Below are 57671 nucleotides of genomic sequence, written 5' to 3' on the forward strand. Positions count from 1 at the left end.
CTGGGCGAACGATCACCGAGCCGGGAACGCCGCATCCGGTCGCCAGCAACGTCCCGGAATCGTACGCGGACGCGCTCCGCGCGCAGGGCGCCGAGGCCAGCCCCGAGATCCTCCTGTTTGAGGTGTACCGCGGCGATCCGATCGTCGCCCGCGGCGTGAACTTCTCTGCGTATCGGTCGTTTGCGGACATCGAATTGCGGACCGGATCGTTGCCGGCCGATCGAAGCGAGGCGTTGATCGGTGCGGACCTGGCGCGGTCGACCGGACTGTCGTCCGGAGAGACGATCGTAATCGGTGGGAGCACCGCGCCCGCGATGACACGTCTGGAGATCACGGGGACGTTCTCCGGGCGCGGGATCCAAGACGATCAGTTGCTCGTCAGTCTGCCGACCGCGCGTGACCTCGCGAACCGACCGGCGGATTCGGTCCACTTCGTGCGAGTCCGCGGGCTCGGTGTCGATTCGGCGACCGGCTCGACGGTCGTCGTCACCGACGCGCGCCTCACGCGGCGGGACGGGCAGACCGGTGTCGTCGTTTCGGTGACGAATCTCGGCCTGCGAGAAGCAACGCGGAGCCTGGATGTGACCGTCGGCGAGACGACGCGGACGACGTCGATCACGCTGTCGAGTCGCCGGACGACACAGCAGTTCGTGCCGTTCGATCTCCGGGACAGCGAGACGTATCGCCTCGTCGTCGGCGACATCGACAAACAAGCCGCTCTCGACGACGGCGAGGCGACAGGGGGATCCGCGTCAGCCAGGGGGCTATCGATCGACGTTCCGGACCCAGTTCCGGTGAACAGTACGCCGCAAATCGTCGTCCTGCGGGGCGGGACTCCGGTCCCGAACGCGACCGTATCAGCCAGTGGTCAAACGGCGGTGACGAACGACCGGGGAGCGGCCCGCATCCGCTTCGAATCGGTCGGTGAGACGGAAATAACTGCGACGAGCAGCGGGAACCGCACTACAGAGACGGTCTCGGTGACGCGGGACGCCGCGCGACGTCCGACGCTGTCCGTGGCGATCTCACCTGACACGCCGAGCATCTTCACGCGACCCGATGCGACAGTTCGACTGGCGAACCCGTGGGCGACCGATCTGCAGTCGTCGGTAGTCGTCAGCGCGCCGGGCGGTGAACGGTCGCGGAACGTCACGATCCCTGCCGGCGAATCGACCGAGTACGGGATCTCGCTCCCGCGCCAACCGCCGGGGGGCTACACCGTCACGGTGACCGCGGACGCGGAGAGCCAAGCATCGACGACGTACACGGTCCGCGGCGACGAGCGGTTGGGCGCGGCGCTCGCCAGCAGCGGTCGCTACACCGCCGGCAGCGGGATCACCCGGGCGATCCAGCTCGTGTTCGGAAACATCGAAGCGCTCGTGTTGGCGATCGTGACGCTGCTCGCGGTGATGACCGTCGGTAGCACGACCGCGGCGCTCACCCGCGCCGTCCACACCGCGAAAGACGAGATCGGGATCCGGCGGGCGACGGGGGCAACCCCGCGGGACGTGTTCGTCGCCGTGTTCGCCGACGCGCTCAAAATCGGCGCCGTAGCGAGCGTTCTGGCTTTCGCCCTCGGCTTCGGCATCGTTCGCTGGCTGCTGTCGATCGGCGAACTCCGGGTGTTCGGACTGGCTCTCGATCCGGTCCTCGCGCCAAGTATCGTGGCGGGCGCGCTCGGTATCGGTGTCGGAGTCGCGATCATCAGCGCGCTGTTGGCGGCCGTCGGGACGGTCCGGGCCGCACCGGCGACGCTGCTCGTGGACAGAAATATATCGGTGTCCGAAAAACGGGGTGATGCGAATGAGTAGTCGTCGTCACCAGGTCGGACTCGCGATCGTCGCCCTCCTCGGAGTCGCACTGGCCTTCCGTGCGGGGCCGCTCTACTGGAGCCAGTATCCCTCGACGTTGGACGGATTCAATTACGCCGCCAGCGCGCAGACGGCGATGGACACCGGCACGCTCGGGCTCACCGGACGGGCCGACAATCTCTTTTTCACGGCCGTATTCGCAGTCGCCGGTCTGGTGTTCGATACGCCTGCGCTTCGTGTGACCCAGCCGGCGGCGACGGTGATCGGGACCGGAATCTGTCTCGTCGGGGTGGCGATCGCGCGTCGTGCAGTCAAGGAATCCGCGACAGTTTCGGTGAGCGCGTCCGCGGTCGCGCTCGTGGTCGCCGGGCTTCTGGCCGTCGAGGGCCTATTCCTCCGTCGGACGACCGTTCCCGACTCCGACTTGGTCGGCATTCTCTTCACGCTGCTCGTCGCCGTCTCGCTCCAGTACGCTTACCGGACCGGTCGGCGACGGTGGTACGGGATCTCCGGCCTCTTCCTGGTCATTTTCCCGATCCTCCACACGTTCACGTCGTTCGTCGTTGGACTGGTGATCACGGGGCTGACCGCGCGGCACGTCTCCCGGCGGCTCTCGCTTCGGTCTCTCGTGGGCGGCGTAGTGATCGCGGGCGGATTCTGGGCCTATATGGCGATCTACTACCGGACGGCCGAGACGTCGCTGTCGCTGGCGGTGCCGTACGTCGATCGCGTCACGGCGTATCCGGGGCTGTTCGTCGCGTGGGCGATCGTGCTGGTCGTCGGGATCGTCTGGCTCCAGCACACGAGCCTCCGGATTCGGCGGGCGATCTACCTCGGGACGATCGGTGCCTTCTTCCTCGTCGTCGCGCTCAACGCCTTCACGCCGATCTACCCCGGGACGGCGAGCACGCCGCAGATCGTCCTCGCTCTCGTCGCGCTCCTAGCATTCGTCGCGCTGAGCGCAGCGGTGTCTCTCGATCTCATCAGCGAGGGGGACGGCGGCACGATCCTCCTGGCGCTCTTTCTGTCACCGGCAGTGATCATCGGATTCAGTCTGACTGCCTCCCTCACGGCCGAGTACTTCGCGACGGCGATGCGCGCACAGACGTTCCTGCATTTCCCCGTCGTCGCTGTCGCCGGCGTGACGCTCGCCCGCTTGCTCAGCCGCGATGGAAGCAGCGGCGTCCGCCGTTTCCTCCGACTCGCGATCGTCGTCGTGGTCGTCGTCGCGACCGTTACGACGGCGCCGCTCGCGTTCGTCAATATGGACACCGGTTCGGTCCCGAGCACGACGCTCGGGTCGGAGTACGAGAGCGTCGAGTTCGTGAGCACGGAGTACTCGGGCGCGTGGACGACCGATCACTCCCTGAGTCGGGTCGGAGGGCACACCTTCGGGGCGAACGTCTCCGTCACGCCCACCGCGTCCTGGCTCTCGGGCGGACCGTCACCGCGTTGTGCCGTCCTCTCCCAGCAGTCGTGGACGACGACCGGTGCGCACCTGTTCCCGAGCGGTCCGGAGACGGTCCCGTCCGACGTGTATCGGGAGTGGACGGGTTCCCGAAACGTCGTCTACACCGCTGGTGGACTCGACCCGACGGTCGTGTCGCTGCCGCGGTCGAACGCGACGGTATGTTGAGTTCTGACACTCGTCTTTGGCCGTATGTAGCACCGATGCCGCCCATAGGTCCGGAACGAACAGAGTCAGTTCAATCAGACGACGGGAGCAAATGATATACATACCGGACCCGACAATCGAGGCACACGATGGCCGGCCCAGTCCTCCGTGGCGAAGAACTCACCGTCGAACGAGGCGGGACCCGTATTCTCGATTCCGTCTCGCTGTCGGTCGATCCCGATGTCTCGTTGCTCGTCCGCGGCGCCAGCGGCGCCGGCAAAACGACGCTTTTCAACGTGCTCGGGCTCTTGACCACGCCGACGAGCGGCTCGCTGTTCGTTCGCGGCGAGGACGCGAGCGAGCTCCCAGAGCGGAAGCGTGCCGTCGTCCGCCGGGACACGATCGGCTTCGTCTTCCAGGATTTCCAGTTGATCCCGGACCTCTCGGCCTGGGACAACGCCGCGTTACCGCAGGACCACACCGGCAGCCGCGACGAGGACTGGCTCGGCGAACTCTTCGGCGCCTTGGGGATCGAAGACCTCGCGGACCAGTATCCGGCGACGCTGAGCGGCGGCGAAAAACAGCGAGTCGCCATCGCCAGGGCGTTGGCGAACCGCCCGGCGGTCGTACTGGCCGACGAGCCCACCGGCCAGCTCGATCCGAACACGGCCGAGCGCGTGCTCGATCTGCTCTTCGAGGTGAAATCACAGACCGACACGGCGCTCGTGTTGATCAGTCACGACCGAGGGCTGGCGCATCGGTTCGACGAGACGGTCCTGCTTCGGGACGGTCGGCTCGTCGAAGATAGCGACGATATCGACTACTCGCTGCCGGAATGAGATCGTTCGGAGGCTGAAATGCGGTTCGAGTCCACGCTCGTGGCGTCGTGGTCGCGCCGGGAGTGGCTGAGCGTCGCCGTGATCACCGTCACGGCCGCGTTCCTCGTCGGCTCCGGCGTCTTGTTGCTCACGGTCGGCTCGTACACCTCGACGCTCGAAGACGACCTCGGAAGCTCCGCGTCTGCGACGTACTACGGCTCCTACGAGACGGCGCAGACGTCCGCAGACGGGGACGACATCGTCTTCCCGCTCGTGCGTGTGTCCGTCGACGGCGACGGAGCCCACCGTGCGGTGGGGATTCCGCCCGACGCACCCGAGCGGATCGAGTCGGCGTCGGTCGCGTGGGAGTCGGCCGCGATCCCGCGGCCGCCGAGCGAGGGTCTCGCTGGCCCGGTGACGCAGCCGACGACACAGGAGGTCGACGGGGCGTCGATGCGCGTGACGCCGCATTCGACCGATTCACGTCTCTTCGCGTCGACGTGGTACATCGGAAGCGCCGAGACCGTCGCGAGCCTCGGCGACGCCGGCGCGCTGGTGATCGATTCCGGTACTGCCGGACAGAGCGGTGAGCAGCCGACGTGGCGACTCGACGGAGTCCCACTGATCGCGGCACTTCCGTTCCTTCTCCGTGGGGTCACTCAGATCATCCGAACGCTCTCGCTGGCAGTCGTCGGGAGCGGTGTCCTGATTCTCGTCGTCGTCTACAACGTCACGCGGATGTCGCTTCGCGACCGCCGCCAAGAGATCCGGGTCGCCCGCGCGACGGGGATTTCGCCCCTCCGATTGTTCGGCCTACTGGAGGGTCGGGTCGCGACCGTGACCGGGACCGGCGTCCTACTCGGATTCGCGGTCGGGCTCATCGCCACGAACGCGGTGATCAACGCGGCCACGTACGCCGGGTTGCCCGTCACGCTGCGGACGGTCCTCACCCCGGAGATACTCCGGTTCGTTCTCCTCGTCAGTGGATTCTTGTTCGGGATGGGACTGCTCGCGGGTGCGCTGGCGGCGGTGCCGGTGATTCGACGCGATCCCGCCGCGCTCGATGGGTCGGGTCGCATACGGGGTACCGGGCGCTCGCTCCCCGAGCGGCTCGTGTCGCTAGCGCGCCCGACGTTCGTCACCTGGCGAGCGCTGGTCCCGACGACGGCGACGCTCGCGGTGTTCGTGCTGATCGTGCTCCTGATCTCGGCGATCGGCGGGGCGGTGGCGCCGCTGGCGACCACCTCCAGCGGAACAGTCGTCGAAAGCGGCGCGCCGCACCCGCTGAACAGCCGACTCAGCGAAGACTACGCGAGCGTCCTCCGAGGTCAGAACTTCACCGCGAGCCCGGAGGTCCTCTACGCGCAGACGCTCGACGGCGATCCGTACCTGATCCGCGGCGCGAACTTCACCTCCTTCAGCGCCGTCACGGGTGCCCGGCTACAAACCGGCCACGCCCCGCGCGCGACCGATCAGGCGGTCATCGGAACGAGCCTCGCAAGTACACTCGATCTCGGCGTCGGCGAGACGATCACGGTCGGCGGCAGTGTCACGCCCGGCGTCCGCCGCGTTCGTATCGTCGGAACGTTCGCCGGAGACGGGATCACGGACGATCAGCTCGTCGTCCCCCTAGCTACGGCGCAGGAGTTAGCCACAGGAACGGGTCAAGTCCACCTTATCCGGACGAACGGAACGACGCAGGCGTTCGACGACTTGGCCCAGGACTCGGGTGGCATCGCCGTGACGGGTCTGTCGGGACAATCGTCGGTCGCAGCGGGGAGTGACTACACGGTCACGGTGACGACACAGAACCTCGGCGACGAGCGCGACTCCCGTACGGTGACCGTTCGCCTCGGGAATCGGAGCCAAACAGTCGAGGTCACCGCGGCAGCCGGGAGTACCACGCGGACGGACGTGACGTTCGAGAGCTTGGAGCCGGGTACCTACACCGTGGCGTCCGACGGGGTTACCAAGTCGCTCGATGTGTACTCTCCGCGTGCGTTCGTCATCCCGCAGGAGTATCCCGATCGCGCACCCCCGGGAGTGACGCTGATCGTACCGGCCGCGCTCCGGAACGGGACAACGGTCCCGGACGCGACCGTGACGCTGGGGGAACGACGTGCCCGGACCACGGACGAAGGGGTCGCACCGATCCGCGTACCCACCGTCGAAGGTGAGTACACCATCACCGTCGAGAAGGAGGGATACGCGACAGTGACTCACACTCTGGTGGTCGAAGACGGGGCCGCACAGGAACTGACCGGCCGACTCGACGTCCAACCCACCACTGGCACCAGACTGACCGACCCGACCGTCGAGATCCAGCTCGGGAACCCGTGGGGGACGTTCTTCGTTCGGAACGTCTCGCTCGTCACGCCCTCGACGGTCGAAACGCGAACCGTCGAGATGGCCGGTGGAAACGTCACGCGAATCACGGTCCCGGCCGCCGATGCGGGCTTCGATCGCCGAATTGCGCCCGGATCGTACGATCTGCGATTGGTATCGGACGGCACGGTGCTCGCGACGGCGACGTATCGTGTCAGCGGCGACGAGCGTGTCGCCGCCACGCTGGCTTCCCAGGGCGAGTATTCCTCGGGCACGGCCATCGGACGCGCGATCGAGAACGTCTTCGGCAACGTTCAGGTCCTGTTCTTGGTGATCGTTGGACTCGCGGGCCTCAGCACAGTGGGCGGGACGACGGCGACGTTCGCCTACGCGGTCCATACGAGCCGTCGAGAGATCGGTATCTATCGCGCGACCGGGGCATCTCCGCGGCGCGTTCTGCGATTGGTGTTCGCCGACGCAATTCGCGTCGCCGTTCCAGCCGCGATAGTCGCGTTCGCTCTCGCGTACGCCGTCCTGCGCGGACTGGTGTGGGCGGATCTACTGGTCGTGTTCGGCGTCCGTCTGTCGGTGCCGCTGTCGCCGTTCGCGGTCGGCGCGACCCTACTCGGAGCGGTCGCACTCGCCGCAGTGAGTGCGCTCGGCGTCGCTCTGATGATCGCCTACGCGACCCCCGGCAGGCTGCTTGCTGCGGGTCGCTGAGCGTGGTCACGCGGCTCTTTATGATACATCGATTCCACCACGATCGGGTCGTTGCTGTGCCCGAACGTCGTAGCGATGGAAAAACACTTACCCGCCGTCCCGAGACAACGAACCGTACTCGATGCCCTCTGCTCGTGCGATTCTCGCTGTACTCCTCATTGTTTCTCTGAGTATTGCCCCAGTCACGGGGCAGTCCAGCGAGGAATACGAGATCACGCTCGATCAGGAGACCGACATCCCAGAACGGACGCTCGATACTGACTCCGGAGAGTTCACTATCTCTGTTGTCGGGCGATACGCCAAGGGCGGGACCGTCGAGGTTTCGACATCTGCCCCGTCTGGTACATCGTACGCAATCCGTCTCATCGACAGTCAGGAACGACTCCGAGCGAGCGCATACGAGGACGGCGACGGCAATGCACGCTTCTCGCTTGACCGCTACGCGGCCGGCACCTACGCGATCGTCATCACCGATGAAACCGACGCTGACGACGTCCACGCGCTCAAACCGCTCGTGATATACGGGTACACCGTCACGCAACGCACGCCGAACGAAACGGAGACAGATTCGACCCTCGACGTCGAGTTCAGTCTCACCAAGGCGGACGACGTTGATGTAGACGAACCCCCGGCGAGCGTTGAGGTTGGTCTCGGCAACGACTCCACGTCCATCACTACGGAGGCGACACGCACTGAAGATCTCAACTATACCGCCGAGATCGACACGAGCGCGCTCTCGCCTGGCGACTACCGTCTCTATACGGGTGTACAACGCGACAACACCATCTACGGGTATCAGGAACTCATCGGCGTCAACACCTATCAGGTCTCCGTAGTCGAAGCCTCGACGGAGACTCCGACAGCAACCGACACGCAGACCACGACGGGTGGAGCGGACGGCACCCAATCGGGACCGGGCGCGCCACCGGCCGGAGCCCAAACGACAGCACCCGCGGCCACAAACACCCCAGAGAATAGAACAACGACGACCACGATGAGCCCAAATTCGACTCACACCGCGACGACGGAACCGATCTCCGTCACCGATACCACGGGAACGTCATCGATATCGACACGACAAACACCAAGCGATGATGACTCGGCGAGTGCGCCCTCGCCGGCGTCCGACTCGGCTACGTCGGAGGTGTCTCAGACGGAAGATGGATCATCGACGCCGGTGAGTACGCCGGTATTGCCCGACGGTGCTGTGTTCGGGTTGTGTCTCGTCGCCGTGGCAGTGCTGTCTCGGCTTCGATGAATCTCGGTCTACAACCGTGACAGCCCGGGAGGACTTGCGATAATTTGCGCTTTGTCACCGCTTATCCGCTTCGGTCAACGAAATCTGACCCGAGAGAGGACTCAGCGCCGCCTGAAGAGGAATATCACTCCAAACAGCGCTACCACAGCGGGGACGAATCCGAATCCGGGCGCGCCAGTGCCACTCTCAGTCGTTTCTTCGATGACGGTCACGGTGCCTGCCTGAACCGAGTTATCTCTGTCACTCTGATTCACAACGGTGATCTCGTACTCTCCAGCGCTACTGAATGGGATGCCTATCGGCAACTGAACGGTTTTAGTTGAATCTCCGGAGACGTTCACCTCGTCGCCGAATTTTTGTTGTCCGTTCGCCAGGACTCGGAGGGGTATGTTACCAGGTTCGTCACCGGTGTTTTGCACTGTCACATTGACATAGACGCTTTCGCCGACCGTGACGTTCTTCGGAGATACGTCCGCGTCCACGAGTGTGACGTTCGCAGGCTTCGGCACGACAGTCACCGACCCATCCCAAACACTGTCTCCGGCAGCGGAGAGGGTCAGATCATACGCGCCAGCCGTCTCAACGGTCGTTCGAAGCGTCGTGGTAGCGGTACTACCCGACTCGACTTCCACGTTTTCCGATACCGAGATCGTCCCGTCCACCGAAGTCAGTTCGACGGTCGTAGTCCCGACGGCTCCACCCTGATTATTGAGCTCGACATCGACGCTGATCGGATCGCCTGCAGTGACCTCAGTCTCCCGGAGGCTTACGTCAGTGATGGAGATGTCCGATTTCGGCTCGGTGGCGTCAGTCTCGTTCAGCGTCACAACGACCGTTTCGTCGCCACCCTCTTCTGTGACGTTCACTTCTCTGATGTAGGTCTCATCTACGTACTGATCCGCGTTCGGCGGCCGTTCGACCCGAATCGTGTAGTTGCCGGCGGCCTCGATACCGCGATGATCACCCGCTGTGAAGTAGCCCTGCTCGTCTGTCAGACTTCCAAGTCTGGCACTCTCGACACCGGGCGTGCCGGACTGATTGGCAAAGATGGTCACGAGCGCATCCCCGACTGGATCCCCGGACTCGTTTTCGACGCTGACGTGGAGTATGCCGTGGGAGTCCGGAACCGTTTGTGTCTGCAGATTCCGATCCTCAGTATCGACGTCGACTGTGGGAAGTTCGTAGAAGTCGGTCACGCCGTCGCGTGGCGCAACTTCGCCCGTTTCCGAATCCCGCTGGATGACGGTGAGACTGTGGCTCTGATTGGCTCCAACCCCGACGGTGAACCATCCGGTGTCGTTCGTTTGTCCGGTCGGGAATCCGGCTTGGCTCCGGCCGACGAAGACGTCGAAGTCGGTCAGGGCAGCTCCCGATTCGTTCGCCAATCGGCCGGTGACGTTGACGCGGTCTCTGACGACGAGAGTGACGTTGCGCTTTTCGCTTACGTCGATTCTCGTCGCGTTCCACGCGTACTCGTCGGTCTCTCCGACACCGATACGGAGCGTCCCGTTGACCTCGATGCCGGGCGAGTTGCTCCCGTTGAGGATGACCTCGCCGTCGTCGTTCGTCGTTCCCGGGTGGTGTGCCGAGGCGGGACCCGAGTACGTGTTCAGGTCGACCGCCGCGTCCGCGACGGGCTCGCCGTCGCTGGTCTCGACGGTGATGTTCACGAGATGGGCCTGCGGGAGCGTCAGATCACCCACGCTCCGGTCCTCGTCTTGGACTTCGGTCACCCCGAAGGTGTGCAGATCGGGACGGCCGTCCTTCGGGAAGTTCGCTCGTCCGTCCTCCCAGTCGGTCTGTTTGAACGCGAGTGCGTAGAACTGGTTCGGTTCGGGATACAGCTCAAAGTGACCGGTCTCGTTCGTGAGTCGGTGATCGCCGCCATCGCCGAACAGCTCCATCGTGTATCCGGCCGTGTCGTTGCCGTTCCGGTAGTCGACGCTGCCGAAGACGGTCACGTTGCGGTTGAGCGTGATGTTGACAGTGTCATCCGAGGTCACTTCGATCCGTTCGGTCTCGGTTCTGAGATCCGCCTCGTCGGGAGCCGCGGCCCGGATGTCGACCGAACCGTTCACCTCGACGGTGAAGCTGCCGTCGTCGACGACCGTCTCGCCGCCCCACTGATAGGCGTCGTTCGCGGTACTCCAGAGCCGGACCGTCGCGTTCTCGACTAGGTCGTCGTTCGGACCGACGACGTTTACCGTGAGATTGTGCGGTTCGGGGAGCGTGACGTTCCCCAAGTCTCCCTCCGCGCCGCTCGTCACGGTGGAGATGGCGTAAAAGTCCGGCACACCGTCACGCGGGTAGGGGAGTCTGGCCGGGCTCCCCTCGTCGGCCTGCACGAATCCGAGGTGGTACGCGCCCTCTGCCGGGACCTGTGCGTCGAAGAAGCCCGTCTCGTCGGTGTGAACCGTCGCACCGGCAGAGCGGTCTTGCTCTGCCGCGACCACCTGAATGCGCTCGTCGCCTGCGGGCGTCACTCCGTCCGGCTGACGAATTGTGCCGTTCACCCTCAGTGCCTCCGCGAGCTGGATGGTGACGTTCCCGGGCTCGTCGACGACGATGTTCCGACGGTTCGCGTCGGAGAGACCGGAATCGTCGGGGACGTCGACGTAGACGTCGATCGAACCGTTCACTTCGATACCGGGCTCATCCGCGCCGTCGAAGACGAACGACCCGTTTTCGTTCGTCTCGCCAGCAACTCCGAGAGCGAAGTTCTCCTCGACGTCGTTATCGGACACGTAGACGGGGATGTCAGATGCGTTCGTGCCGTCTGGGTTCTTCACGGTGATGTCGAACGGATGGCCGACGCCGAGCTGCTGTTCGGCCACCTGTTTGTCTGTCGCCTCGGTCTGGATGACGGTCAGTGATTGGACGTCGGGGACTCCGTCCTGTGGGAAATCGACGTCGGTCCCTTCTCCATCCTGTCGGAAGCCAAGCTCGTACGTCGAGTTCGGCGCGAGCGTGAGTTCGTACTCCCCGTTGTCGACGATCGGTGATTCATCGTTAATCGCCCCCTCGCGCGACCGGGCGAACACTTCGCCGTCAGTTACGGAATCTCCGCTGGCATTGATTACCTGACCGGTGACGTTGATCAGCTTCTCGGCTTCGAGGACGATCGAATCGTTTGAATCCACGATCGTCGATCTCTCAGCGTAGTAGCTACGGGAGTCCAATTCGACATCGATGGTCCCGTTGACCTCGACGCCCGAGGTACCGCCGAGTTGGACCCATCCGGTCTCGTTCGTCTGGGCTTCGACTCCGCTTACGCCTCCGTTCGGGTTCCGATGGACTATCTCAACCGTAGCATCCGCGAGCGGTGCCGTTCCGTTCGTCACCTGAATCTGCAGCCGATTTCCACGGGGTAACGAGATGTCGTTCCGCGTGCTACCATCGATCGGAACCCCGCCGACACCGTAGATGTCCGGGACGCCGTCGATCGGGAACGTGATGTTCTCGCTGTCCTGACGGAACCGGACCTGGTAGCCCTCCGGAAAGAGCTGTGTGCGGTATCTTCCGCTCTCGTCCGTGACCGATCGCGTCCAGAGCGCCTCGTCCCCGCCGTCAGTCCCGTCGTAGACGACAGAACTGTTCGGCACTGCGTCGCCGTCGGCGTCGGTGACAGTTCCGTTGACCTCGTAGCCGGGCAGTTCGACGACGATCCGCTCGTTTCCGGTTCGGTCGTCGGTCACGGTCGCATTTGTCGAATTACTGATCCCCCTGAAGCGAGCGTAGACGGTGATGTTACCGACGAACTCGAACGTTGTGTACTCACCGTCGGTGACGTAGCCGGTCTCGTTGGTGGCGTCGCGCTCTCCCTCTTCGATTATCGCGTCGCCGTTGGTGTGTGTGATTGCGGCGTCCGCATCGGGGATGGGTTCGCCGTTCGGCCCGACGACCTGAACGGAGACATTGTATGCATTCGGAATCGTAATATCACCCACATCAGCGGGCGGGGACACACGCTGAATCGCATAGAGGTCCGGCACGCCGTTCGGGGCCCCTGGGTCGTCGTCACCGAAAGCTAACGTATATGTTTCGTCGGCCGATCCGCCGCTGATGGTGAAGTTACCGTCGGCACCGACGGTGCTGTCGACACCCTCGATATCGCCTCCGTCAGTCTGTCTGAAGAGCCCGATCGTATCGTCCTCTAATGAGGCGCCGCTTTCTGCCGAGAGCGTGCCGGAGACGTCCGGTCTGGTCAATGCTATGACGACGCTACGGTCCCCTTTCGTATCGTCAATCTGCAAGGTCGTCGAATTGTTGACCCCGTTGTAGTTGGCCCAAACAGTTACGTTGCCGACGAGTTCGAGCGGAGCAGAAGCTGCCGAGGAGAGGTAGCCTGTCTCATTGGTCACGTTTCGCTCCCCTTCTTCGACAACCGCGTCACCGTTCTTGTGACTGATCGCAATATCCGCTCCCTGAATCGGCTCGCCGTTCCGATCGACGACTCGGACGGAGACGCTGTACGCTTCCGGGATCGTGACGTTACCAACGTCAACGGGCGGGGAAACACGTCGAACTGCATAGAGATCGGGCACGTCGTTAGAAATGTCACCGGCATCCTCGTCACCGAATGCCAGCGTGTAGTTCTGCTCAGCCGACGCAGCACCGACCGAGAACTGACCGCTTTCGTCAACAATCGTCTCTACGCCTTCGACCTCGCTATCGTCGGTAAGCCTAAAGATACCGACCCGATCGCTCGCCACTGATCCACCCGAGGCACTGAGATTCCCGGTGACGTCGGCGCCGGATAGTTCCACGGTGACTGTTCGATCGCTGTCGACCTGGATGTTCGTTGAACCGCCGACGCCACCGAGCGCGGCGTCGATGGTGAGGTTCCCGACGAGTTCGAAGGTCGTCGCACCGTCTATCGAAAGGTACCCGCTTTCGTTCGTCGCGTCTCGTTCGCCTTCTCGCAACACTGCTCCATCGTTTCTATGCTCGATCACGACATCCGCATTCTCGATCGAGTTTCCGTATTGGTCAGTCACCTGGATCGAGACGTTGTGTGCCGTCGGGAGAGTGGCATTGACCGCCACAGGCGGCGTGACATTCCCAATTGCGTAGAAGTCAGGGACTCTGTTGAATGTGACACCAGCGTCATCGTCGCCGTACACAAGCGTGTGATTGACGCCCGGATGATCTGTTTCGATCCGGAATTGCCCGTCGTCGCTGATCTGGGCCTCAAACAGATCAGTACCTCTTTCTACGTTCCCGGTGTATGCAACTACCCTGTCGCCGATCAGTGACGTGCCGCTCTCAGCTGAGATCACCCCACCGATTCGGGTCGGCGGGACTGACAGTGGATTCGCACAGGTGACATTGCCGATACAGTCGGCCCCGTCGACAGCCGGATCACCCCACCAATTGTAGGTAGCGTTGACCCACGGTTCGGGCGATCCATATGTCTCTATATCAGTTGCTGAACCCTGAACCACCACACTTTGAGCAATTCGAAGCGTTCCGGAACCGGTAACAAAGACACCTGCTTCGGAATTATTGACAATCTGACTCTGATAAATCTCCCAATTGCCAGAGACATTGCCCCATATGCCGTACGTATTGTTTCGAACGACGGTTCGGTAGATCTTCCATCGACTGCTTGATTGTGCAGTACTCAGACCGTCCCGGCCGTTTTGAATCGTAGACTCAGAGACGCTCCAATTCCCTCCCGAGTAATCCGCATTGATCGGACCGCTCGTTACATTGTGAAGCAGCCAGTTCGCATTGGAGTCATACCCGGAGATAGCAATATCTCCATTTAATCCAGACATTCTGACATCTGAAAGAAGCCACCTACCGTCCGAGAAGCGACCATCGAGAGTAGATCCATCCAAGAACTCAGTACTTTGAATGGACCAGTTCCCAGACGCTGAATCGCCGTTTATTTCGGACCCTTCGCGGAGAGTTACGTTTTTGAGATACCAGTCACTGGCAGAGGAGTCAGCATAGATTGCTGTACTGTTCGTGAATGTGGTATCTTGAATAGCCCAGACACCTGTAGAATCATCGGATCGAATTCCATTATTCCCGTACGAACGGATAATTACATCCTGAACCGTCCAGTTAGCGGCAGAATCGACAGCATAGATACCAGTTCTTATCGAAGAATTAATGTGTATGTTATGGAGCTGTAAGGTACCACGCGAATTCCGCGCCTCTATTCCGTCGCCCTCCGGAATCGAGATATTTCGGAGATATATGCTCCCGGTAGTATATGAGACCTTGATTGCCTGTGAGTAGTTACTAATTGTGAATCCATCAATAGTCGGTGACACAGCACTCTCTTCAGGAATCGTGATTCCAAATCGGATCGTTCCAATCGGTGTCCCATTCAGAGTAGCACCTTGCGGAGCAACTACAGAGATGTTCTTATCTACGGTGACCTCTTCGTAGTAAGTCCCTGGCCGAACTTCGACGATTTCACCCTCTGTCGCGTTGTCGACACCAGCTTGGATACTCGTGTAATTAGCCCCACCATCCGCGTCGACGACTATGTCGCTCTCGGCGGTAAACGAGACAGTCCGTGTCGAGAAGTGCGGGATATTGAACGCGACCCAGGAGCTGTTTCCGGGACCGGCGTCCTCCCCAACGTCGAAAGCCCGTTGGTCGCCATCGAGGTACATCGTGAGGTTTTCGACGTCTTGAGACGCCGATATCGCTCGTTCCTGGATATAAAACGTCACATTCTCAGCAGTCTCAGGGGCGGTGATCGCGATCGAGTAATTCGTTGAGCCTTCGCGGAGTAGCTCAACCGAGGTCTCGGACGCGACTGAGGATTCAACACTGATCCTTCCCGCGAGGCTGGAACTGACCCGCGGTGATGACAGTCGCACCGTGTCAGTGAACGGCGCGATTCCCGATCCATACGCCGAACCGCCACCACCAGGAGCCGATCCGCCCTGATCGGTAGTCTGCCAGGCGGGGGTCGGATAGTCCCGCGGCTGTATCATCCAAACGGTGCCGAAAGCTAACCCCTGCATATTCGTTCGAGCCGCTTCGCCAGTCATTTCGGCAGTCTTGAGCGGTGTCCCTCCGTCCGAGTTCGTCTGGCCGGTGGTATTCACACTCCAGTACGAGTCTGTGATTATACCGCCATCGTTGATCCCGACTAGTCCTCCTACGATATCGGAGTCAGTCACAAAACCGACTGCCATCGTCTCCCGTATCGTCCCAAAGTTGACTCCGACGAGTCCGCCTACCTTGACAGAGCCAGCCACATCACCAAAGGCAGATGCGTTTCGAATCGTGGCTTCGTTCTCACCGACGAGGCCACCCACGTTCACCGAACCCGTCACATTTCCGCGCGCTGATGCTTTCGCGATTGTCCCCTCAAAATTGTACCCGACGAGTCCACCGATATCAGTAGAACCATTGACCGACCCCATCGCTGATGTCGCCCGAATCGTTCCGTTAGAATTGTGCCCGACGAGTCCACCGATACTTGTCGAACCGTTCACCTCAACGTTGGTCGACACACTCCGAATCGTGGTCTCTATGTTCATCCCGGCGACTCCACCGACGTTCTCGTTGCCGGACACCTGACCGATCGTAGACACCTCTTGTACTGCGCTCTGATAGCTATAGCCGATGAGAGCACCGACGTACTTGTGACCGGTCACGTTCACTTCGGTAAGAGAAATATCGCGAACCGTTGCAGCGTTTGTTCGTCCGAATAGGCCGACTCGATTCGTCGATGAACGATTTATATAGAGTTGATCGATTTCGTATCCGTTTCCATCGAGGGTCCCCCCAAACGCTTGGGAGTCGTTGCCGATCGGATCGAATCCACTTCTGCCGTTCCACACTGAGGTATTTGAGGCATTAACATCCGAGACGAGTTCGTAGTGCGCATCGAGATCATCTTCCATCGCCTGCAGCTCCGAGGCGTTCGAGATTTCGTACGGATCCTCTTCAGTTCCAGATCCGGGCAGTTCCGACGCGTTGACGTCGACGAGGTCGGCCTGAACGGAACCACCACTCGCGGAAGCTGTCAGCGCCGACTGCTGGCCCGCGTCCGAGAACTGCCCGATTCCGGCCACTGGACTCGTCGTGAGAAACAGACAGAATGCGATCACCAGCGCTGTGCGGCCGCTCTGCCGGAGTGTTGAGCCCCCCATCTGTCTTCACCGCCGGAGGCGTTCTGTGATTCGATGCGAAAGGATGGAAACCGCGCCACTATCTGCCGATCGAACTGACTCCGGATGCCCCCTGGATGTCATATGACACCGAGTATGGTCAATAATTAAAAGTTTATCGGCTGACAGTTTTATTGTATTTGATAATCGGGCACAAACGCTTATTAGCCAAGTGGCAGACGCTCCGATAGAGGCTCACGCCCCCGAGCCTCGTCAGTCACGCAGACCGGTGAAAAGCAGGACAGCAATCCCGAGGAGCGTCGTAACGGCAGTAAAGCCCGGCGTAGCTACGGGCGTCCCCGACAGACGGGACGATCCGTCAGTAGTCGATGCTATGGACTGGGTGTCGACCGTTGGGTTCGGATCAGCGGCACCTCCAGAGGCATCCACGGGATCGGAGGTCCGTTGAGTGGGCTTCGGAGTCGTCAGTGCCGGAGAGCGCTGCGTCCGCGATGGAGTCACGGGAGACTGGGTCGCAGCCGGCGAAACAGCTGGAGATTCCACGCTCGGGGTCACTCCCCCGCCCGATGGTGTCGCTGGCGACTGGCCGGCCAATCCTCCGGACTGCCCGGGGGTCCTCGCCGTGGTTGGTTCGTCGCTGGTGGTGGTGGGCGTCGGCGTCGACTCGCTCTCCGATTCAGCGATCGTCAGCGTCTGCACGGAGCTGGCACCGGCGATCTGACTGTCGTTGTGGGCGCTGGCGTAGAGCCGATACTCTCCCGGCTGGAGGTCGCCGACGAGTACCGTATATTCCCGTGTATCGACGAGGTGGGCCATCGTGTATCGGTGCATCGAATCGTTCATCACGACGAGTTCGATGTAAGTCGGGAGCGGAGCGTCGCCAGTTAGCTGAACATCCACCGAGACGGATTCCTCGGGCGACGCGTCGGCGGGCGCGTCGACCGAAAAGTCATAGCCTGAGACGACGACCGGCTGGACCTTCTCGAAGCTTCTATCAATAGAGAGTGCCAGGAGATACGTACCTGAATCCAGAGAGTCCGTCCCGTCGAGTGTGTACGTCCCGTTTTCGTTGCCTTCGACCGTCGTAATCCGCTCGCCGTCGTAGCTGTATAAGAGGATACGGAAATCGCCGTTCCCGGGGCGTGCCACGCTCGCGCGGATCACAGAACCCGTCTTGACGCGACCGAGGGACGAGACGTTGAAATCGCGGCCGATGATGGTGAGCGTTCGCTGTGGCGTATCGATACTAGTCGTGGCTTCGATTGTATAGTCTGCTGTTGTGTTTTCGTCCGCAACCACACCTCCGGACAGTGCGACGAGTGAGACCACGAAAAATACGAATAACACGAACAGATGTCCGCGGGTCACACTGAATAATTGACACGACTTTTGATAGCTCTTTGGTCGACGGACTAGCCCGAGCCACCGGGGGTGTCATTTCGACGGTCGTACGTATCGGACATAATCGATAGCCTAGCTTCCCGATTACAACAGCAACAATGGCGACGCGTTGCGGTCCTATCAAACTCAGACATCGACTGGAGATCCGCGCGGTGCATCGGGCTTTTCATACACCCGGTTGAATCGGTACCAACCGGATGAGAGACAATGCGAACCACAACTGAGCCGGTCCGCGTGCTCCACGTCGACGACGAGCCGGACTTTGCGGACCTGGCTGCGACGTTTCTGGAGCGCGAAGACGAGCGGTTCGAGATCGAGACCGCGACGAGCGCGGCGGAGGGGGTCGACCGCCTCGCGGGAGGGGACTTCGACTGCGTCGTCTCCGACTACGATATGCCCGGCCGGAACGGCATCGAATTCTTGGAGGAGGTCCGTGCGGAACACCCCGATCTGCCGTTCATCCTGTTTACCGGCAAGGGGAGCGAGGAGGTCGCCAGCGACGCCATCTCGGCGGGCGTCACCGACTATCTCCAGAAGGAAAGCGGGACAGATCAGTACCAACTGCTGGCGAAGCGAATCCGCGACGCGATCGAACACCGCTACGCCAAGACGAACTACCGGGAGATCTTCGAGAAGACGCCCGACGGGATCGTCGTCCACGACCCCGAAGACGGGTCGTTCACCGATATGAACGCACAGTTCGCCGAGATGTTCGGATACGATCGGGCGGAGCTGATGGACGCCGGATTCGAAGCGATCCACCTCGACGAAGAACCCTACACGCTGGAGCGGGCGCGCCGGCTGGTCGAGGAAGCGGCCGACGAGGAACCGCAGACCTTCGAGTGGTGCAACGTCACGAAGGAGGGCGAGTGCTTCTGGGTCGAAGTCCACCTCACGCTGACGCAACTCCACGGGCAAAACCGAGTGCTGGCGGTCGTCCGTGACATCTCCGATCGCAAGGAGCGCGAGCGACGGTTCGAGGCGGTGTTCAACAACACCTACACCTTCATCGGGCTGCTGGAGCCCGACGGCACGGTGGTCGAGGCGAACGAGACGGCCCTCTCCTTCGTCGGGGCGGACCGGGCCGACGTCCTCGGCAAGCCGCTCTGGGAGACCGCCTGGGTCGACGCGAGCGAAGAAGCGAAAGCGACGGTCCGCGAGGGGGTGACCACAGCCCGCACGGGTGAGTTCTTCCGCGACGAGATCCGGGTGCGAGGCTCGGAGGAGGACGCGCTGATCGACTTCTCGATCCGACCCGTCTTCGACGACCGCGGGGAGGTGACGCTTCTCGTCCCCGAGGGGCGCGAGATCACGGATCGCAAGGAGCAGGCACGTAAGCGACGACAGATCATCGACCGGGTGACAGACGCCATCGTCGAGGTCGACGCCGACTGGAGGTTCAGGCTGGTCAACGACCAGGCCGAGGAACTGTACGGGATGGAAGCAGACGACCTCCTCGGAGAGGACTTCTGGACGGTGTTCTCCGAGGCGATCGATACGCGGTTCGAAGACGTGTTCCGGACGGTGATGGAGACCCGCGAGTCCGACTCGCTCGTCGAGTACTTCCCGGGGCTCGACGGGTGGTTCGACGTCCAGGTCTATCCCGAGGGAGACGGCGGTCTGGCGTTCTACTTCCAGGAAATCACCGAGCGTCGGGAGCAATCTCGCGAGCTCGAACAGACGCGGGCGCTCCTCGATCACACCGAGCAGATCGCGGACGTCGGCGGCTGGGAGATCGATCCCGAGGCGGAAGACGTCTTCTGGACCGATCACCTCTTCGAGATCTTAGGCGTCGCGTACGAAGACGAACCGCCGCTGGAGGAGGCGTTAGACGTGTACCTGGAAGCGGACCGCTCCCGTGTCGAAGACGCCATCGAGACGGCACAAAGGCGGGGCGAGCCGTTCGACGTCGACGCCCGGTTCCGACGCCCGGACGGCGAGGTCAGGTGGCTGCAGATCAAGGGCGAGCCGGTCGTCGAGGGCGGGTCGGTCGTCGCCCTCCGCGGCGCCGTCCAAGACGTCACCGCGCGCAAAGAGCGCGAACGGAAGCTCGAACGGACCGAGGCCCGATTCCGAGCGCTGGCGGAGAACTTCCCGAACGGCGGCGTGCATTACTTCGACGAGGACCTGCGGTACCGGCACGTCGCCGGGGCCGGCTTCGATGCGGTCGACATCGTCCCGGCGGATCTGGAGGGCAACACGATCTACGAGGTCGAGGCCTATCCGCCGGCCGTCATCGAGACGCTCGAATCGGTGATGGAGGCGACGCTCGACGGGGAACACGAGGTGACCGAACTGCGCTTCGAAGACCAGACCTTCGAGCTCCGCACGGTACCGATTCGCGATACCGAACCGGGAGTCCGAGGTGGGTTCTTCATCACCCAGAACATCACCGATCGACGGCGCCGAGAGGCCGCGCTCGAAAACCAGAACGAGCGATTGGAGCGGCTCGCCAAAATCATCTCTCACGACCTTCGCAATCCGCTGAACGTCGCACAGGGCCACCTGGAGCTGGCGATGGAAGAGTCCCACAACGGCCGCCTCGACAAGGCCGCGGAGGCCCTCGATCGGAGCCAGACGCTGATCGACGACCTGCTGGCGTTCGTCCGAAGCGACGAGCAAGTGGGCGAAATCGAGCCCGTCGATCTGAGCGAATTCGCCCGGACGTGCTTCCGTAGTATACAGACCGGAGACGCGACCCTCACGGCCCGGACCGACCAAACGGTCCGCGCCGATCGGACCCTCCTGCAACAACTCCTCGAAAACCTCTACCGGAACGCGATCGAGCACAACGACGAGGACATCGCGGTGACGGTCGGATCGCTGTCTGATGGGTTCTACGTCGCGGATACCGGGACCGGAATCCCCGAGGACATCTGCGAGAGGGTGTTCGAGATCGGGTACTCGACCGCCGATCGGGGAACTGGGTTCGGGCTGAATATCGTCCATCAGATCGCCGACGCACACGGCTGGGAGATCGAGCTCACCGAGAGCGCGGCTGGCGGGGCTCGGATCGAAATCACGGGCGTCGAGGGAGCCTCTACGACAGAGTGACGGAGGGTCCGGCAGTCGGCTCCGGAAGATATCCAAGCCTGCCGTATCGATTGGGTATGAAGATTTGTTACGCCGAGCGGCTATCACTCCGACTCGGGAGTGTTCACAAGAACGAATATCAAATCTACTCCCTGACTGAGATAGTGTTCAAACGAACAATATCGATCAGTATTCGATGGCCACACGAGAATACGCAAGAAACAAACCCAAATTGATTTATTTCATATAATAACATAAATTTTTTATTCTATTTTATATTACTATTCAGTCATCACGCAGTCTAAAATCGAAAATTATCAGCCGATTATTTCCTTAATTAGGCAGCAACAGCGAAATTTCATCATCAACGGCACACAAGCTAAGGATCTAACTAACGTGAAATATTAAATAAAATTAAATTTTAGTTAGAACTATGATATTATTATCTAAAATATAGTGTTTCGACTTCGTCTCCACGCATAAGCGACTTTCAGTGTCCAAATTTCAAGATCACTTGCGATCTCCACTATTGAGGTCTGTCTTGAGTAGATTCATCGAAGAATTATACTGCACCAGTGTTCGGCTGGAAAAGGCTCCGACTAAAAGAACTGCACTGTTATCAACTACACGTGTGTCACGACTCACAGTTCAATCCGTTCGTCCCGCTCGGCGGACTCGTACATCGCAGCGAGAATTCTCATATCAGTCAGTCCGTGCCGCCCGTCGGCGTAGATCTCCGCTCCGGAGAGGATCCGATCGGCGAAGTAGTCGAACTCCTCACGCATTTCCCGCTCGGCGCCCGCGTCGTCGTGTTCCACGGTAGCGCGTAGCTCCCCGCGCGAGAGGCGGAGCGTACACGTCCCCTGGAACGCGGGATGGAGTTCGATCTGTCCCTCCGTACCGGTGAGCTTCAGGTGCGTGTCGTTCTGGGCGTGCTGGCTCGACGTGGTCACCATATGGAGGTCGTCCTCGAACCGGAAGGTCGCCGAGGACCGTTCGTCCGGCACGTCCGCGAACGCCTCGTCGGTCGAAGTCATCCGCGCGCGGACCGCGACCGGATCCCGCCCCAGGAGGAATCGGGTGGTGTTGATCGAGTAGATTCCCAGGTCCATCACGGACGTCCCGTAGCCCGTCCGGTCGGGGTCGAGCCGCCACTGGTCCGGGTCGGCGATCATCTCCAACAGCGGCTGGGTGTGGTTCCCGTAGACGGACACCGGATCGCCGATGAATCCGTCCCCGAGCAGTTCGCGCGCCCGTCGGACCGCCGGGTCCGTGTGCATCCGATAGGCGATCATAAGCGGCACGTCCGCCCGTTCGCAGGCCTCGACCATCCGTTCGGCGCGCTCGACGGTGGCCTCCATCGGCTTCTCGCAGAGGACGGCCTTCCCGAACTCGGCCGCCGTCTCGGCGTATTCGAGGTGGTGGACGTTCGGCGTGCAGACGTACACCGCGTCGTAGGCGTCGCTCGCTTCCCCCTCGTGGAACGCCTCGTATGTGATCGCGTGGGGGACGTCGTGGCGGTCGGCGACGCGTCGCGCCTTGTGGCGCGAGCCGCTCACTAGTACCGACGCCTCACACAGGTCGGCGTCCGCGACGGCCGGGATCGCAACGTCGGTCGTCCACCAGCCGAGTCCGACGAGAGCGAACCGGACGGTCCCGCCGGTCGTGGTCTGCCAGTCCCGCCTGTCGAAATCAGTCAGCGGCAGCATCGTTCGTGCGTAGCGACACCGACCGAGGTAAGTATTTCTCCGGGGTTCGGAGATTCGGATTGGTAGCGGGCTCTGCCTGCGGAGGCTACGCCTCTGCGAACAGCGTCTCGCCCTCGACCATATGCTCCGCGACGGCGTCGAGATCCAGCGTCAGCCCCAGTCCCGGCTCCTCGGGGATCGTCATACGGCCCTCCTCGATGAGGCCGTCCTCCTCGACGAGGTCCTCCCACCAGCCGAGTTCGTACGAGTGGTACTCGACGGCCAGCGAGTTCGGGATGGCCGCCGCGACGTGGGCGCTCGCCATCGTCCCGACGGGCGAGGAGACGTTGTGCATCGCGATGGGGATGTAGAACTGCGCCGCCAGATCGGCGATCTTCCGCGTCTCGCGCATCCCGCCGACCCGCGGCAGGTCGGGCGCGAGGATGTCCACCGCCTGGTCGGTGATGAGTTGCCGCTGGCCGTGCGTCCGGTAGACGTTCTCGCCGACGGTGACGGGCGTCTGCGGCGCCGACTGCGTGACCTCGCGTTGCACGTCGTGGTTCTCCGGCGGGATCGGATCCTCGACCCACCAGACGTCGTACTCCTCGACGGCGGCCAAGAGGCGTTTTGCCGATCCGGCCGAGAAGGACCAGTGGCAGTCGAACGCCACGTCCGCGCGGTCGCCGACGGCCTCGGTGACGGCCTCGACGATCTCGACCTTGTGGTCGATCTCCGGGCCGCGAAGGTGGCGGTTCGCGCGGTCCTTCTCGTGGCCCGAGGGCACGTCGAGGTCGAACTTGATGGCGTCGTACCCCAGCTCGTCGACCACGCGCTCGGCCTCGGCGGCGCACGCCTCGGGGTCGGCCTCGTTCTCGGTGTGGAGGTCGCAGTAGATGCGGACCTCGTCGCGGTACTTCCCGCCGACGAGCTGGTAGGCGGGCACCTCGAGGATCTTCCCCGCGACGTCGTGGAGGGCGATCTCGATCCCGGAGATGGCCGAGACCACCTTCCCGGAGATGGAGCCCTCCCCGGACATCTTCTGGATCAGGTGCTCGTAGAGGCGGTCGATGTCGAGGGGGTTCTCCCCGACGACGAACGGCGTCATCCGATCGATGATCTCGGCGTCGCCGCCGCCCCAGTACGCCTCGCCGGTGCCCACGACCCCCGCGTCGGTGTACACCCGCACGAGGATCCACGGGTAGTTGCCGTCGACGACGGTCGTCTGCACGTCGGTGATCTCGACGTCGCGACCGCCCCCGCGGGCGTTCGTCACGCCCATCGTCTCGGCGGACAGGTCCCGCATCGTGTACTCGGCGTTCGGATCGCGGAGCTGTCGGTAGTCGACCATATGAACACCGTTAACGAGTCTGTTACATCATAGTTTCCATCGGTGCGGTGTGCCCGATCTCCGAAGATGGCGGAGGCGACGGCGACCGAATTGGAGATGAAGAGGGGGAAGGACCGCAGGACAGCGGCGACCTCAGAAGTTGTCGTAGACGGTCTTGGTGAGCGTGTAGAAGTCAAGTCCCCGCCGTCCCTGTTCGCGCCAAGTCTCCGTCGAGGAGTCCTTCACGCCGCCGAAGGGGACGTGGAGCTCCAGTCCGGTCGTCTTCTCGTTCACCTTGGCGACGCCGGCTTCGACCTCGTCTATGAACCGATTGGCCGTCGTGTGGTCGTCCGTCACGACGCTCGCGGAGAGCCCGTAGTCGGAGTCGTTGGCGACGGCGACGGCCTCCTCGAAGTCGCCGACCTCGATGACGGCGACGACGGGGCCGAACACCTCCTCCTGTGCGATTCGGTCGTCGCGGTCGACGTCCGTGAACACCGTCGGCTCGACGAAGTAGCCGTCGCCGAAGCGGTCTCCCGCGGGTCGCCCGCCGCCCGTGGCCAGGGTCGCGCCGTCGTCCGCTGCGACGTCGACGTAGTCGAGGGTCCCCTCCAACTCCGTCTCGCTCACCTGCGGGCCCATATCGTACTCGTCGCCGGGGCCGATCTCGATCGGCTCGGCGGCCGCGACGAGCTCGGAGACGAACTCGTCGTGGACGTCCTCGTGGACGATCGCGCGCGAACAGGCGGTGCAGGCCTGCCCGGTGACCCCGAAGCCGCCGGCGGCGACGATCTCGGCGGCGGCCGCGGGGTCGGCGTCCGCGGCGACCACCGTCGGATTCTTCCCGCCCATCTCGCACTGCGCTCGCGCGCCGCGGTCGACGGCCGTCTCGTAGACCTGCGTGCCGACGGCCGTCGAGCCGGTGAACGACACCGCGTCCACGTCCTCGTGGGCGACCATGTACGAGCCCGTCGATCCGCTCGCGGTGACGACGTTCGCGACCCCGTCGGGGAGGCCCGCCTCGTCGAGCGCCTCGAAGAGCTCCACCGCGGGGCCGGGCGCGAGCGACGCCGGCTTCAGGACCGCGGTCGTCCCGGCCGCCAGCGCGGGCGCCAGTTTCCAGGCGGGAATCGCGATCGGGTAGTTCCACGGCGTGATGAGCGCCGCGACGCCGACCGGCTCCTCTCGGGTGTAGAGGTTGGTGTCCGGGCCGCTGGCGGCCTTGCGCTCGCCCGCGAGGTCGCGGGCCTGCTCGGCGAAGTAATAGAAGATGTCGACGGCGCGCTGGACCTCTCCGCCGGCCTCGGCGTGGGTCTTCCCCTCCTCGGCGGTCAGCCGCTCTGTCAGTTCTTCCGAACGGTCGTCGAGGATGCCCGCGGCTCGTCGCAGTATCGCCCCGCGCTCGGGGCCGGGCGTCGCCGCCCACGCCGATGCCGCCTCGTTCGCCGCCCGGATCGCCCGCTCGGCGTCCTCGTCGCCGGCGGCCGGGTACTCCGCGACGACCTCGTCGGGCGCCGCGGGGTTCGTCGTCTCGAACGTCTCGCCGGTGGTCGATCCGACCCACTCCCCGTCCACGTAGTTATGATACGTCTTTGTCACATATACGCTATCAACGGACAGGCATACGATTCTTACGGTCGATCGGGGGTCGCGCGGACGAGGATCGCCGCCACCCGTGTCGGATTCGGCCACCACCCCACCAAAGCATAAATACCGCGAATGACTTGTTCGGCTATGCGATACTACCAGCTCGGCGACGCCGACGAGTCGCGGCTCGCCGTCAGGACGCCGGACGGGCTCTACGACCTGACGGCGGCCAACGCCGACGTCGCGACGTACCGCGACCTCGTCCGGGCCGCCGCCATCGCCGACCTGAACGCCGACGAGATCGCGAGCGGGATCGTCGCCGACGCGCCCCGCATCGACGAGGCGGCGATCGAGGGCTCGGTCCGGCGGCCGCTGGTCCCCAGCGAGGTGTGGGCGGCCGGCGTGACCTACCGGATCAGCGAGGAGGCGCGCCGCGAGGAGAGCGCGATGGAGCAGATCTACGTCGACGTCTACGAGGCCGACCGCCCGGAGGTGTTCTTCAAGGCGACGCCGAGCCGACTCGTCGGTCCCGGAGAGGCCGTCGGGATCCGCCGCGACTCCGACTGGGACGTCCCCGAGCCGGAACTGGGCGTCGTGCTCCACCGGGGCGAGATCGTCGGCTTCACGATCGGCAACGATATGAGCAGCCGCTCCATCGAGGGCCGGAATCCGCTGTACCTCCCGCAGGCGAAGGTCTACGACAGGTGCTGTTCGATCGGCCCGTGCGTCCGTTCGGCCGCGTCGCTGGAGGATCCCCAGGACCTGGAAATGTGGATGACGATCGAACGCGACGGCGACCGCCTGTTCGAGGAGTCGACGAACACCGGCGGGATGGTCCGGTCGCTGGAGGAGCTCGTCGAGTGCTACGTCGACCACAATGCCGTCCCGGAACTGTCGGTCCTGTTGACCGGCACCTCGCTCGTCCCCTCGGAGGGCTTCACGCTCCGGGAGGGAGACCGGATCGACATCGGCATCGAGGGGATCGGCTCGATCACCAACCCGGTCACCGTCGTCTGAGGCGTCCGCGCCGCTGGGCCGCGGCGCGAACTGTCGGCGGCGAGAGCGTCGAGTCGCGGACGGGTACTACTCGAGGGCGTACATCCGACCGTCGGTGCCGCCGAAGTACAGCGTCCCGTCGATCAGCGCCGGGCTGGCCCCGACGCCGCGGCCGCCGATCTCCATGAACCACTCCGCCTCGCCGTCCGTGGTGAGCGCCTGGACGCCGACGCCCTCGCCTTCGGTCTGGCTGTGCGTGCCGAAGTACAGGCGGCCGTCGGAGACGACCGGACTGCTGCCGATCTCCAGCGCCGTGGTCTCGAACCGCCAGCGTTCCTCGCCGGTCCGGCGGTCGAACTTGTACATCTCCGCGTAGTACGTCGTCGGGTCGTCGAGGGAGTTGTACGGCGTGTCCCCGACGTAGACGCCGTCCCGATCGACGGCGACCGACCCGGAGATGTACTGCGAGAAGGGCTCGGCCAGCCAGACCCGCTCGCCGCTGTCGGCGTCGACGGCGTGGACGTTCCCGTCCCAGTCCGCGACGAAGACCGTCCCGTACGCGAGCGCCGGGCTGGACCAGATCATATCCGACGCCTCGTACATCCAGGCGACCTCGCCCGTCTCCGAGTCGAGCGCGTACAGCGTCTCGTCGGAGGCGCCGATGTAGACCGTCCCGTCGTCGACGGCGGGCGTGCTCACGACCTCGTCCCCGACGGGGCGTTCCCAGCGCGTGTCGCCCGTGGCCGCATCGAGCGCGTACACCCAGCCGTTCTCGGAGACGTCGGCCTCCTCGGCGTACCAGGCGCAGGCCAGATTGTGACAGCCGACGCCGAGGTAGACCGTCCCGTCGACGACCGTCGGGCTGCCGCGGATCAGCCCGCCGAGTTCGCGGGTCCACCGCTCCTCGCCGCTCTCGGCGTCGACCGCGTACAGGCCCGTGTCGTAGGAGCCGACGTAGACGGTCCCGTCGGCGTACGCCGGCGTCGCCTCGATGCGCCCGCCGGTCGCGTACGACCACCGCTCCTCGCCGGTCGCGGCGTCGAGCGCGTAGAGGTTCGCGTCGGTACAGCCGACGAACACCGTGCCGTCGGCGACGATCGGACTGCCCCAGAAGGCCCCGCCGGCGTCGAAAGTCCACTCGGTCGACGGGTCCGAACTCGTCGGCGACACGCCGCGGGCGTACCCCGTGTTGTGCTCGTGTCCGCGGAACGACGGCCACTCCGTCACCGCGTCGGTGACGGGGTGCGATCCCGAGCGCCCGGTCCGGGGAGCGGCACAGCCAGCAGCGAGCCCGACGGCCGCGGTCGATATGGCCGAGAGGAATCCGCGTCGGTCTGTCCACATACATCGACGTACTTCGGAGGTACGCGTAATAATCCTGTGGCACGTCCGGGGTGCGAACGCGAGTGGGAGTCGGCGCCGAGCCTCCGCCCATATGAGTACTCTCTGTTTACCGCCGAACGCCGTCACCGGCGGGTGGCGTTCGGTGGTAAGACGAGAGCGATCACTATCAGACGACGAGGTACTGATCGAGGTCCTCGTCTCTGAGTTCGGCGACCGAGCCCTCGTGGACGATGCGGCCCTGGTCGAGGACGTAGCCGCGGTCTGCGAGCTTCAGCGCCTGGCGGACGTTCTGTTCGATGATCATCACGGTCAGCCCGCGGTCGGCGATCTCGTCTATCGAGGAGACCACCGACTCGACGATCTGGGGCGCGAGGCCCTCGGTCGGTTCGTCGAGCAACAGCAGGTCCAGATCCGGGAGCCGCAGCGTGCGCGCGATCGAGAGCATCTGCTGTTCGCCGCCCGAGAGCGTGCCGGCCTCCTGGTCGCGCCGCTCTTCGAGCCGCGGGAACAGCTCGTAGAGCTCCGCCTGGTCCATCGTGCTCTCGCCGTCGCCGCGCGCCCGCCTCCGGACCGTGTTCCACCACCCGGTCGTGATCTTCGAGAGCTTGAGGTTCTCCTCGACCGTCAGGTGGGTGAAGACGCGCCGCTCTTCGGGGACGACGCCGATCCCGCCCATCACGACGTCGTCTTCCTCCCAGTCGGTGATGTCCTGGCCGTCGAACCGCACCGCGCCGCCCCGCACCTCCGGCGGCTCGGCCCCGACGATGCTCCGGACCGTGGTCGTCTTCCCCGCGCCGTTCCGACCGAGGAGCGTGACGATCTCGCCCTCGTCGATCGTCATCGAGACGCCGCGGAGGATGTGGCTCTCGCCGTAGTAGGCGTGGACGCCGTCCAGTTCGAGCAGGCTCATACCACATCACTCCCGAGGTAGGCCTCGCGGACGGTCTCGTTCTCCCTGATCTCGCTGGGCGTGCCGTCGGCGATGAGCTCGCCCTCGTTGAGGACGAAGATCCGGTCGGAGACCCCGAAGATCACGTCCATGTCGTGCTCGACGAGGCAGATCGTCATTCCCCACTCCTCGCGGAGCTGCTCGATCAGTTCGACCGTCATCTCGGTCTCCGTGGGGGACATCCCCGCGGTGGGCTCGTCCATAAACATCAGGTCCGGTCCCGTCGCGAGGCCGATCGCCACCTCAAGGCGCCGCTTGTCGCCGTACGGGAGCGACTTGGCCTCCAGTTCCTGCTCGTCTTCGAGTTCGATCGTCTCGAGGACGGTGTCGGTTCGCTCGATGACGTCGTCGAAGTAGTCCCGTCGCCGGAAGAAGTTCACGCTGAAGGAGCCCTCCTCGACCGCGTGGGCCGCGATCTCGACGTTCTCGCGGACCGTCCGCTCCGGGAAGATCGAGGCCGTCTGGAACGTCCGGCCGACGCCGAGCTGGGCGATCTCGTGGGGATCCATCCCGACGATGTCCTGTCCGTCGTAGCGGATGTCGCCGTCGCTCGGGCGGAGCCGGCCGGTGATGACGTTGATCAGCGTCGACTTGCCCGCCCCGTTGGGCCCGATGAGCGAGACGAGTTCGCCCTGTTCGACCGAGAGATTGACGTCGCTGAGCGCGCGCAGGCCGCCGAAGGTCTTGGTGAGGCCCCGGGTTTCGAGGAGCGACATCACCGGTCGTCCCCCTGTTCGGCGTCCGACCGCAGTCCCGGCGTCTTCCGTTTCAGCTTCTCCGGGATGGTCTGCGGCTCGCGGAGGGCCGCGGTGGCGTCCGTGATCATCCCCCAGACGCCCTCGGGGTAGGTCCAGACGACGGCGGTGAACGCCAGGGCCACGAGCATCTGCCAGTACTGGCCGATCGGCCCGAGGATCGAGAGGCCGGGGATGACCCACCCGAGCCCGTTGAGGACAGAGCCCATCCACTGGAAGAGGAACACCCCGACGAGCGGGCCCGCGAGCGTGCCGAGTCCGCCGAGGACCACCATCACGACGAGGTTCCCGCTGTTCGTCCACAGCATCCGCTCGGGGACGACAGAGCCGCTCATCAGCCCGGGGCCGGTGACCATAAAGAACAGCGTCCCGGCCAGCCCGCCGATGAAGGCCGACAGCATAAACGCGGCGTACTTGTACCGCCAGACGTCGAGCCCCACGAACCGCGCGCGGGTCTCGTTTTCCTGCACCGCCTTGAAGATCAGGCCGTACGGCGACTTCCTGACCCTCGTGATCAGGACGATGGTGGCGACGAAGAAGATGCCGAGGAAGACGTACATCCCGCTGCCGAGGAACTCCAGCGGGCCCCGGTACTCGCCGAGCGCGAAGACGCCGAGGAGGGGATCGAAGCTCGGTCGGAGCCCGTTTATCCCCTTTGTGATCGGTTCGAGCGGCTCCCTGACGAGTCGGTAGAGCGTCTGGGCGATCGCCAGCGTGACGATCGCGAAGTAGACGCCGTGCAGGCGGAGCAACACCAGCGCCGAGAGGAAGGCGAGCACCACCGAAAAGAGGACCCCGACGACCAGGATCAACAGCGGCGAGCCGCTGACGTGGAGGGCAAACAGCGCCGCCGCGTACCCCGAGCCGCCCCAGAACATCGCGTGGCCGAAGGAGAGCAGCCCGGTCTGGCCCAGCAGGAAATTGAACGAAAGCCCCAGCAGCATCCACGCCATCATACTCAGCGCGAGGCGATGATACCCCTGGACGAAATCGGAGATCACCGGCGCGCTCGATATCGTCCACGAGAAGGTGAGGACGAACACGACCGCGGCGCCGCCGATGAACCGCTCTGTGTGTTTGATCTGGTCCCAGGTCTCCACGCTGAGCAGCCGCCCGTCGACGCCGATGCGCCGTCTGAGGTCTTCGCGGTTCATTGGGCGATCGCCTCACTTTCGAAGAGCCCGTTCGGTCGGAACGCGAGCACGATGATCGCGAGCACGTAGATGCTTGCAGTGGACATACTCGGAACGAACACGCCGACGACTGCAACGCTCAGTCCCGCCAACAGCGACGCGAGGATCGTCCCCCGGAGGCTCCCGACGCCGCCCATAATCACGATGACGAGCGCCGGGATGATGATCTCGACGCCGGACTGGTAGCTGAACCCGAACTGGAAGCCGCCGAGCAGGCCGCCGATCCCGGCGTAGGCCGCGCCGATCGCGAAGATCAGGAGGAACGGCCGGTCCACGCGGATCCCGAGGAGTCGGGTCATCTCGGTGTCCTCGGTGCCCGCACGCACGGCGAGCCCGTAGTTCGTGTACCGGTAGAACGCGACGATCACGCCGATCAGTACGAGCGTGAGGAGGACGGCGATGACCCGCACGGTCGACACCGACTCGAACCCCGGCGGGACGCCGATGCCCGGCAGCTCGAAGGCGCCCAGGAGCCAGTCCGGTCGCGGGTACAGGAGCGACGACTTGCCGAAGATCTCCCCGACCACCTCCTGGAATACGAGCAGGATCCCGAAGGTCACCAGCAACTGATCCAGCAAGGGCCGATCGTAGAACGGCTTCGCGAGGAAGTGCTCCATCACCACGCCGGCGAGGAACACGACGATCGGCACCACGACGAGTGCCGCGACGAAGCCGGCGTCCAGGCCGAACTGGCCCATCCCCGCGAGGATCCCGTCGCTGTACTGATTCGTCCCGGCGATCACGTACCCGAGATACGCTCCGAAGAGGTACAGCGCGCCGTGCGCCATGTTCACATACTGGAGGGACCCGAAGATGATCGAGAGGCCGATCGCCACCAGGACGTAGATCGAGGCCCGGAACAGCACATTGAAGCTGAACTGGATCACCTCGGCGACGACCATTGCTATGCACCCCGCCTGTGTACTGTGGTAATATGCATCACGATTTGTGCTAATACGTTCCCCACTAATCCTTGATGAATCTTACTGTACTTTTCGGCGTGTCACACGGAGTAGACGACGCCCCGGTCGGAAACGGGTCGCAAACGCAAAGGAGTCGCGACCGACCGGACTCACACCACGTTCCGGTTACTCGTCCCCGTAGGGGCCGAGTTCGCAGTTCGTCGCCGGCGCCTCGTTACAGCCGTAGACCAGCGGTTCGGTCGTCCTGACCACTTCCGTCCGGATGCCGAGTTCCTCGGCGCGGTCGTCGCCGACGCCGCGGACGAAGTAGTAGGGCCGTTCGACCTGGTGGTCGCACTCGCGGAACTGGGAGTCGCCCCAGGCCTGGCTCCACTCGAAGTTCTCCAGTTCGCGGATGACCGTCGGCGGGTGGAAGGTCCCGGCCTGTTCGACCGCCATCGCGTACACCAGCACGCTCTCGTAGGTGTGCAGGTGGCTCTGATTCGGCGTGGCGTCGTACTCGTCCTCGAACGCCTGGACGAAGATCTCCGACGCCTCGTTGCCGGCGCCGGGGTTCCACGGCTCGCCCCCGTAGACGCCCTCGGCGGCCGACCCCATCGGATTGAGCGTGAACGCGCTGACGTGGGGGATGATCACGTCGATCTCCTCTGTGAGACCGGCGTCGACCATCTGCTGGAGCCCGCTCGCCGCGAATCCGCCGAAGCTCGAGAAGTACAGGACGTCCGCCCCGGACTCCTGGAGCGCGGAGATCTGCGAGGAGTGGTCGTTCTCGTCCTCGGCGATCGGCGCCTCGCCGGCGAGCTCCCACGGGCCGTTGTCCACGAGGTACTTCGTGGCCGCGGCGCTGTTGGACTGCCCGTAGGAGTAGTCCATGTAGATGTGGAACAGCGAGCGGTCCTCGCCGAGCTCCGCCGGCGCGGCCTCGCCCATCATCATCCCGATGATCTCGGCGTGGAAGGTCGGATGGAAGTAGTACCGCGAGCAGTTCTCGCCGCTGATGCTGGACGACGTGGAGTTGCCGGCCATGAACGGCACGTTGTTCGCCGCCGCAATCTCCTCCATCGCGATGGTGACCGTACTGGACATCCCGCCCGTCCAGAACTGGGCGTTATCCTGATTGATGATCTGCTGGGCGTTCTCGCGGGCGGTCTGTGCGTTCGTCGCGGTGTCGTACGCGGTCGACTCGACCTCGTAGCCGAGGACGCCGTTGCCGCTCAGGAGATCGGTGTTGTCGACCAGGCCGCCGCCGTTGTTCAGGTGGTCGATGATGAGGTCGAAGCCCTCGCGCTGGTCCTGGCCGTCGGGGCCGAGACCGCCGGACTCGGGTCCGTTGAAACTGATCGTGACCGAATCGCCCTCGGGCGGCCAGTTGCCGATCGGGTCCTCCTCGCCGACCAGTTCGTCGCCGCCTCCGGTACTGGTCCCGCCGCCGCTGCCCGCGGTGGTCCCGTTGCCACCGCCGCCACCGTTGCCCTGGCAGCCCGCCAAGCCGACGGCGAGGCCGCCGGCGGTGATGCTCTTCAAATACCGTCGTCGCGACTGGTCTGATGAGGAACGCTGGTCTGTCATAATTGTTAGCACAGCCTACAGCTATATGACACCATACATAACTTAAATCTTTGGTGGCGTCAATAGTCAATCCCCCATCAGGCGCGGCTGTCGGTACGCTGATCGGGACCGATCGGTCGACGCGCCGGCGCAGAAGTCGGCTCGGTCGGAGTGCTCTGGACTCGAAGTTCGGGCGACAATCGGAAATCGGAGCCCCAATCGGCGAATCTTCCCGCTCAGTCCGCGGCCTGCATATACTTATGGAGCCGTTCGGCCATCGCTCGGGCGAACGGCTCGTCGTTGACGTTGGCGTCCACCTCGATCAGTTCGACGTCGTCGTCGAGATTCTCGCGAAGCGCCTCGAACAGGGCGGCGTCGGCCTCCGGGTCGTGGAAATCCTCGCCCTCCGCGTCGAGCATCGAGACGCCGCCGAGCGGGAGCGCGAGCGCGGTCGGCCCCGTCGCGGCGTTCAGTTTCTCGGCGATGATCCGGCCGAGTTCGGCGTTCTCTGCCGGCGTGGTCCGCATCAGCGTCACCTGGGGGTTGTGGACGTGGAACTTCCGGCCCTCGAACTCGGTGGGGACCGACTCCTCCGGCCCGAAGTTGACCATATCCAGCGCGCCGGTCGAGACGACCTGCGGAATGCCCCGCTCGCCGGCGGCGTCGAGCCGGTCCGGCCCCGCGGAGAGGACGCCGCCGACGAGCTCGTCGGCCCACTCTGTCGTCGTCACGTCGAGGACGCCGTCGATGACGCCCTCCTCGATGAGGTTCTCCATCGCTCGCCCGCCGGTACCGGTCGCGTGGAAGACGATGACCTCGTAGCCGCGCTCTTCGAGCCACTCGCGCGCGGTCTGGACGCAGGGCGTCGTGACGCCGAACATCGTGATGCCGACGGTGGGCTTGTCCGCCACCTCGACGCTGGGCTCGTTGGCGACCATCCCGACCACCGCCAGGGCGGCGTTCGAGATGACCGTCCGCGAGAGCTGATTGAGCCCCTCAATGTCGGCCACGGAGTACAGCATCGCGATGTCGCTGGACCGGACGTAGGGCTCGGTGTCGCCGGAGGCGACCGTCGACACCATAAACTTCGGGACGCCCACGGGGAGCGCCCGCATCGCCGCCGTCGCGATGGAGGTGTTCCCCGACCCGCCGAGGCCGAGAACCGCGTCCAGCGTCCCCTCGTCGTGGAGGCGCGTCGCGATTTCGGCGGCGCCGTCGCCCATCACTTCGACGGCCTCGCCGCGGTCTCCGGCCTCCCGGAGCGCTTCGAGATCCCGTCCGCCCGCCTCGGCGACCGCCGACGCGGGGGTGTCGGGCTCGATCTCGGGGTCGCCCACCACGCCGGTATCGACGAGGTGGACGTCGAGGCCCTGGGCCTCGATGACGTCGCGGGCGAATCCGATCTCTTCGCCTTTCGTATCGAGCGTTCCCACGATGACGACGCTCATATCGGGTCACACCACCGGGTCGCGTCCCTCATACGTCGATCTCCTTGAACTCGCGGGCCTGGTTCTCGATCGCCTCCTCGGTCGGGAGGCGCTCGATGCTGGAAGCGCCGAAGAACCCGACGACGCCCTCGGTGTGTTCGAGCACGTACTCGGCGTCGTCCGGCCAGGCGATCGGCCCGCCGTGGCAGATGACCATCACGTCGTCGTTGACCGCCTTCGCGGCGTCGTGGTGGGCTTGCACCCGCTCGGCGGCCGTCTCCAGATCGAGCGCCGTCTCGGCGCCGATGTCGCCGGAGGTCGTCAGCCCCATGTGCGAGACGACGACATCCGCTCCCGCCTCTGTCATCGCACGCGCTTGGTCCTCGTTGAACACGTACGGACACGTCAACATCCCCTGGTCGCTGGCCTCGCGGATCATCTCGACCTCCTTGTCGTAGCCCATCCCCGTCTCCTCGATGTTCTGCCGGAAGGTGCTGTCCTCGTCGATCAGGCCGACCGTGGGGAAGTTCTGGACGCCGGAGAAGCCGCGGCGGCGGAGGTCCTCGATGAACACGTCCATATCGCGGAAGGGGTCGGTGCCGTTGACGCCGGCGAGTACAGGGGTGTCCTCGACGACCGGGAGCACCTCGCTGCCCATCTCGACGACGATCTCGTTCGCGTCGCCGTAGGGGAGGATCCCCGCCAGCGAGCCGCGCCCGTTCATCCGGTAGCGCCCGGAGTTGTAGATGATCAGGAGGTCGACGCCGCCCCGCTCGGCGAACTTCGCCGAGATGCCAGTTCCGGCGCCGGCGCCGATGATCGGCTCTCCGTCTTCCACAGTCGACCGTAGCCGCTCGAGCGAATCACTGCGTGTGAATCTCATAGACCATCGGCTACTTTCAAGGGTTGGATATTTAATATTGGGGGCGACGGTGAGCGAGAGCGTCAGCGAGCGGAAGATCGCCCGCGGGCGGCCTCGACGCCGCGCTTCCGCGCTCGGACGCGCTTTCGCGATTTCGCGACGGCTCCGTCGTTCGTCCGATCTGCCGAGTCGCTCTCGGCGTCACTCGGCCGCGTCGCTCGACTCCTCCGGAGGGACCACCGTACACTCGGGCGCCTCGCGGATCTCGGCCTCGGGACCCGGGGGGCCGTACATCGCCAGGAACCGCATCGGCTCCCAAGAGTCGTTGATCGTGCTGTGTTCGACGCCCGCGGGGATGTAGACCATCTCGCCCGGCGAGACGGTCCGCTCCTCGTCGGCGATGGTCTGGACGCCCTCGCCGTTGAGGAAGAAGAGGATCTCCTCGCTGTCGGGATGGGTGTGCCGCTCGTGACCCTTTCCGGGTTCGAGCACGACGATCCCGGCGCTGAAGTGCTCCGCCCCCGTCGTCTCGGGCGTGCTCAACCACTTGATCGATCCCCAGTCGAGATCGAGCAGCTCGATCTCGTCGGGGTCGATAAAGCGCTGATCTCGCGTCATACCATCAACACGGACAGCGGTCATCGGAATAAGTGTTGTGTCGCCGTCGGCGCCCGATCGGTCACGAACAGACAGTCGGGTGCGGGAGCGATTCGCATAATGAGAATAGTTCATTATCGTTGATACTTGGATCGGCTATATCATTATTTATGTTAACATAATCCGGTATCCATTACATAGTTAGTTCTGTAATGGATGTCGGCCGTCGGGAGGAATGTTCGGCATTTTGTTCTCATTATGTGAATAGAGCGTGTGCTCCGGTGTCGAGTCGCGTTCTTCCACGTGCAGGTGTGGGTCCACCACTCAGTTAACCCCGATGAAACGACGTCTCCGTGTCCGTCTCTATCTCTGTTTCCGTCTCGGTCTCCCTGTTGTCCGCAGTTGCCCAATTATTCCTGGATCTGGGGGTAAATGTTTAAGTCGCTACAGTAAGCGATATAGCCTGCACGATGAGCACTGAACGACACTACGATCGCGAGTTCGTGCGGACGTTCTTCACGTCGCCGACGGCGGTCGACGAGGACGACTCCGCGAAGATGCTGCGGAGCGCCGCGCAGCTGCGCGGGATGCAGGCGCCCGACGTCTGGGTGCCGGACAACGAGGACGCGACCGCGCCGTCGATGCGCGAACAGGGCGTCGAGAACATCGTCGAGGTCGTCGCCGAGCACGGCGCGGACTTCCCCGGTGAGATCCACCCGCGCGTCGTCTGGCACCGCGACGATCCGGAGACCCGCTACCAGGGGTTCCAGCAGATGCTGTCGATCGCGACCGACGACCGCGACGCGATCACACACATCGACGGCTTCGTCATCCCCGAGGTCGGCGACCTCGACGACTGGAAGAAGGCCGACGAGTTCCTCACGATCGTCGAACACGAGGCCGGACTCGACGAGGGAAGCCTCTCGATGTCGGTGATCGTCGAGTCCGGCGAGGCCGAACTGGCGATGGGCAACCTCCGCGCGGAGATGGGCAGGCCCGCGAACAACCTCGAACGCCTGTTCCTGCTCGTCGACGGCGAGGTCGACTACACGAAGGATATGCGCGCGATGACGCGGACGGGCGAGCTCCCGCCGTGGCCCGAGCTCCGCCACAACACCTCCCGCGGCGCCAGCGCGGCCGGCCTGATCGCCGTCGACGGCCCCTACGACGACATCCGCGACGAGGCGGGCTACCACGCCCGGATGCGCGAGAACCGCGAGAAGGGGATGACCGGCATCTGGTCGCTCACGCCCGGCCAGGTCGTCGCGGCCAACACCGCGCCGCTCCCCCCGGAGGAAGGCACCTGGCTGCTGGAGGTCGACGGCGAGGAGATCGATCTCGTCGAGGAAGACGGCACGCAGGTCTACGACGGCGACGCGGTCGAAATCGAGGACCTCGGCGACACCTACGTGCTGGAAGTCGGCGACGACGAGCGCGAGCTCGACGAGGACGAGCTCCGCGAGGAACTGCTGAACATGACGGCGTACGTCCCGGGGATGGACGACATCGTCGACTCGATGGAGGAGTTCGAGGCCGCCAAGGAGGCCGGCCGGGGCGCGATCGCGATGACCCAGGCGACGACCATCGCCATCGACGGCGTCGAGATCGACATCGAGAAGGACCGGATGTGGGACGAGGCGACCTATCAGGCCGCACAGACGCCGATCACGCTCTTCCAGGACGTCTACGAGCACCGGCCAGACCAGCACGACGAACTGGAGGAGATGTACGGCGCCGACGTCGTCGAGCGCGCGACGTCCGTGGGGGACTGAGAGTAATCACTGTGACTCCGCCACGGGGGCTATCGTTCCTCGCGGAGTGACTCTTCGAGCGCCGCCACCGCGTCGAGCAGTTCGTCGGCGATGTCGGTTTCGAGCCGCGTCATATTGAGGCGGAACTTCGGCCCGCCGACGCTCAGCCCCCCGACGATGTCGCCGGTGTGGTCGTGGACGGGTGCGCCGACCGAGACCAGCCCCGGGGCGAACTCCCCGTCGGCGACGACGAAGTCCTGCGACCCGACGTCCTCTAGGGAGTCGAACAGCTGCTCCCGGTTGGCGATGGTCGCCTCGGACTCGCGCGGGAGGCCCCACCTGTCGAGGATCGCCTCGATGCGATCGCGGTCCAGTTCGGCGAGGATGGCCTTCCCGGCGGCGGTGTTGTGCAGGTAGTACTCCGAGCGGTAGTGGAGGCTGTCCTCCCGGGACACCTCGTCGTCCGAGGAGCCGTAAAACAGCAGCAGCCGGCCGTGTTCGAGGATCGTGAAGTTCGCCTCCTGGCCGGTGTCGGCGGCCAGACCGTCGACGACCTCCCGTACCGTCTCCTCGCGCGGATAGCGGGCCTTGGCGCGCTCGCCCAGCAGGGCGAGCCGGAACCCCACCTGGTAGGTGTCGCCCTCCTTGATCAGGAATCGGCTGTCCCTGAGCGTGTTGAGGTGGCTGCAGATCGAACTCTTCGAGGCGGAGACCATCCGATCGAGTTCGGCCACCGTGAGCCCCTCGTGCTCCAGAATGAGGGTGAGAATTTCTAACGAGGTCTGGGTCGTCTTCAGACGTCGCCCCGAATCGTTACTGATCATACGGGATGGTTTGTGCCCGCGATAATAGATATTTTCATAATGTGAGTGTGAACCGCGGCGTCGCGAGCGGTCTCAATCGAGACTGAATGACCGGCAAGGGCGTCAGAAGCCGGATCTGGGCGAGTCGCCGGGCGAATCCGGCCGAGCGGCGGGCAACCCTCGCAGTTCACACGGCACGGGACCGGTTCATCCACCCGATGCGAGTGATCGCCTCCGCGCCGAGCTGACCGAGGAGGCTGGCCGCTTCGAGGTCGTGGTTCTGGAACGCCTCGACGACGATGTCGCCGGCGCTCAACACCCCGTGGTCACCGATGGGCACGTACAGCCCCGACTGCAGTTCGCCCCGGTTGTGGTCGTCCATCGTGCGCTCGTGGTTCGCGTGGATCTCCGGTTCGCCCGACCGGTACACCCGCGCGGCCGGCGTCTCCTCGCCGATGGAGTAGTCCGGGCGGTCGCCCGCCCGCTCGACGCACTCCTCTGTCGCCACCACCGTCTGGAGGATGGTCCGGTCCTCGTCGATCAGCCGGACCGTCGTGTTGACGAGTCCGAGGATGTTCTTCGCCGCGTCGGCGAGGATCTCCGCGACCTCCTGTCTCGAACTCGCCCCGCGCAGTTCCTGGCTCGTCCGCCGGAGGATCTCGATGCGCTGCTCGCGCCGCTTGACGTCCGTGACGTCCTGGACGGCGCCCCGGAGCACCGTCGTCCCGTCTTCGTCGTGCGGCTCGCAGTACATCCGGACCGAGCGCTCCGTCGTTCCCTCGCCGGCGAGACCGACGTCGATACGAAACGGCTCTCGGTCCTCGATCGCGTCGGTGAAACGCTGATTCACGCGCCCGCGGTCCGCCTCGCTATACCGCTTGAGCACCTCCTCGAAGGTCGGCTGTGCGTCCGGGTCGATGCCGTGGATTCGCTTCGCCTGGTCGCTCCACCACAGGCGGCTCACCGAGGCGTCGTAGGACCAGACGCCGATTTCGGTCAGCCGTTGCAGGCTCGCCAGGAGCGCATCACGCTCCAGTTCCGACTCCGGAAGCGAGGTATGTACCGTTGAGGGGTCCCAACCTGGCGTATCGGGCATTGATGCCTACCGATAGCAGTTCACGTGAAATAAATCCACCCCCTGGACGGCCCGGGGATCGCGAACGGATGTCGACGGCGGCGATGCCGCACGGTTCGGCCGCCGCCGACCCGTCGCTCGATCCGAGACCAGAGGATTTAATGATGATCTATACGTGTGTGAATCGATGGCAGCCGAAGACGAGTCCTATCGTCCATCCGGGTTCGACACGTCGGCGGCGGCGCTCGGAGGCGATCGTCCGGACGTCGAACAGTACGCGGAGTTGGCGGCCGACCTGCGGGAGGAGGTCGCCGGCGAGGTACAGTTCGACGAGTACGCACAGGTCCTCTATGCGACCGACGGCAGCATCTACCAGGCCCGGCCCGCGGGCGTCGTCCTCCCGAGAGACGTCGACGACGTCAGAGCGACCGTCGAGACCGCGGGGCGCCACGACGTGCCGGTCCTCCCGCGGGGGACCGGGTCGTCGCTGGCGGGACAGGCCGTCGGCAACGGCTGTGTCGTCCTCGACTTCACGAAGCACATAGACGACATCGTCGACGTGGACCCCGACGCGAAGCGCGCGACGGTCCAGCCCGGCGTCGTCCAGGACCACCTCGACGACCGCCTCGACCGCGACGGGCTGAAGTTCGCCCCGGACCCGGCCTCCTCGAACCGGGCGACGATCGGCGGCGGCATCGGCAACAACTCCACGGGCGCCCACTCGGTCCGCTACGGCATCACCGACGCCTACACCGAGGAACTGCGGGTCGTCCTCGCGGACGGATCGCTGATCCACACCCGCGAGGTCGTCCTCGACAGCGACGAGTACGAGGCGATTGTCGCGAAGGACGACGCCGAGGCGCGGATCTACCGGACCGTCCGCGGGCTCGTCGGGGATCACGAAGACGAGATCGCCGAGCGCTACCCCGAACTCAAGCGGTCGGTGTCGGGCTACAACCTCCAGAAGGTGATCTACGAGAACGACGCCGGCGAGTCGGTCATCAACCTCTCGAAGCTGTTCGTCGGCGCCGAGGGGACCCTCGGGGTCGTCGTCGAGGCGACGCTCTCGCTCGTGACGAAGCCCGACGAGACTGCGCTGGCGCTGTTCTGCTTCGACGACCTCGTGGACGCGATGGAGGCGGTGCCCGAAGCCCTCGAATTCCCGGTCAGCGCCGTGGAGCTGATGGACGACGAGGTGTTCCGCCTGGCGCGGGAGTCGGAGGGCTATGCGGAGTACGCCGAGCCGATCCCCGACGGCACCCAGGCGGCGCTGATGCTGGAGTGGGACGACGAGCTCGTCGACGACTTCGCGGCCGCAATCGAGGACACCACCGCCCACTTCGTCGAGTCCGGGGCGGCCTTCGACGTGCTGGAGGCCTACGACGAGGCCGACCAAGAGCGGCTGTGGAAGCTCCGGAAGGCCGCGATTCCCCTGCTCATGAGCCTGGAGGGCGACCCCAAGCCGTACCCGTTCATCGAGGACGCGTCGGTGCCGCCCGAAGAGCTCGCCGAGTACGTCGGGAAGTTCGAGGACGTCCTCGACGCCCACGACACCTCGGCGGCGTACTTCGCCCACGCGGGCGTCGGCACGCTCCACATCCGGCCGATCCTCAACCTCAAGGACGGCGAGGGGATCGAGAAGATGCACTCGATCGCCGACGACGTGACGGACCTCGTGCTCGACCACCACGGGGCGTTCTCGGGCGAGCACGGCGACGGGATGGCCCGGACCGAGTTCAATCCCAAGATGTACGGCGAGGACCTCTGGGAGGCCTTCAAGGAGCTGAAGACGGCGTTCGACCCCGACTGGCTCTGCAATCCGGGCAACGTCGTCTACCGCGAGGACGCGTCGGATCCGGGCCCCGATCACGACCGGGGCGTCGGCGCGGACATGCGCGAGAACCTCCGGTACGGTCCGGAGTACCAGTCGATCGAGCCCCAGACGGCGCTCGACTTCGACGAGGAGGGGGGCTTTTCGCACCTCGTCGAGCTGTGCAACGGCTGCGGCACGTGCCGCCAGACCGACTCCGACGTGATGTGTCCGACCTACCGCGCGTCGAAGGAGGAGGTCCAGACGACCCGCGGCCGGGCGAACATGCTGCGGGCCGCCATCTCGGGCGAACTCGACGACGACGAGCTCCATTCGGAACGGTTCCAGCGCGAGGTGCTCGACCTCTGTGTCGGCTGCAAGGGCTGCAAGAGCGACTGCCCGACGGGAGTCGATATGGCGAAACTCAAGGCCGAGATGAAACACCGACACCACGAAGAGGCGGGGACGAGCGTCCGCACCCGGCTGTTCGCCAACATCGACACCGCGTCGCGGATCGGGTCCGCGCTCGCGCCGCTCTCGAACTGGGCGACGAAGCTCCCGGGCGCGCGGACCGCGATGCAGAAGCTGCTCGGCATCGCCCCCGAGCGGGAGCTACCGCCGTTCCGCCGGGAGACCCTCGAAGACTGGTTCGAGGGGCGCGGCGGGTCCTCGGTGTCCCGCGCCGACGCCGACCGCCGAGTCCTGCTGTTCCCGGACACCTACACGAACTACTCGTACCCCCGAGCGGGGAAGGCCGCCGTCGAGGCGCTCGAAGCCGCCGGCGTCCACGTCGATATTCCGGACAACACCGGACCGTCTGGCCGGGCGGCGTTCTCGGCCGGACTGCTCGACACCGCTCGCGAGCGGGCGCGGGCGAACGTGGAGGCGCTGGCCGACCGCGTGGACAGCGGCTGGGACGTCGTGTTCGTCGAGCCGTCCGACGCGGTGATGTTCCAGGACGAGTACGCGGACCTCCTCGACGGTCCCGAGGTCGATGCCGTCGCCGGCAGCGCCTACGGGGTGCTGGAGTACGTAGACGTCCACCGACTGGACGAGTCGCTCCCCGTCGACGACCGGTCTTCGGGCGCGGCCGGGTCGCTGAGCTACCACGGCCACTGCAATCAGAAGGCGACGAACAAGGACCACCACGCCGTCGGGGTCCTCCGCCGCGTCGGGTACGCCGTCGACCCGCTCGATACCACCTGCTGTGGGATGGCCGGGAGCTTCGGCTACCACGACGAGCACTACGACCTCTCGAAGGCGATCGGCCAGCTGCTGTTCGCGGAGCTCGACGACAGCGACGCGGACGGGATCGTCGCGCCCGGTGGGTCCTGCCGCTCGCAGTTGGGAGACAGAGACGGGGTCGAGGAGATCCCGCCGCATCCCGTCGAGGCGGTCGCCGACCGTCTGTAGCACGGAGTGCCGGAGGACGACCGTTCGAATTTCGATACCGGGACCGGCGCCGCCGAACCGTCGCCCGCACTCGGCGGCGTCGCCGTTCGACGCGGGCGACCGATTCCCAAATGAGAACCACAGGAACCACGAACGCGGTTCGCAGCCTCACGCACAGCCGGATCCCCCTCCGGATCGCCCGGATCGCGAGCGGGGACCCGTTCCGGAAACACCGTCCGACAGCGGCCGCTGATCCCGGATGTCGCTGACCTCGGCGTTCACCGGTGCCGTCGGTCCGATCCTCGTCATCGCCGCGGTCGGATACCTCCTGACGTTCGCGGCCGACGTCGACGTCGCGTCGCTGAACACGGTCGGCCTCTACGTACTGGTCCCCGCGCTCGCGTTCCACAGCATCGCGACGACCGAACTCGGCGGCGACGCCGTGCTCAAACTCGGCGTCGGCGTCGTCGCGTACGCGCTGATTATGGTCGGGATTGCCTGGGCGGCGGGCCGATTGGTCGGCGAGACGGGCCCGCTGCTCGGCGCGATGATGCTCGCGGCGGCGATCCCCAACTCCGGCTTCATCGGGATTCCGCTCTCGGAGTTCGCGTTCGGGTCGATCGGCCGGACCACAGCGGTGCTGTATCTGACGATCCAGAACGTCGTCGTCTACACGCTCGGGGTGTACATCGCCTCGCGCGGGACCGACAGGAGCGCCCTGAGCGCGGTCACCGAGATATTCCGGCTGCCGCTGGTGTACGCCGTCGTCGCGGCGGTACTGGTGCGAGGCCTCGGGTTCGTGCCGGCCGGAGAGACCGCGATCCTAGAGACGCTCCGCCTCGTCGGCGACGCCTCGATCCCGATTATGCTTCTGATACTAGGGGTCCAACTGGCCGACACGGACGTCTCCGCCATCTCTCGCACGGCCACCCCATCGATTCTGAAACTCGGCGTCGCACCCCTGGTCGGGATCGGTCTCGCGCTCGCGCTGGGGTTCGAGGACCCGACCGTCGCGCGGGTCTTCGTCCTGGAGTGTGCCACCCCCGCGGCGGTCATCCCGCTTGCGCTCATCATCGAATACGCCGACGGCGACGCGGTGGGCGGCGTGACCGCCCCCGAGTACCTCAGCACTACGATCTTCGTGACCACGGTGGCCGGCACCGTCGTACTGACGGTGCTGATTGCCCTCCTGCGGTCCGGAACGCTCCTGTAAGTTTGGGGATCGCGCTCGTACGCTCCGCGCGTTCTCAGACCTCGACCCAGCGTCCGGATTCGTCGCTCCGCTCGATGGCGTCGAGGACGCGCTGGACGGCCAGCCCGTCGGCGAAGTTCGGGCCGTAGGACTCGCCCTCGGCGACCGCCGAGAGGAACTCGTAGTCCTCGTGGACGAAGGTGTGCTCCCAGCCGAGGACGTGGCCGGGGGGCCACCAGTGGTCGAGGTAGGGATCGTCGGGGTCGGTCACGAGGACCGTCTCGAAGCCGCGGCCGTCGTCGCGGAGCACTTCGAGTTCGTTGAGCCGTTCGAGGTCGAACCGCAGGCTGCCGTCCGAGCCGTTGATCGCGATGGTGTGGGCGTTCTTCTGGCCGTTCGCGAACCGCGAGGCCTCGAACGTCCCCATCGCGCCGTTCGCGAACTCCGCCTGGGCCGAGTAGGCGTCGTCGACGGTGACCGGCCGCGTCTCGACCGAGTCTCCGCTCTCCGCGTCGAGGCCGCCGCCGTCGGCGCCGGGGACGGGGCGCTCCTCGACGAAGGTCTTGAGGTGTCCGCTGACGCGCTCGATCGAGTCGCCGAGGAGGTACTGCGCCAGGTCGATCGAGTGGGCGCCGAGGTCGCCGAGGGCCCCGCTGCCGGCGATCTCCTCGCTGTTTCGCCACGACCACGGGGCCTGCGGATCGACCAACCAGTCCTGGAGGTAGTTCGCGCGGACGTGGTGGATCTCGCCGATGGCCCCCTCGTCGATCAACTGCTTCGCGTGCTGGATCGCCGGCACGTACCGGTAATTGAACGCGACGGCGGTCGGGACATCGGCCTCCGCGGCCGCTTCGGCCATTCGCTCGGCGCCGTCGAGCGTCGCTGCCAGCGGCTTCTCGGAGAGCACCGGCACGCCCGCTTCGAGGGCGGCGACGGACGGCTCGACGTGGACGTCGTTCGGCCCGAGGTTGTAGAAGACGTCGACCTCGTCGACGACCTCCCGCCAGTCGGTCGCGGTCCGGGCGAAACCCAGTCGGTCGGCCGCGTCCGCGAGCGCGTCCTCGTCCCTCCCGACGAGAACGTCGCGTTCGATGTCGGGCGCATCGGGGAAGAACATCGACAACCGCGAGAAGGCGTTCGAGTGCGCCTTGCCCATAAACCGATACCCGAGCATTCCGATCGAGAGCGTCATCGTCGGCCCTCCCGGGCGAGGTCGCGGCTGTCCGGACGGTGAACGCACTCGGTGGAGTCGGTTGCACGCATAGTACCGACTGGCAGCACCAACACTATTAAACTTCCCGTGCGCGGGGTTCCGGTCCCCGGAGTTGCGGTCGCGAGCGCATCGATCCGAGCAGTTCGTCTCGCGTCGCGACGGCCGAGCGACGAATTGTGCATAAATTATATGGTATAATGACACGAACCCCGGGGTGTATGGAGCTCGGTGTACTCACGGCACAGCCGCTCGGACATATGGACCGGGCGGACGCCTTCGACTTCCTCGAATCGCTCGGCGTCGACGCCGTCGAACTGGGAACGGGCGGCCTCATCGGCGCCGCCCACGTCGACCGGAACAAACTCCTGACCGACGAGGACGCGCGGGCGAAACTCCGCAGCGAACTCGACGAGCGAGGCCTCGATATCTGCGGCTTCGCCGTCCACGACAACCCCCTGCATCCGGACGAGGAACGGCGGGAGCGCGTCGACAGGGAAACGAAGGAGACGATCGAACTCGCCGCCGAGTTCGGCGTCGACAGGGTCATCACGTTCTCGGGGTTGCCGGCGGGCGCGCCCGGGGACAGCGTCCCCAACTGGGTCACCTTCCCCTGGCCCGAGGAACATGCCGAAGCGCGCGACTACCAGTGGGAGGTGGCGACGGAGTACTGGAGCGACCTCGGCGCCTACGCGGACGACTACGGCGTCGACATCGCCATCGAGATGCACCCGAATATGCTCGTCTACGACCCCGTGGGGATGGTCAAACTGCGGGAGGCGACACACGAGCGGATCGGCGCGAACCTCGATCCCTCCCACCTCTGGTGGCAGGGCATCGACATCCCGAAAGCGATCCGCTATCTCGCCGAACACGACGCGATCCACTACGTCCACGCGAAGGACGTGCGCGTGTACGATTCCAACGCCGAGATCGAGGGCGTCTTCGACAACAAGGACTTCGACCGCGAGGAGGAACGCGCGTGGATGTTCCGCTCGGTCGGATACGGCCACGACGAGGACGCTTGGCGGGACATCATCAGCACGCTTCGCCTGGTCGGATACGACGACGTGCTCAGTATCGAGTGGGAAGACGGTCTGGCCGAACCCACCGAGGGGCTCGAAAAGGCCGTAGATACGCTTCAGCGCGGTATCCTCCGGAAAGACGCCGACGTCGATTGGGTCCCCTGAACACGGTGGGGTCGTCACCGTTTCCCGGGACCAGAATTAGAGGCGTTTTCGGCTCTCGTAGACCGTACTGAGTTCCGACGCGTAGCTGTGTGTGTCGAGTGGAGTGTGAATGCTCGTGCCTCCGAGATCGGATTGGTCTAGGTGGGTATTCTGAAGTGAGACGAATTGTCTTCTAAATTAATTTGTAAGTTATTTTATACTATCTGGTGTTTGGCTGTATTTGAATATTCTGACTGCGTGAATTGCGTTCGATAGCCAATATATCGTGGTAACATAGTTTATCTTTCACATTATATTCTTTGTACTACAATATAATAGTTCAGTTAGTTATAATTAATATCGGCCACAGTTCAGCAACGACACCGACTACCAACTGAGATGGCAATCACTCCAGCACGCGACGCGTTGCTGATTTAATGGAGAAGCGATTCTATCAGATATGACCGACACGCCCGACCCAACCCGATCCAAAGTCGGCGACCTCATCCATCGGTACGAGATGGGAGACATCGGTCGGGAGCTGGAAGATCGGTGGTTGGGGAACGGATACGACAGCCAGAGCCTCCGGAGCCTGGCTGAGTGGTTCAATCGGCGATTGCTCCGGACGAAACTGGAACGGAACGGGATGACGCCACTGGACGGGGAAGTGGCCAATATGTACCGGCTGCTCTCGTCGGACGACGTCACCGCCGGGGCCCGAGTGGAAGCGGAATCGACACTCGAAGACAACGGCATCGATCCGGAGCGACTCAAACGGGAGTTCGTCTCGCATCAAGCGATTCATACGTATCTGACCAAATTCAGGGGGGCCTCCAAGGACGGGTCGTCAGCCGATCCCCGAGAGAAGGCGCAGAACACGATCCAAAAACTCAGAAATCGGCTGATCGCCGTGATAGAAAACAGTCTCGAACAGCTCCGGGAGCGCCAGCGGATCACACTCGGGGAGTTCAACATTTTACTCGATATCCAAATTCTGTGCGAGGACTGCGGAGCCAGCTATTCAGTTACCGAGTTGTTCGATCGAGGAGGTTGCGACTGCGAACCGGAAAGCGAAGCGTAGTCGGCCAATTCACTGCGTCTCGGGCGATAGCGTCATATCAATATAACAAAGTGGAGCAGGAATGGGCACACCGTCGAAACGCTACTCGGAACGTGGACGATTCGCGAAATGGGACCGCCGGCTTGTAATCGTATTCCAAGGGCATAATCAACAAGGATATTTAAATACTATATTAAATATAAATTATTTCTTATGAATATTTCAATGCTCCCTTAGCGTTTTTCGCTATAATTACGTATTCAAAATCTAGTACTGACATCAAATACGAAGCATATAATTACATAAATTTGATATATCTGAATGGTGCTTGTCGATATTTCTCGGGAAAATAGCTCGGGCATCACCAGTAACATATGTACCCTTGTTAGATCCACATCTGGTAGCAGATGGATTCCGAGTCAACGTGATTTCGAGGCGGGAACGATCTAATCGAAAGTGTTCGGTGATGATGAATCGGTACGGTGCATACACAGAGCCGCTCATACCGCAGAAATACACAAGACAGTCCATAATCGAAGGATCCGAGCGATTCGGAGATGGAGAATCGATACGGTCGATACCCGAGACGGCTACTGGATATTGGGGTCGTTGAGGTTCAGTTCGACGACGTTGACGGACTGCCGAAGCAGCTCCGGCATTTCTTCGTGGAGACGGTCGTCCTTCATTCGATGGACCGGTCCGGCGACGCTTAACGCACCGATAGGCGTCCCGTCCTGGAGGAGGATCGGCTTTCCGACGGACCGCATTCCCTCGCGGAACTCCTCCATATCGAAGGCCAGACCGCGTTCACGGATCGTCTCCAACTCCTCGTCGAGTTCGCTTCGGTCTGTGATCGTATTCGAGCTCTGAGCCGGTAAGCCGTGCTTGTCGATGATGGCGTCGACCTCCGCTTCCGGAAGGTGAGCGAGGATCGATTTCCCGGTCGCAGAGCAGTGGAGGTACGTCCGCGCGCCCGTGATTGCGGGGTAATCGATGTCCTGACTCCCCTGGCCGATATCGAGATAGATCCCGCGGCCGTGTTCTTCCACCAGTAGCGTGATCAGCTCGCCCGACTCCTCGGCTAGCTTCTGGACCTCCGATTTGGCGAAATCGTACAGCGTCGAGCGGTGTCGGACGCGTTCGCCGAACTTCAGGAATCGCAGGCTGAGCTGGTACTCGTTTCCCTCTTGCACGACGTACTCGAACTGTTTGAGCGTCGTCAGGTGATTGTGGACGACGCTCTGCGGGCGATCGAGGTACTCGGCGAGTTCGGTGACGCGGGCGCCGTTGAGGTCGTCTAACGCCTCCACGATGTCGTTGGTGGTCTTGAGGGCGTTCACCCGGATTCCGTCGTCGTCTCCCATTGTCGTGTGATCACATAACCCGGGGGGAGAAAAGTGTTATTCTGCGATACCGAATACTGATTCTCGGTGTTCGATTCGGCGTCGGCTATCAGGCGACGTTGCGTCGGCTGGGGACCGCTCCCTCCTGCAGCACGAGCTGGTCGATCAGTTCGCGGTAGAGGCGGTTCTTGAGCGGCTCGGCCGCGTCGTCGTTCCAGAGGTTGTTCAGTTCCTCGGGATCGTCGTGGAGGTCGAACAGTTCGCCGTACTCCTGATCCGGATACACCGTGAGCTTGTATTGGTCAGTGACCAGCGTGCGGGGCCAGATACCGAGGTAGTCCTCGTCGGTCTCCACGACGGTCGAGCGGTCTCGGGGATCGCTCTCGTCCGTGAGCAGCGGCACGAGTGACTCGCCGGGCCACGTGTCCGGCCCGTGGCGGTACGACGGCTCGTAGACCGCGTGCGGGGACGTAACGCCGCAGAGGTCCAACATCGTCGGCATCAGGTCCTCGTGGCTCGTGACGGTCTCGACGCGCTTGCCCTCTCGGAACTCCCCGGGCCAGTTCCAGATCATCGGCACGCGGAGGAGCCCCTCGAACTGGAAGGGGCCCTTTCGGATCATCCAGTGATCGCCCATCATCTCGCCGTGGTCCGAGAGGAAGACGACGACCGTGTCCTCCCGGAGACCGTTGCGCTCCAGCGCGTCGACGACTCGCCCGACCTCGTGGTCGAGGTAGCTGACCATCCCGTAGGTGACGGCGATGATCTCCTTGATGGCCTCCTCTTGGACTTCCGGGCCGGGCTCGGTGTACAGCCCCTGTAGCTGGAAGAAGTCGCCCTCGTAGACGTCGCGGTAGAACTCCGGCAGTTCGTCGAGTTCCTCGTCGCTTCGGGCGGGCAGTTCCACGTCGGACGGATCGTACATCGACCCCCACGGCTCGGGGGCGGCGTACGGATTGTGCGGGTCCGGATAGGAGCACCACAGGAAGAACGGATCGTCGTCGTCTTCCTGCTCGTCCAGAAACTCGATGCTGCGGTCGCTGATCCAGTGGTTGTAGTGAGCCTCCTCCGGAAGTGACCACTCCCGCAACACCTGGAAGGTATCGCCGCGGACGTTGTCGGGGTGATCGAAGGAGATGCGGTCGTATGCGTCGGGATAGTTCGACTCCAGCCAGCGCTTGTACTCGCCGTAGATCTCGTTGACGTGGCCGCCGGTGAAGTCGGTCGTCTCGAACCCGTAGTAGGGCTCGGGGAGTTCGGAGAGCAGCCCCGACTCCCAGACCTCGCGGGCCTCGGGGAACTCCGACGGCTCGAACGAGAGGTCCGCGTAGGTGGTCGCGTCGATCGTGTCGAACATCCCCGCGAGGCGCGTTTTCAGCTCCTCGGCGAACGCCTCCCAGTCGGCCTCCGAGAGGTCGTCGGTGGGCCACTCGGAGACGGCCTCCGCGGCGGCCTCCTGGAAGAGGAGCGCGCCATCGGACCACTTCGGGACGTGGATCCGTTCGAGCGTGCGCAGGAGCAGATTGTCACCACGGTTCGAGAAGCCCTCGTGATAGCCGACGGACTCCCGTCCCGCAGCGAGGTCGTCGGGACATTCGAGTAGATCGCGAAGCACCGCGTCGAGCACCTCGCCGAGCCGTCGACCGAACTCGGTCTCCGCGCGCTCGGGGAGCTCCGCAGCGATGTGTGAGACCTGCTGCGGCGCCGGAAGCGTGTAGAGGTGGAGGTGAAGTTTCCCCGCCGAGTGAGTTCGGTAGCCCGCCTCCGAGAGCTGCTGCGGAATGGACGGAAGCTCCTCCCGAAGGTGGACCCCGTTCGATCGCACTCCGTGTCGGTGGGGGTTCCGTCCGGTGAACATCGTCGCGCGGGCCGGCATACACATCGGATTGTTCGTGTAGGTCCGATCGAACGAGACGCCCGTCTCGGCGAGTGCGTCGATGTTCGGCGTGTCGACGACGTCGTTTCCGTTGCACCCCAGGTGGTCGTATCGCAACTGATCGGCGACGAAACACACCACGTTCGGGTTGCTACTGCTAGTCATACACGTGACCGAGTGGCCCGGGGTATCGGATAAAGGTTTTCCAAAAGTGGGTCACAGCCGTCTCGGTTCCGAGAGAAGAGTCCGGCGGTCGGCCTCGATCCTACCGTCAGAGTTCGGGCTGGTCGAGGTTGACGTAGACGCTCTTCTGTCGCTGGTAGTGATCCAGCGCTTCAAGGCCGAGGTCCTTCCCGAAGCCGGATTGTTTGAAGCCGCCGTAGGGCGCGTCGGGCATAATCGGGCCGTACTCGTTCACGTAGACGAGGCCTGCATCGAGATCGTCCGCGGTCCGGTGGACGAGGGAGGTCTTCTCCGTGCCGATGCCCGCGGCGAGGCCGTACTGGGTGTCGTTGGCGAGGTCGATCGCCTCCTCGTACTCGGAGAAGGTCTGGATCGTCTGGACGGGCCCGAAGATCTCCTCGCGAGCGATCGTCATCTCGTTGGTGACGCCGCCGAAGACCGTCGGTTCCACGTACCAGCCCTCGGAGAGTGCCGGATCGTCGGGCACCCCGCCGCCGCAGAGCAGGTCCGCTTCTTCCCGACCGGTCTCGATGTACTCCCGTACGGTCTCGAACTGGCGCTGAGAGGTCAGCGGGCCCATCGTGGTTTCTTCGTCGAGGGGGTCGCCCAGCACGTAGGACTCGGCCTTCTCGACGAAGCGCTCGGTGAACTCCTCGGCGACGGACTCGTGGACGAGCGCGCGCGAGAACGCGTCGCAGATCTCGCCCGTGCTGTAGAAGATCCCATCGGCCACCGCCTCGACGACCTTCTCCAGATTCGCGTCGGGGAAGACGATGAAGGGGGACTTGCCGCCGAGTTCGAGGGTGACGGGCGCGACTCGGTCCGCGGCCGCGCGCATCACGCCGCTGCCGACGGCCGTGCTCCCGGTGAAAGAGATCTTTCTGATGTCGTCGTGTTCGGCTATGGCTTGCCCAACCTCGCTCCCCGGGCCGGGGACGACGTTGAGGACGCCGTCGGGGAAGATGCCCTCCGAGAGTTGGGCCGCTCGAAGCGTCGATAGCGGCGTGTCGTTGGCGGGCTTGAGCACGCAGGCGTTGCCGGCCGCCAGCGCGGGGCCGAGTTTCCAGGCGGCCGCCCACAGGGGATAGTTCCAGGGGACGATCTGGCCGACGACCCCGTACGGTTCCTGGGTCGTGTAGAGGTGGACGTCCTCGCCGCCCGGAATCTCACTTCCGCGCTGGGCCCGACAGACTGACGCGTAATACTCTAGGGTGTCGATCGCGCCCTCGACCTCCCCGCGAGCCTGCGAGATCGGTTTCCCGCAGTCCAGACACTCCAAGAGCGTGAGTTCGTCAGTGTGGTCTGCCAGGACGTCGGCCCACTCGAAGAGGCGCGCCGAGCGGTCGCGGACGCTCGCGGCCTCCCACTCGCGCTCGAAGGCGTCCCACGCCGCCTCGACCGCGCTGTCGACCGCCGAAGAATCGCCCTGGGGGACTTCGACGATCGACTCGCCGGTCACGGGATCTTCGACTTCGCTCTTCTGTCCCTGAGTGTGGAGTTCGCCGTCGATCCACGCGCCGAATTCGACGTCGTCCGTCGCCTCCTCGTGTTTCGAGCGATGCCGCTCGATCACTGGACTCTCACCTGATCGGGAACTGCTCATACTGTCACTCCCTACCAGGGGAGTAAAAATCTTCTTACGGCTCTTGCGTTCGCCCGACCCCCTTGGCGATTGCTCCTCTACATTTCAGTTAGACAATATTTTCTCGGATTCGCGTACGGATGTCCCAACAAAGCGGCGAGGCCACGGACCGCTAATTCCCGCGGGGTTCAGCAACGACACGAGCGAGCGAACGGGCGGAGTGTTCGTCGCGAAAAACTGAGAGAGGATTGAGGCCCACACAACACCACGAGACCGACCGAGGGCTTACGCCGGAACTCATCTGGCAATGGACCTCTAGACCCAAAATGTAATTTCTTCTATAGACTGTGGATAGCGAGGTGAGCGAGACTCGGTGACGCAAGCAGGACGAATCCGAGCTGTTCGAGATCGGGTCCGGTTCCGTGGCGGGACCGGGTTACGCCATCTCGGCGTCGATCCGCTTGCGCACCTCGTCGGCGCTGATCTGAAACACGTTGTTTCCGTGATCGTCCCGTCGGCGAACCGCACTCACACAGTCCGTTCCCCCGATGCGGATCACCCACCGGCTGGGATAGCTCGGATCCTCACTGACGAGTTCGACTTCCGTCCCGTATTCGGATTCGAGTTCTTCGATGACTTCGTGAACGTACGTCCCGTCGGCGAACCGCGACGGCTCGTACTCCGGGAGACCCAACTCCTCGCGGAGTTCGGCGTTCCGTTCCCACCACTCGGGGCGATCGGATGGCATCACGAGCGGTGTTGGAGGGCCCTTGTGGTATTTTTTTCGACGGGGTCGGTGGCACGATGTGTGCGAGACGCGCTCGCGCGGGAGTCGAGTGTGCTGCTGGGAAGGAACCATCAGCAATCCAGAAAAAGCGTTATATATTCCCTCGTGAAACGGTGAGATGATGTCACAGACAGCCGCCCACGCGTTAGCGGAGACTACCGTCGTGGACACGGACGTCCACATCACGGTAGAGGAAGAGGCGATCGCCGAGTACCTCGAGGAACCGTACCGGTCGAGCATCACCGACTCACCGCATCCGATGTTCCCGTCCAGCAGTTGGGACCAGCGGATGGGCGGCAAGATCGACGACTACTTCTCCGAGTTCACCGGTCCCGAGGACGTCAGGCAGTTCCAGGAGGACTTCGAGATCGAGTACCCGATCATCAATACCTTCGAACCGCTCGGGAAGTTCTCACAGCCCGACCTGGCGATGAGCCTGATGCGGGCGTACAACGACTACCTCCTCGACAGATTCCTCGACGACTACGACTTCCTGGGGTTGGCCGCGGTGGCGACACAGCGACCGGAGGAGGCCGCCGCGGAGATCGAACGCATCGGGGACAACGACCAGATCGTCGGGCTCTATCTCGGGACGAGCGGCGAGTACCCGCCGCTCGGAGACCCGTCGAACGACCCCATCTACAGGGCCGCAGAGGACCACGACCTGCCGATCGTCTTCCACGGGAACGGCGAGGAATTTATGTTCGATTTCCCGTTGCACAACAAGGGGTTCAACAACTACTTCGAGGTGCAATCGCTCGGCCACCCGTGGCAACAGATGGCGACGATGGCCAGCGTCATCGGGGAGGGAGTCCCGGCGAAGTTCCCCGATCTCGACTTCGTCTTCCTCGAAGCGGGGATCGGATGGGTCCCGTACATGATGCATCGGATGAACAAGATCTACCGAATGCGGCGGAGCGAAGTCCCGCTCCTCGAACAGTCGCCCGAGGAGTACATCCGCGATCGGTTCTACATCGGCTCACAGCCGCTCGGCGAGCCCAACCGTTCCGAGGATATGAAGCGGATGATCGAGACGCTCGGTGCGGATATGCTGATGTTCGCTACCGACTATCCGCACTGGGACTTCGATCACCTCGAAGAACTCGACAAGTACCTACAGCACTACTTTACCGAGGAGGAGCGGCAGAAGATCCTGTACGAGACCCCGGTAGAGGCGTTCCGTCTCCCCTTCTAACGATGAGTGAACACACCGTTGCGACAGTCGGTGAACTGGACGAAGGCGACCGGAAGCTGGTCGAAATCGAGGGGCGAGAGATCGCCCTGTTCCGGATCGACGGCGAGTTTCGGGCGTACACGAACTGGTGCATCCACCAGGGCGGGCCCGCCTGCGAGGGGAGCATCACCGGCACCAGCGACGCCGAGTTCGATCGCGACGAGCTCCAGACGGAGCTCCAGTGGGGCAAAGAGGGCGAAGTGCTCAACTGCCCGTGGCACGGCTGGGAGTACGACATCCCGACCGGAGAGTGTCTCTCGAAGGAGGGAACGAAACTGCCCTCGCATCCGGTACGGGTCGAAGACGGCGACGTAGTGGTCTCGCTGTAACCGATAACCGTTCGGCGTTTCTGCGCACCGATTCCGAGCCGAAGTGTCCGATTATTCGGTCGAACTCCCGTCGGGTAGCCGTATATCATTCCGAACAGGAAAAGATTTAATTAGTGTTGTAAGCATTAGCGAGTGTATGGCTAACACACGCCGGGATGTCCTTAGACGAGGCCTCGCCGCGTCAGGGGCAACCGTTCTCGGATCGCTAGCTGGATGCACGGGGACCTTCACTGGAGGCGGATCGACCACGACGGTGACGGCGGCGTCGATGCAGTGGACCGAAGCCGAGCTGATGGGATATCTCGGCTTCGAGTCGATAAAGGCGAACACCGACGTGGAGACCGAAGACGAACTGTCGCTCGGGGGATCGATGCAGTGCTTCCAAGCCCTCAAGAGCGGGGAGATCAGTTTCTACCACCTGTACACGGCGGGGGCGTACGCCACGATGCCGCCGAAACACGAGGAGATCCCGAGTGACCCCGAGGAGGTCTACCAGCAGGCCAAACAGGAGATGCAGGAGGAACATAACCTGCGGTACCTAGAGCGCGCCAACTTCAACAACACCTACGCCCTCGCGGTCCGGCCCGGCTGGCAGGAAGAGACGGGAATCGAGACGATCAGCGACCTCGCAGAGCACTTCAACGGCGGCAACACCGACATCACCGTCGTTTTGGGACCGGAGTTCGCAGAGCGCGAAGACGGGTGGCCGGGCGTCACGCAGGCGTACGGCTTCGCCGGCGTAGCCGACGAGCTAAACATCAGAAAGATCGGCGCGAACCTCACCTATCAGGTACTCGGTGAGGGCGAAGCCGAGGTCGGGATGGTGTTCACCACCAATCCGAAGATCAAGCAGTACGACCTCGCCGTCCTGGAGGACGACCAGAACTTCTTCGCGCCGTACAACCCGGCGCCGCTCGCCCGCCCCGACGACGTGCCGTCGGGATCGGCGGTGGAGGAGGCGCTCACCGCACCGATGGCCGCGCTCAGCAGCGAAGAGCAGGTCATCGAACTGAACTCCCGAATCGCCATCGACGGCGAAGACGTCCAGGACGTGGCAGTCGACTTCTTGGAGAGCGAAGGAATCATCTGACTGATGACCACCGCGCACTCACCAACGGGACCGTTGTTCATCTCTCCGTACATCGAGTTCGTCGCGGAGAACTTCAATCAGCTCGTCGCTCGGCTGGTCGAACACATCCTGATCACGGCGGAGACGGTGCTCATCGCGGTACCGATCGCGGTCGGGCTCGGCGTCCTGATAACGTACAACGACCGCGCGGCGACGGCGGTGCTCTGGCTGGCCGGCATCGCGATGACCATTCCCAGCCTCGCGGCGTTCGGGCTGCTCGTTCCGTTCTTGGGGATCGGAAGCGACCCGGTCGTGTTCACGTTGATCCTGTACTCGCAGCTCCCCGTCATTCGGAACACGTACGTCGGACTGACGGGTGTCGAGGAGGCGATGAAAGAGGCCGGGCGGGGACTGGGAATGACGCGCCGCCAGCGGCTCCGCCGCATCCAGATTCCGATGGCCCTGCCGATCATCCTGGCCGGCGTCCGCAACGCGGTCGTCATCGTGGTCGGCGTCGCGGCGGTCGGCGCCTACATCGGTGCGGGCGGGCTCGGAGAGTTCATCTTCAACGGCATCCGGCAGGGCGACTCCGTGATGATCGTCGTCGCGACGATCGTCGTGTCGCTGCTGGCGCTCGCCGCGGACTACGGCATCGCCACGGTCGAACAGCTCCTGCGGATCCGCAACGGCGAAGAGGTCGAACAGCGAGTCAGCACACAGCTCATAGAGAGGGCGATATAATGATCGAATTCGAGGACGTAACGAAGGTATACCCGGATGGGACGACAGCCATCGAGGAGATCAGTTTCACCGTCGAGGAAGGGACGACGACCGTACTCGTCGGCCCGTCCGGCTGCGGGAAGACCACCAGTATGAAGCTGGTGAACCGACTCGAAGAACCCACCGAGGGGACCGTCTACGTCGACGGGACCGACAATCAGGAGCTCGACAAGATCGATCTCCGGCGAAGCATCGGCTACGTGATCCAAGAGATCGGCCTGTTCGATCACCTGACCGTCGGCGAAAACATCGCCACCGTCCCGGAGCTGGTCGGCTGGGATCAGTCCAGGATCGACGACCGCGTCGACGAGCTACTGGAACTGATGGACCTCTCCCCGGAGTACCGGGACCAGTATCCGCGGGAACTGTCCGGCGGACAGCGACAACGCATCGGTGTGGCCCGGGCGCTCGCCGCCGACCCGGACATCCTCCTGATGGACGAACCCTTCGGCGCCCTCGACCCGATCACCCGGGACAACCTCCAAGACGAGTTCCTCCAGATCCAAGAGCGGATCAACACGACGATCCTGTTCGTCACCCACAGCATCGACGAAGCGCTCAAGATGGGCGATCGGATCGCGATCTTCGACGTCGGCGAGATCGTCCAGTACGACACGCCGGCAGAGATCCTCTCGAACCCGAAGAACGAATTCGTAGAGAACTTCATCGGAGAGAATCAGACGTTCAAGCAGCTGTCGATCACCCGCGTCCGCGAGGTGATGGACGAACCACAGGCCCACGAGT

At 63.9% G+C, this 57671-nt stretch carries 38 protein-coding genes (2 of these 38 cut by a window edge); 17 read left to right on the forward strand and 21 right to left on the reverse strand.

The annotated features are described in order from the left end of the window. The 5 genes from OS889_RS12105 to OS889_RS12125 all read left to right on the forward strand — a co-directional run. Positions 1–1811: the 3' portion of an FtsX-like permease family protein gene (locus OS889_RS12105; RefSeq protein WP_372390116.1), read on the forward strand. The gene continues 1147 nt to the left of window position 1, outside the view; only the last 1811 of its 2958 coding nucleotides appear in the window; its start codon lies beyond the left edge, outside the window; it ends in the stop codon at positions 1809–1811. Further along, positions 1804–3447, forward strand: a complete 1644-nt coding sequence (locus tag OS889_RS12110) for a hypothetical protein (protein ID WP_372390117.1) — start codon at positions 1804–1806, stop codon at positions 3445–3447. Before OS889_RS12105 ends, OS889_RS12110 begins: the two co-directional genes overlap by 8 nt. Positions 3448–3575: 128 nt before the next feature. Continuing rightward, positions 3576–4265: an ABC transporter ATP-binding protein gene (locus OS889_RS12115; RefSeq protein ID WP_372390118.1), complete on the forward strand. Its 690-nt coding sequence runs from the start codon at positions 3576–3578 to the stop codon at positions 4263–4265. An 18-nt stretch (positions 4266–4283) separates the two neighbouring features. After that, positions 4284–7289: an FtsX-like permease family protein gene (locus tag OS889_RS12120; RefSeq protein ID WP_372390120.1), complete on the forward strand. Its 3006-nt coding sequence runs from the start codon at positions 4284–4286 to the stop codon at positions 7287–7289. Between the two features lie 121 nt (positions 7290–7410). Next, positions 7411–8547, forward strand: coding sequence for a hypothetical protein (locus OS889_RS12125; RefSeq protein ID WP_372390121.1), 1137 nt, complete (start codon positions 7411–7413; stop codon positions 8545–8547). A 101-nt stretch (positions 8548–8648) separates the two neighbouring features. Here OS889_RS12125 and OS889_RS12130 read toward each other — a convergent pair whose 3' ends face one another. After that, the gene (locus OS889_RS12130) at positions 8649–16673 is read right to left on the reverse strand and encodes a hypothetical protein (protein WP_372390123.1); all 8025 of its coding nucleotides are present in this window, start codon (positions 16671–16673) and stop codon (positions 8649–8651) included. 231 nt (positions 16674–16904) lie between these two features. Further along, a complete protein-coding gene (locus OS889_RS12135; RefSeq protein WP_372390124.1) occupies positions 16905–18020 on the reverse strand; it encodes a hypothetical protein in 1116 nt (371 codons plus the stop codon). Between the two features lie 240 nt (positions 18021–18260). Here OS889_RS12135 and OS889_RS12140 point away from each other — a divergent pair, with 240 nt between their 5' ends. Further along, complete coding sequence (locus OS889_RS12140; RefSeq protein WP_372390125.1) at positions 18261–21107, forward strand: hybrid sensor histidine kinase/response regulator; 2847 nt, start codon at positions 18261–18263, stop codon at positions 21105–21107. Between the two features lie 620 nt (positions 21108–21727). On the opposite strand, the gene gfo6 is transcribed toward OS889_RS12140, so the two are convergent. From gfo6 to xacF, 3 genes are all read right to left on the reverse strand, one after another. Then, positions 21728–22795: a D-xylose 1-dehydrogenase Gfo6 gene (gfo6, locus tag OS889_RS12145; RefSeq protein ID WP_372390126.1), complete on the reverse strand. Its 1068-nt coding sequence runs from the start codon at positions 22793–22795 to the stop codon at positions 21728–21730. Positions 22796–22880: 85 nt separating this feature from the next. After that, positions 22881–24122: a mandelate racemase/muconate lactonizing enzyme family protein gene (locus OS889_RS12150; protein ID WP_372390127.1), complete on the reverse strand. Its 1242-nt coding sequence runs from the start codon at positions 24120–24122 to the stop codon at positions 22881–22883. Positions 24123–24254: 132 nt separating this feature from the next. Next, positions 24255–25700 carry a 2,5-dioxovalerate dehydrogenase gene (gene xacF / locus OS889_RS12155; protein ID WP_372390128.1) on the reverse strand — a complete coding sequence of 482 codons (1446 nt, stop codon included), beginning with the start codon at positions 25698–25700 and terminating at the stop codon, positions 24255–24257. Positions 25701–25835: 135 nt separating this feature from the next. On the opposite strand from xacF, the gene OS889_RS12160 reads away from it, so the two are divergent. Further along, positions 25836–26705: a fumarylacetoacetate hydrolase family protein gene (locus tag OS889_RS12160; protein ID WP_372390129.1), complete on the forward strand. Its 870-nt coding sequence runs from the start codon at positions 25836–25838 to the stop codon at positions 26703–26705. Between the two features lie 66 nt (positions 26706–26771). Here the strand turns inward: OS889_RS12160 and OS889_RS12165 are convergent, their stop codons facing one another. From OS889_RS12165 to OS889_RS12205, 9 genes are all read right to left on the reverse strand, one after another. Then, positions 26772–28028, reverse strand: a complete 1257-nt coding sequence (locus OS889_RS12165; protein WP_372390130.1) for an outer membrane protein assembly factor BamB family protein — start codon at positions 28026–28028, stop codon at positions 26772–26774. A gap of 166 nt (positions 28029–28194) precedes the next feature. After that, positions 28195–28938 carry an ABC transporter ATP-binding protein gene (locus OS889_RS12170; protein ID WP_372390131.1) on the reverse strand — a complete coding sequence of 248 codons (744 nt, stop codon included), beginning with the start codon at positions 28936–28938 and terminating at the stop codon, positions 28195–28197. Beyond that, positions 28935–29693 (reverse strand): ABC transporter ATP-binding protein, encoded by a 759-nt coding sequence (locus tag OS889_RS12175; protein ID WP_372390132.1) that lies wholly within the window; start codon positions 29691–29693, stop codon positions 28935–28937. The genes OS889_RS12170 and OS889_RS12175 overlap by 4 nt, the downstream gene beginning before the upstream one ends. Continuing rightward, positions 29693–30886 carry a branched-chain amino acid ABC transporter permease gene (locus tag OS889_RS12180; protein WP_372390133.1) on the reverse strand — a complete coding sequence of 398 codons (1194 nt, stop codon included), beginning with the start codon at positions 30884–30886 and terminating at the stop codon, positions 29693–29695. Before OS889_RS12180 ends, OS889_RS12175 begins: the two co-directional genes overlap by 1 nt. Continuing rightward, entirely contained in the window at positions 30883–31827 is a 945-nt protein-coding gene (locus OS889_RS12185; RefSeq protein WP_372390134.1) for a branched-chain amino acid ABC transporter permease, read from the reverse strand. The genes OS889_RS12180 and OS889_RS12185 overlap by 4 nt, the downstream gene beginning before the upstream one ends. 186 nt (positions 31828–32013) lie before the next feature. After that, positions 32014–33417: an ABC transporter substrate-binding protein gene (locus tag OS889_RS12190; protein ID WP_372390136.1), complete on the reverse strand. Its 1404-nt coding sequence runs from the start codon at positions 33415–33417 to the stop codon at positions 32014–32016. A 215-nt stretch (positions 33418–33632) separates the two neighbouring features. Then, positions 33633–34844, reverse strand: coding sequence for a Tm-1-like ATP-binding domain-containing protein (locus OS889_RS12195; protein WP_372390137.1), 1212 nt, complete (start codon positions 34842–34844; stop codon positions 33633–33635). A 28-nt stretch (positions 34845–34872) separates the two neighbouring features. After that, positions 34873–35706 (reverse strand): phosphoenolpyruvate hydrolase family protein, encoded by an 834-nt coding sequence (locus OS889_RS12200; protein ID WP_372390138.1) that lies wholly within the window; start codon positions 35704–35706, stop codon positions 34873–34875. Between the two features lie 180 nt (positions 35707–35886). Further along, a complete protein-coding gene (locus OS889_RS12205; protein ID WP_372390139.1) occupies positions 35887–36303 on the reverse strand; it encodes a cupin domain-containing protein in 417 nt (138 codons plus the stop codon). A 449-nt stretch (positions 36304–36752) separates the two neighbouring features. Between OS889_RS12205 and aceB the strand changes: the two genes are divergently transcribed. Beyond that, a complete protein-coding gene (aceB, locus tag OS889_RS12210) occupies positions 36753–38054 on the forward strand; it encodes a malate synthase AceB (protein ID WP_372390140.1) in 1302 nt (433 codons plus the stop codon). A 29-nt stretch (positions 38055–38083) separates the two neighbouring features. On the opposite strand, the gene OS889_RS12215 is transcribed toward aceB, so the two are convergent. Further along, on the reverse strand, positions 38084–38857 hold the full coding sequence (locus OS889_RS12215) for an IclR family transcriptional regulator (RefSeq protein WP_372390141.1): 774 nt from the start codon (positions 38855–38857) through the stop codon (positions 38084–38086). A 166-nt stretch (positions 38858–39023) separates the two neighbouring features. Further along, on the reverse strand, positions 39024–39932 hold the full coding sequence (locus OS889_RS12220) for a GAF domain-containing protein (protein ID WP_372390143.1): 909 nt from the start codon (positions 39930–39932) through the stop codon (positions 39024–39026). 166 nt (positions 39933–40098) lie between these two features. Between OS889_RS12220 and OS889_RS12225 the strand changes: the two genes are divergently transcribed. Together OS889_RS12225 and OS889_RS12230 are read left to right on the forward strand one after the other, a co-directional pair. After that, positions 40099–43134 carry an FAD-binding and (Fe-S)-binding domain-containing protein gene (locus tag OS889_RS12225; protein WP_372390144.1) on the forward strand — a complete coding sequence of 1012 codons (3036 nt, stop codon included), beginning with the start codon at positions 40099–40101 and terminating at the stop codon, positions 43132–43134. A 238-nt stretch (positions 43135–43372) separates the two neighbouring features. Then, positions 43373–44326, forward strand: a complete 954-nt coding sequence (locus OS889_RS12230) for an AEC family transporter (protein ID WP_372390145.1) — start codon at positions 43373–43375, stop codon at positions 44324–44326. Positions 44327–44360: 34 nt separating this feature from the next. On the opposite strand, the gene OS889_RS12235 is transcribed toward OS889_RS12230, so the two are convergent. Then, complete coding sequence (locus OS889_RS12235) at positions 44361–45497, reverse strand: Gfo/Idh/MocA family protein (protein WP_372390147.1); 1137 nt, start codon at positions 45495–45497, stop codon at positions 44361–44363. A 239-nt stretch (positions 45498–45736) separates the two neighbouring features. On the opposite strand from OS889_RS12235, the gene OS889_RS12240 reads away from it, so the two are divergent. Beyond that, entirely contained in the window at positions 45737–46705 is a 969-nt protein-coding gene (locus OS889_RS12240; RefSeq protein WP_372390149.1) for a sugar phosphate isomerase/epimerase family protein, read from the forward strand. A gap of 439 nt (positions 46706–47144) precedes the next feature. Further along, on the forward strand, positions 47145–47765 hold the full coding sequence (gene rdfA, locus OS889_RS12245; protein ID WP_372390150.1) for a rod-determining factor RdfA: 621 nt from the start codon (positions 47145–47147) through the stop codon (positions 47763–47765). A gap of 569 nt (positions 47766–48334) precedes the next feature. Here the strand turns inward: rdfA and OS889_RS12250 are convergent. The 4 genes from OS889_RS12250 to OS889_RS12265 form a co-directional block, all read right to left on the reverse strand. Continuing rightward, the gene (locus OS889_RS12250) at positions 48335–49108 is read right to left on the reverse strand and encodes an IclR family transcriptional regulator (RefSeq protein WP_372390151.1); all 774 of its coding nucleotides are present in this window, start codon (positions 49106–49108) and stop codon (positions 48335–48337) included. An 88-nt stretch (positions 49109–49196) separates the two neighbouring features. Continuing rightward, positions 49197–51128, reverse strand: coding sequence for a sulfatase-like hydrolase/transferase (locus OS889_RS12255; RefSeq protein ID WP_372390152.1), 1932 nt, complete (start codon positions 51126–51128; stop codon positions 49197–49199). A gap of 106 nt (positions 51129–51234) precedes the next feature. Beyond that, positions 51235–52749 (reverse strand): aldehyde dehydrogenase family protein, encoded by a 1515-nt coding sequence (locus tag OS889_RS12260; RefSeq protein ID WP_372390154.1) that lies wholly within the window; start codon positions 52747–52749, stop codon positions 51235–51237. Between the two features lie 415 nt (positions 52750–53164). Further along, positions 53165–53476, reverse strand: coding sequence for a hypothetical protein (locus tag OS889_RS12265; protein WP_372390155.1), 312 nt, complete (start codon positions 53474–53476; stop codon positions 53165–53167). Between the two features lie 160 nt (positions 53477–53636). Between OS889_RS12265 and OS889_RS12270 the strand changes: the two genes are divergently transcribed. From OS889_RS12270 to OS889_RS12290, 5 genes are all read left to right on the forward strand, one after another. Then, on the forward strand, positions 53637–54710 hold the full coding sequence (locus OS889_RS12270) for an amidohydrolase family protein (protein ID WP_372390156.1): 1074 nt from the start codon (positions 53637–53639) through the stop codon (positions 54708–54710). A gap of 2 nt (positions 54711–54712) precedes the next feature. Continuing rightward, a complete protein-coding gene (locus tag OS889_RS12275; RefSeq protein ID WP_372390157.1) occupies positions 54713–55078 on the forward strand; it encodes a Rieske (2Fe-2S) protein in 366 nt (121 codons plus the stop codon). A 136-nt stretch (positions 55079–55214) separates the two neighbouring features. Continuing rightward, positions 55215–56168, forward strand: a complete 954-nt coding sequence (locus OS889_RS12280) for a glycine betaine ABC transporter substrate-binding protein (protein WP_372390159.1) — start codon at positions 55215–55217, stop codon at positions 56166–56168. A gap of 3 nt (positions 56169–56171) precedes the next feature. Beyond that, positions 56172–56888, forward strand: coding sequence for an ABC transporter permease (locus OS889_RS12285; protein WP_372390161.1), 717 nt, complete (start codon positions 56172–56174; stop codon positions 56886–56888). Further along, a protein-coding gene (locus tag OS889_RS12290) for an ABC transporter ATP-binding protein (protein ID WP_372390162.1) crosses the window boundary here: on the forward strand, positions 56888–57671 show its 5' portion. The gene runs 200 nt beyond the window's last position; the window shows 784 of its 984 coding nt (coding positions 1–784); the start codon lies at positions 56888–56890; its stop codon lies beyond the right edge, outside the window. The genes OS889_RS12285 and OS889_RS12290 overlap by 1 nt, the downstream gene beginning before the upstream one ends.

This window comes from Halobellus sp. MBLA0158, assembly GCF_041477585.1.
Taxonomy (GTDB): Archaea; Halobacteriota; Halobacteria; order Halobacteriales; family Haloferacaceae; genus Haloquadratum; species Haloquadratum rubicundus.

Excerpts from the sequence above, each read along its gene's own strand:
- OS889_RS12110 (WP_372390117.1), top strand. The coding sequence starts at position 1,804 with ATGAGTAGTCGTCGTCACCAGGTCGGACTCGCGATCGTCGCCCTCCTC.
- OS889_RS12115 (WP_372390118.1), top strand. The coding sequence starts at position 3,576 with ATGGCCGGCCCAGTCCTCCGTGGCGAAGAACTCACCGTCGAACGAGGC.
- OS889_RS12120 (WP_372390120.1), top strand. The coding sequence starts at position 4,284 with ATGCGGTTCGAGTCCACGCTCGTGGCGTCGTGGTCGCGCCGGGAGTGG.
- OS889_RS12125 (WP_372390121.1), top strand. The coding sequence starts at position 7,411 with ATGCCCTCTGCTCGTGCGATTCTCGCTGTACTCCTCATTGTTTCTCTG.
- OS889_RS12130 (WP_372390123.1), bottom strand. The coding sequence starts at position 16,673 with ATGGGGGGCTCAACACTCCGGCAGAGCGGCCGCACAGCGCTGGTGATC.
- OS889_RS12140 (WP_372390125.1), top strand. The coding sequence starts at position 18,261 with ATGCGAACCACAACTGAGCCGGTCCGCGTGCTCCACGTCGACGACGAG.
- gfo6 (WP_372390126.1), bottom strand. The coding sequence starts at position 22,795 with ATGCTGCCGCTGACTGATTTCGACAGGCGGGACTGGCAGACCACGACC.
- OS889_RS12150 (WP_372390127.1), bottom strand. The coding sequence starts at position 24,122 with ATGGTCGACTACCGACAGCTCCGCGATCCGAACGCCGAGTACACGATG.
- OS889_RS12160 (WP_372390129.1), top strand. The coding sequence starts at position 25,836 with ATGCGATACTACCAGCTCGGCGACGCCGACGAGTCGCGGCTCGCCGTC.
- OS889_RS12165 (WP_372390130.1), bottom strand. The coding sequence starts at position 28,028 with ATGTGGACAGACCGACGCGGATTCCTCTCGGCCATATCGACCGCGGCC.
- OS889_RS12170 (WP_372390131.1), bottom strand. The coding sequence starts at position 28,938 with ATGAGCCTGCTCGAACTGGACGGCGTCCACGCCTACTACGGCGAGAGC.
- OS889_RS12175 (WP_372390132.1), bottom strand. The coding sequence starts at position 29,693 with ATGTCGCTCCTCGAAACCCGGGGCCTCACCAAGACCTTCGGCGGCCTG.
- OS889_RS12180 (WP_372390133.1), bottom strand. The coding sequence starts at position 30,886 with ATGAACCGCGAAGACCTCAGACGGCGCATCGGCGTCGACGGGCGGCTG.
- OS889_RS12185 (WP_372390134.1), bottom strand. The coding sequence starts at position 31,827 with ATGGTCGTCGCCGAGGTGATCCAGTTCAGCTTCAATGTGCTGTTCCGG.
- OS889_RS12190 (WP_372390136.1), bottom strand. The coding sequence starts at position 33,417 with ATGACAGACCAGCGTTCCTCATCAGACCAGTCGCGACGACGGTATTTG.
- OS889_RS12195 (WP_372390137.1), bottom strand. The coding sequence starts at position 34,844 with ATGAGCGTCGTCATCGTGGGAACGCTCGATACGAAAGGCGAAGAGATC.
- OS889_RS12200 (WP_372390138.1), bottom strand. The coding sequence starts at position 35,706 with ATGAGATTCACACGCAGTGATTCGCTCGAGCGGCTACGGTCGACTGTG.
- OS889_RS12205 (WP_372390139.1), bottom strand. The coding sequence starts at position 36,303 with ATGACGCGAGATCAGCGCTTTATCGACCCCGACGAGATCGAGCTGCTC.
- aceB (WP_372390140.1), top strand. The coding sequence starts at position 36,753 with ATGAGCACTGAACGACACTACGATCGCGAGTTCGTGCGGACGTTCTTC.
- OS889_RS12215 (WP_372390141.1), bottom strand. The coding sequence starts at position 38,857 with ATGATCAGTAACGATTCGGGGCGACGTCTGAAGACGACCCAGACCTCG.
- OS889_RS12220 (WP_372390143.1), bottom strand. The coding sequence starts at position 39,932 with ATGCCCGATACGCCAGGTTGGGACCCCTCAACGGTACATACCTCGCTT.
- OS889_RS12225 (WP_372390144.1), top strand. The coding sequence starts at position 40,099 with ATGGCAGCCGAAGACGAGTCCTATCGTCCATCCGGGTTCGACACGTCG.
- OS889_RS12230 (WP_372390145.1), top strand. The coding sequence starts at position 43,373 with ATGTCGCTGACCTCGGCGTTCACCGGTGCCGTCGGTCCGATCCTCGTC.
- OS889_RS12235 (WP_372390147.1), bottom strand. The coding sequence starts at position 45,497 with ATGACGCTCTCGATCGGAATGCTCGGGTATCGGTTTATGGGCAAGGCG.
- OS889_RS12240 (WP_372390149.1), top strand. The coding sequence starts at position 45,737 with ATGGAGCTCGGTGTACTCACGGCACAGCCGCTCGGACATATGGACCGG.
- rdfA (WP_372390150.1), top strand. The coding sequence starts at position 47,145 with ATGACCGACACGCCCGACCCAACCCGATCCAAAGTCGGCGACCTCATC.
- OS889_RS12250 (WP_372390151.1), bottom strand. The coding sequence starts at position 49,108 with ATGGGAGACGACGACGGAATCCGGGTGAACGCCCTCAAGACCACCAAC.
- OS889_RS12255 (WP_372390152.1), bottom strand. The coding sequence starts at position 51,128 with ATGACTAGCAGTAGCAACCCGAACGTGGTGTGTTTCGTCGCCGATCAG.
- OS889_RS12260 (WP_372390154.1), bottom strand. The coding sequence starts at position 52,749 with ATGAGCAGTTCCCGATCAGGTGAGAGTCCAGTGATCGAGCGGCATCGC.
- OS889_RS12265 (WP_372390155.1), bottom strand. The coding sequence starts at position 53,476 with ATGCCATCCGATCGCCCCGAGTGGTGGGAACGGAACGCCGAACTCCGC.
- OS889_RS12270 (WP_372390156.1), top strand. The coding sequence starts at position 53,637 with ATGTCACAGACAGCCGCCCACGCGTTAGCGGAGACTACCGTCGTGGAC.
- OS889_RS12275 (WP_372390157.1), top strand. The coding sequence starts at position 54,713 with ATGAGTGAACACACCGTTGCGACAGTCGGTGAACTGGACGAAGGCGAC.
- OS889_RS12280 (WP_372390159.1), top strand. The coding sequence starts at position 55,215 with ATGGCTAACACACGCCGGGATGTCCTTAGACGAGGCCTCGCCGCGTCA.
- OS889_RS12285 (WP_372390161.1), top strand. The coding sequence starts at position 56,172 with ATGACCACCGCGCACTCACCAACGGGACCGTTGTTCATCTCTCCGTAC.